Source organism: Eubacterium sp. ER2, assembly GCF_000765215.1.
Taxonomy (GTDB): domain Bacteria; phylum Bacillota; class Clostridia; order Lachnospirales; family Lachnospiraceae; genus Claveliimonas; species Claveliimonas intestinigallinarum.
Window position 1 is genome coordinate 1 of record NZ_JPJE01000070.1, and the last position, 40,768, is coordinate 40,768.

Below are 40,768 nucleotides of genomic sequence, written 5' to 3' on the forward strand. Positions count from 1 at the left end.
TCAGCAAATCTTATTTTACTCTGAGGTATCTTTTTTTCTCAACCACCTTTCGTGGAATTCCCTATATTTGTATTATACAGGAAGCTCCTGTCCCGATCATCTCCAGAAACGCCTCCAGCCTTGTCTTGATCTGGCCGTCGTGACTGTTCCGCTTGTCTATGCCGTCCCCGTCAAGGATCAGCATGGGGATCCCCTTCTCCTGCATCTTCTCCTTCAGAAGGATGCTCCCGCCCGATGCCTGCTTGCAGCCCCAGTGACAGAAGTGGATGACTGCGTCAGGATGGAGTTCGTCCGCCAGCTGGCCGATCATCTCCGCCTTGTGGGCGTAGGAGCCGTTGTACAGGTTCCTGATGATCTTACCCGCGAGGGCCTCAAAGGGGTGTTCCGCATCCAGCTCATCCATGTAGTCCAGGATGATGTCGCTGGCAATGATCTGATACTCCTGACTGCTGTTGAAATACTCCTTCAGGCTCTCCTGGTAAAAGGGCAGGAGGTGGATCCACAGAATCTTTTTCCCCTGGAACACCGGCCCTTTTTGTATCTCCTCGTTCATGAATCGCAGCAGCTCCAGGAACTCCTTCGTGCCGATGAGCAGATGCATGCCCATCATCATGTAGAGATGGCTGATCAGCTCTCCCGGATAATAATAAATCTTCTGATAGCCAAAGAAACGCTTCAGTTCTTTCCTCGTCTCGTTCTCCGTGCGCAGGATGTCTTTCAGTTCCTCCTCGTCAAACCTGCGGCCAGTCCGGGACTCCAGCTCCCGGGCAAATTCCCGCAGCTGGTCCGCCAGGTATTGTACAGACTCCTCATCAGCGGCGTAGGGTACGTCCAGAAAGGTAAAGGGCACCTTTGCCTTCTTCTCCAGATAGCGGAAGGTATTCAGGTTGCCGTCGCAGGAGAGGGAGGTGGTCACCGCGTACTCGGGCCTTTGCACCACGCCGCTCTCCACGCCCCCCACAAAGGTCTTGTGGTAGGAGCACAGCGTGGGGGCGATGCCCATGTTCTGGGCGTAGTCGATAAAATAGTCCTCCAGATGATATCCGCTCATATAGCAGGAGAGACACTCGATGGACAGGGTGTTCAGGCCGAAGCACTGCATCAGCTCGCAGGGGGCGAAGATATTGCCCCACACGTAGCTTCCCTCTCTGCACAGCGAGTCCGATACCAGGCTCATCATCATGGTCTCCAGCCGGTGGTAGCCCTCGGATATATTTTTGTTGGGGAGGAGCTTCATCCTCCACTTGTTGGCCTTAAAGCCGAGGAGGATCTTGTCCCAGCTCTTCTCCGGGCGCCGGATGGCCTCCCCCCTTACGTGATCAATGTATTTATCTACGATCTGCATGTCTATCTCACCTCGTCTGTTTCGCCGCTGTCCGCCGCAGGCCTGGCAGGCAGATACAGCACAGCAGCTAAGTATAAAGTATAGCATATCTGCGCGCAAAAAGAAAAGGGCAGGACTACTCCTGCCCGGATTTTCCGTCTTCTTTTCCGTACAGCCTCCTGCCGTACTTTTTCTTCAGCTTCTGCAGCCGCATCAGTTTCTCCGCAGCCTTGGGCTGCATGCTGTCCGAAAGGGCCAGCACAAGGGCGTCTATGACCGCCACCGCGGAGGACATGGTGTGGAACTCCTCCTTCTCCCCCCGGTATACATACAGGTTCACATCCGCTCTCTGCTCCTGGGGAGCGTAGAGACGGCTCGTAAAAGCCAGGGTGGAGCAGCCCGCCTCCCGGGCATAGTCCAGGATCATCCGCCCCTCCTCCGACACCTTGGAGAAGCTGAAGAGGATAGCCAGGTCCCCCTCCCCCGCATGGGCGATGCCCTCCAGCACCTCGGAACCGCCGGAGGGGATGAGGGATGCCTGGAAGCCAAGGCGCCGCAGCCGGAAAAAGAGGAGCCTGGCCGCCGCCAGGGAGGCGTTCTTGGCGTGGATATAGATATTCCGGGCGCTGCCAATGCGCTGCACCGCCTCCTGGAACTGCCCCATGTCCAGCTGCTCCCTCGTCCTCTCGAGGCACTCCCGCTGGAAGTCAAACCAGTTCTCCACGTCAAAGCCCTGGTCCTTCATCAGGGTGCCTGCCAGCTTTCCGGCTGCGCCCTTGCCGGCTTTTTTCTGGATCAGGTCATTTTTCATCTCCTTGAAATCCCGGTATCCCAGATGTCTGGCGCACCTGGACACCGTGGCCTCGGACATGCCCAGCCGGCCCGCCAGCTGCCCGATGCTCATAAAGAGGAACTCATCTGTGTAGTCCTCCACAAAATCCATGATCCTCCGGTCTGATTTCGTATATTTTCCTTCCGCTTCCTGCGCTGAAGATCCCATATTACATCCCTTCCCTGTCACCGCTGTACAGCTTTCTATCCGTCTCATCCCCGACAAGCCCCAGGAGCTCCTCCCGGATGCCGGGCGTGCCTGCTGCCACCTGCCGCTCATCCGCCTGTATCCAGCCGCCTGCCTCCCGGAGGATCAGGCCCGCCGCCCCGTAGTCCCAGAGCTTCAGCCTCTCCTCAAAGAACCCGTCCAGCCTGCCGCAGGCCACGTAGCACAGCTCCAGCGCGGCGGAGCCCACCCGCCGGATGTCCTGGCACTGGTCATACACAGCACGCATTTTCCGAAAGCTCTCCTCCGCCCTCTCCCTGTGCCCCGGGGAGGTTCCTACAGCGATCAGGCACTGGGAGAGCTCCGCCGCTTTGCTCACAGAGACAGGCTTCTTATTGAGAAAGGCACCCCGCCCCTCCTGTGCCTCAAAGCATTCCCTTCTGTAGGGGTCATAGACAATGCCGGAGGTGATCCTTCCCCGCTCCGAGCAGGCCAGGGAGACGACACTGTGCTGGAAATCGTGGATGAAATTAGTGGTGCCGTCCACCGGGTCCAGGATCCACACCCGGCCGTTCATGTCCACGCCGCTGTTATCCTTCTCCTCCCCCAGGAACTGGGCGCCCGGGTCTATCCTGGAGAGCTCCCGGAAAATGAACTGCTGCACCCGCACATCCACCTCCGTCACATAGTCGGTGTGCCCTTTTTCTTTTATATGGTCCGCCCCCCTGCGGCCGGTCAGCTCTCTTCCCGCTGCCAGCACGATCTCCAGGGCCTCTCTGTGGAATTCCATCTGTCTTCCCTCCGTTTTCTGCCTCATACAGCCTGCCGGTCTTACACCGCGCAGGGCTCATCCACCAGCACAGACACGTAGTTGCCGCCGATGGCGTGTATCTCCTTCAGGGCCTTCTTCAGCAGCCCTGCCGTCCTCACCTGGAAGGCCGCGTAGTCCGAGACGCTGATCTCGTACCTGCCCGCCTTCATCTCCTCACAGAGATCATACACCGTCCGGACTTCTTTTTCAAATCCTGTTCGGATACAGCCGTACTGCACCGCCTGGTGAGTGTCGCTTCCGCCCACCATGGGGATGCCCAGCTCCTCCGCCAGGGCTCCTGTCTTCCTCCTGGTGCCCTCCTCGTCCTGGGCAATGTCCTTCCCGTTGAGGTCCAGGAAATCAAAACGCCGGAGCTGTTCCACAGGAAGTTCCGGTATGTGCCCTCCCTCCCGGAAGGGGTGCCCTGCCCCCACGATCACCGGGTACTCGTCAAAGAGATCCCGCAGCTTTGCAAAGGGAAGGAAGCGCCCCTTCTCCTTGTAGGGCTCCAGCCGCCGGTTCAGCTCCAGGATATCCTCCGGCTTTCCGATGGACAGGACGTGGCCGCCCTCCGCAATGTCCGTCTCCATGCCCGCGAAGATGCGCAGCCCGTCACCGGTCACCAGGGTGTCCCCCTGCCGCTCACAGGAGGACAGCAGATAGCCGTAGAGCTCGTCAAACTGCAGCGTGTTAAAATGCTCGGTGAGACAGAGGGCATGAAGTCCCGCCCTGCGGGCCTCCCCAAAGAGCCAGTCTGTGTAAACAGTGGAAAACGGCAGCTTTTTTGCCAGTTTCCCGTGGGTGTGAAAATCTATATACATCTTTCTTCCTTCTTTCTTCCGCTTTCATTCATGCAGGTCCATACAGGCCTATACGAGGGTGCCCGCAAAGATGACGACAGCCATCCAGAGAAATGACACTGCCAGGAACAGCAGGTCATCGTAGGTGACCTTCAGGGTAGCCAGCTTCATTTTCTTCACCTCTTTATTCACCGCCGCATACCGGTAGCCCTTGATCTCCAGCGCCTCCACCGTAGTCCGGGAGCGCTTTGCCGTGTTCAGCATGAGGGGGTAAAAGGAGTGGATGATCACCTGCACCTGGTAGACCAGATACCGCACCTTTCCCGCAAGGGTGTCATGCTCCGGCGCGTTTCCCCGCAGGCGGTAGGACAGGAGCACATTCTGGAATTCCTCCATCAGCATGGGCAGCATCCGGTATGCGTAGGAGATGGAAAAGGACAATTTCTCCGGGCACCCGAACCACATCAGGCCGTTGGAGAGCCGGTCCGGATCCAGCCCTGAGAACACGGTGATGGACGCCAGGGACACGCTGGCCACCTTCAGCGTCAGCACCAGAAGGGGCACCACGGTCTGTGCGTTTCCCCCAAAGAGGAGGGACACTACAAAGAGATAGCCGGTCTGGGAAAATACTCCCAGACAGAACAGGACCAGCACCAGGGGCGCCACCTTTGCCATGACTGTGGTAACTGCCACAAGGACAAAGCAGCCCAGCAGAAAGGGCAGGTCGTCCACAAACCAGGGCGCCAGGGCAAAGAACACATACCACACAAGGAGGATCCTGGGGTCTCTCTTCGCGATAAATGTGTCGTCATTGCCGTAGGCATTTTTCAGCACCTGGTTCCTGAGAAAATCCATGGACAGCTTGTCCAGTATGTTTTCCGACAGTTTCTTCTTTATACTTTGCATTTTACTTCACCCTTTCAAATCCCTGCACAAACTCATCAATGGTGTAGCAGAAGGCCCTCTCGTCCAGTGCCTTTCCCATCTGAAAGATTTCCGGCGGGCGGATGCCCACCTGTTCCACCACTTCCCGGTTCCCGAAGACCTCGTCCCTGGTGCCGTCCGCAAGGACCCTGCCGCCGCAAAGGACGATGATGCGCTCGGCCCACTCGCAGACAAGCTGCATATCGTGGGTGGCGATCATAACTGTGTCCGTGATCTCCTTCATGTCTCTGAGTGTCCTCATGATCTCTTTTCTCGTCGCAATGTCCAGATTGGCCGTGGGCTCGTCCAGGAGCAGGATCTCCGGCTGCAGCGCCACGCCGATGGCAAGGCTGGCCCGGCGCATCTGGCCCCCTGAGAGGAGACGCCCGTCCCTGTCCTTCAGCTCTGTCAGGCGGAACCGCCGAAGGAGTTCTTCGGTCCGCTCCTGCCAGCCCTCCTCATTTCTCACCTTCATGGCGTAGGCTATGTCCGCCTCTATGGAGTCCTTGATAAACATGTCCTCCGGGTTCTGGTAGACTAAGGAGACATACCGGGAGAGCTTCTCCGGCCTGGTGTCTCCCACGCTCTGTCCCTTCAGCATGACCTTTCCATCCGAGGGCTTTAAGAGCCCCACCATCAGCTTCATCAGAGTGGATTTGCCCGCGCCGTTGGAGCCAATGAGGGCGATCTTCTCGCCCTTGTACAGCTTCAGGTCAAGGCCGCTGAAGATCTGCTTCGGCTGCCCCTTCACGGAGCGGTAGGAGACAGACACGTTTTCGCAGGAAACCGTCTCCTTCCTCTCTCCAGCGGGGGAAGGCTCCCCACAGTTCTCTTTTCTGCCGGTATAAATGAAATCGGCAAACGTCTTCCGGCCCTCTTCCACAGTGGAAGGCAGCTTTCCTCCCTCTGCCAGCCGGCCCTCTGTTCTCAGCCTGTAGGCAGCCCGGGTCACCTGGGGCGGAAAAATATCGCTCTCCTCCAGCTCCTCCACCCTCTGGAGGGCCTCCCCGACGGGCAGTTTCCACTTAATTTTCCCATCCTTCATGAGCACTGCGTGCCTGCAGTAGTTCCCGATATATTCTGTGTGATGCTCGATCACGATGATCGTCTTGCCGTGCTGCTCATTCAGCTCTTTTAATATCTCGTAAATGGTATCCGCGTGATGGGGGTCCAGCTGGGCGATGGGCTCGTCCAGGATCAGCACCTCAGGGCTCAGGGACAGGGCTCCGGCCAGAGCCAGGAGATGGGTCTGACCGCCGGAGAGCTGCCAGATATAGTCCTGTTCCCTGCCGGAGAGTCCACACTTTTCCAGGGCCTCCATTCCTCTCTCCCTGTAGTCCTTTATCGCGTAGTTCATGCAGGCATAGGAGGCGTCATCCAGCACGGTGGGGCGGACGATCTGATTTTCAAAATCCTGGTACACATAGCCCACCTTCCGGGCCAGGGTCCCGATATCCGACTCTCTCGTTTCGATGCCGGCCGCACGCACGCTCCCCTCAAAATCGCCTGTGATAAAATGGGGGATCAGGCCGTTCATGGCCTTGCAGAGTGTGGACTTTCCGCAGCCGTTATTTCCGATGATTGCCACAAAATCTCCCTGCTCTATCTCCAGGTCCACGCCTTTTAAAACAGGGGCCTTGGCCCCCGGATAAGAAAATTTCAGGTCTTTGATCTCAATGACATTCATGCCCCTACACTCCCTGCGTCGCATTGGAGGACTCTGCCCTCTTCTTCATAACAGCCAGCACGATGACAGCCACCACAGCAGCCACGATCATCCCGGCTGCCAGCGCTGTGCCGCTTCCGGCCCAGTCCGCCTCCCAGTCGATGAGGGACATGCCGCTCTCTGCCAGCATCTCCGCACAGACGGCCACGGCAAATGCCACCAGCGAACCGAGGACTACCTTCGCGTTTACTGCGCCCAGGGCCGTCTCCTTTGTCCTGGGCCTCATGCCGATCAGAGGCTCGATCTTCCCGTAAAGCCTGGGCACAAGGAACAGCGTCGGGAGCATGCAGAACAGGATGCCCGAGAAGACCACGTCATTGAGGCAGGCAAAGCCCTCTGTGGCGAACACGCTCTGGGGAAGTCCCGGAACCGCCTCAAAATCCTGTACCGCAAACTGTACCTTCAGGATGTCCACGATCATGCCCAGCACCTGCTGGATGATAACGCCGCTGATAGCTGCGATTCCCACCATTTTCCGGTTTCTGGGGTCTCTCACCATTCTCCCCGCAATGTACACACCGATGGTCACTGTGATGAATTTCTCCAGCTCTCCCAGTCCTCCGAACTGTCCCAGCATGATCTCGCTGAAGACAAGCTCGCCGGTAGCTGCGCCAAGGGCTGCTGACATAGGATCAAACAGCATGGCCAGCACCAGGGGGATGAACAGGAAATACTCCACTGAAAATTCCACGATGCCCACCTGGATAGATGGGATGAGTTCTGTAAATAAAGTTGCCAGTCCGTAAAGGGACATTGTGAGCACAAACACCATAAGCTTCTGTGACTGCGTCGCATTCTCTCGCTTTGCCATTTTTTCTTACCTCCTGATAACGTTCTTTTTGATGATCACTGTTTCTCATCTTCTACGCTGTGTATCATATCAAGAGTAGGTTAAATATAAGATCACGGCACCGTAAAATGTAAGTTAATTTTCATTTTTAATCAAATAATGAAAATTATTTCTACACGAAGAAAAAGGGAGCCCTCTCTCAGGCTCCCTCGTCATCTGTCCGTTACTATCTGCTCACTGCTCCCGTTCACTGACTCCTGTTTGATGTCATCTACCCTGTTCAGCGGTATACTTCCTCCCGCCTGGCGGACAGAAGGGGCAGCTCTGCGCGCACCTTGTCCGCATAGGAGAGGTCAATGTCATGGACCATCACACCCTCCCGCTCATCCATCTCCTCTATCACATCGCCCCAGGGGGAGACGAGGAGTGTATGCCCCCAGGCCACGTAGCCCGCCTCCCGGTCCCGGGCACAGGAGGTTCCGGCCACAAAGCACTGGTTGTCCACCGCCCGGCTCCGGAACATCAGCTCCCAGTGCGCCGGACCTGTGGTCATATTGAAGGCCGCCGGCACAAGGATCAGCCTTGCTCCATCGAGGACCATTTTCCTTGCAAGCTCCGGAAACCGGAAGTCAAAGCAGATGCACAGCCCCACCTTCCCGAACTCTGTGTCAAATACCGTGCACTTATCCCCCGGCGTCAGCGTCTCCGACTCTTTAAAATGCTGTCCTCCCTCCACCTGGATGTCAAACATGTGGACCTTCCGGTGCTTTCCGATCTGTCTGCCCGCCCGGTCAAACACATAGGCTGTGTTGTAGACTCTGCCTTCTCCGTCCCGCTCCGGCACAGACCCGGCCGCCAAATAGACGCCGTGCTTTTTCGCCAGACGGCTCAGCTCCCTCCAGACAGGGCCGCCCTCCGGCTCCGCGTAGACGGGGAACAGCTTTGTCTCATAGGGACAGCAAAACATTTCCCCCAGCATGACCAGGTCCGGCTTCCGCCAGGCCAGCTCCTCCATCTGTCTGTCCAACTGTTCCAGGTTCTTCATTTTGTCACTGTACACGTGTGACTGTATCTGTGCGATTTTCATACCATTCACCCCTTTCCAGGACTGCTGCTCGCCGCCAGACTGCTCCCGGCAGCTTTTCTGAGCTTACCGTCATACCCTCAGCCACTCCTCGACCACAGCAGGCTCTTCTTCCACTGCCTGAGCAATCTGTTCCGCTGTCATGCCCATTTTCACAAGATTGAGAGCTATAGCCCGCTTTTCTTCCTGCCTTTCCTTCTGTATTCCCTCCTCTCTACCTTCTTGTCTTCCCTCTTCCCAGGCCTCTTCTCTCTCCTGCCTTATATGTCTTGCCTGATCATACTCATATATACTCATCCTCTTTGCCTCCGCTCGATATTTCCTCAAAAAATCCTCAAGGATCCCCTCCCGGATACATTCCGTGATCGTTCGCCCTACCGCCTCTTCTATGGGCATCTCCGCGGCATACCTTCTTATGCGGGCCGTATACTGGGCATAATCTGCCAGGGTCTTGCACGCCCTCATAAGCTCCGGATTATGGCCTGCGTTGATGTTCAGCATCATCTTTTTTCTTCCGTACAGATTTTCGTTTTTCGTCAGATCCGCATACAGATCTGCCAGATACAGAAGCATCCGCAGCGGAAGCTTGGGGCTGTAGGTGGACTGGTGCTCGTACAGGGAGAGCCGGGAGTCGATCACAAAGGACAGGTCATTCTTGATGGCCATATAGATCGCGTTCTCCAGCGTGTTGACGTTCAGCGCCCCGGGATCCTTATACTGTTTCCCGCTTACCGCATTATAGAGTCCCAGCAGCTCCTTCTTGTCGCTGAACAGCATGGTAGTTTCTTTTAGATCTTCTTATCAGACTTACAGACACGGCAGACGCCGCAAAAGAAAAAAACTGCCAGAAATATAATACTTTGCATATATAGTAGCACATATTTCTGGCAGTTTCCATAAGCTTTTTCTTTTTATAAAATTTCTCTTTCCCTACGACAGCTCCAGCTTCCCTGTATACAGCTGATAGTAAGTACCCTTCTGGGCCAGCAGGTCCTCGTGGGTACCCCGCTCGATGATGCGGCCGTGCTCCAGCACCATGATAGCGTCGCTGTTGCGGATGGTGGAGAGCCTGTGGGCAATGACAAACACGGTGCGCCCCTTCATCAAGTTATCCATACCCTTCTGCACGATACTCTCAGTTCTTGTGTCGATGCTGGAGGTCGCCTCATCCAGGATCAGCACCGGCGGGTCAGCCACGGCTGCCCGGGCAATGGCAAGGAGCTGCCGCTGTCCCTGGGAAAGCTCCTCCCCGTCGCTGGTGAGCATGGTGTCATAGCCGTGAGGCAGCATGCGGATAAATCCGTCCGCATGGGCCAGCTTCGCCGCGTTATATACTTCCTCATCTGTGGCGTCCAGCTTTCCATAACGGATGTTGTCCATGATGGTGCCTGTGAACAGGTGGGTATCCTGGAGCACAATGCCGAGGGAGTGGCGCAGGTCCGCCTTTTTGATCTTGTTGATGTTGATGCCGTCGTAACGGATCTTGCCGTCCTGCACGTCGTAGAACCGGTTGATCAGGTTGGTGATGGTGGTCTTTCCGGCTCCTGTGGATCCCACAAAGGCCAGCTTCTGTCCCGGCTTCGCGTAGAGGGTCAGGTCATGGAGCACCATATGGTCCGGCTCGTAGCCAAAGGACATATCAAAGAACCGCACGTCTCCCTTCAGCTCCGTGTAGGTGACAGTGCCGTCCGCCTGGTGGGGATGCTTCCACGCCCACATGCCGGTGCGCTCCCTGCACTCCTCAATAGTGCCGTCCGCCTTCTTTCTGGCATTGACCAGGGTCACGTAGCCTTCGTCCACCTCCGGTGCCTCATCCATCATGTTGAAGATACGCTCCGCTCCTGCCAGAGCCATGATGATGGAGTTGAACTGCTGGGCCACCTGCATGAAGGGCTGGGTAAAGCTCTTTGTGAACTGCAGGTAAGAAGCCATGACGCCCAGGGTGATGTTGCCGATGCCCATGACGGAGAGGAAGCCGCCCAGAACTGCCGTCAGCACGAACTGGAGATTGCCGATGTTTCCGATGATGGGGCCCATGATACTGGCAAAGGTGTGGGCGTTTGACGCGCTCTCGAAGAGCTTCTCGTTCAGTGCGTCAAACTCCTCCTCGGATTTCCTTTCGTGGTTGAACACCTTGACCACTCTCTGGCCGTTCATCCGCTCCTCCACAAAGCCGGTGATGTTTGCCAGGTCCAGCTGCTGCCGGACAAAATATTTGCCGCTGTTGCCGCCGATGAAGCGGGACACGGCGATCATCAGAAGGATGACCACAATGGCCAGCAGCGTCAGAATGGGGCTCAGCACCAGCATGGCGATAAAGGTGACAATGAGCATCAGCGCTGACATGAGCACCTGAGGGATAGACTGGTTGATCATCTGCCTCAGAGTGTCCGTGTCGTTCGTGTAAAGGCTCATGATCGAGCCGTTTGTATTCTGGTCAAAATAGCGGATCGGCAGAGTCTGCATATGCTCAAACATCTCATCCCTGACTCTCTTGAGCACGCCCTGTCCAATGACCACCATCGTCCTCGTGTAGAGGAAGGTAGCCACCACGCCCAGTGCAAAAATGCAGGCCAGCACAGTGAGGGCCATATAGAGCTCAGAGAAATCCGGATCCTTGTGGCCGATCAGCGGGATGATAAAGTCATCCAGCAGATAGCGCAGAGACAAGGAGACTGAGATGCTGGCAATGGAGCTGATCAAAATGCAGAACAGCACCAGCACAAACTGAACCTTGTAGGTGCTCGTCACATAGCCCAGGAGTCTCTTTGCTGTCTTCAGTGTATTCTTTGTAACTGTGGGCTTACCGCCTCTTCCGTTTCCGGCGCCGCTGCCCGCGTTGGTGTTTGCGCTGTTACTCATTTTCCGTTCCTCCTTTCACCTGTGATTCGTATACCTCGCGGTAAATTTCGTTTGTCTTCAGAAGCTCCTCGGATGTTCCGATGCCGTTGATCTGACCGTTGTCCATAACGATGATCACATCCGCATCCTCCACGGAGGAAATCCTCTGGGCGATAATGATCTTCGTCGTGTCCGGGATCTCCTCCCGGAAGGCCTTGCGGATCAGGGCGTCTGTCCTTGTGTCCACAGCGCTTGTGGAATCGTCCAGGATCAGGATCTTGGGCTTCTTGAGGAGGGCTCTGGCGATACACAGTCTCTGCTTCTGTCCGCCGGACACGTTGTTTCCGCCCTCCACGATCATGGTGTTGTAGCCTGCCGGGAACTCGCTGATAAATCCGTCCGCCTGGGCCAGACGGCACACTCTTCTCACCTCTTCATTGGAGGCCTTCTCATCGCCCCAGCGGATATTTTCGTAAATACTTCCTGTAAAGAGGACATTTTTCTGGAGCACCATGGACACCTGGTCACGGAGCTTCTCCAGATTATACTTGCGCACATCCTGGCCGCCCACCTTCACACAGCCCCGGGTTACGTCGTAGAGACGGGGGATGAGCTGCACCAGCGTGGACTTGGCGCTTCCGGTTCCGCCGATGATGCCCACGATCTGTCCGCTCTTAATATGAAGGTTCACATCCTTCAGGGACAGGTTGCCGTCCTCGCCTGCGTAGCTGAAATCTACGTGTTCAAAGTCGATATCTCCGTTTGCCACCTCTGTCAGGGCATCCTCCCCGTCCACCATCTCCGGCACTTCCTCCAGCACCTCCTTGATACGGTCAGAGGACGCCTCGGCGATCATGATCATGACAAAGACAAAGGATACCATCATGAGGGACATGAGGATCTGCATGGCGTATACCATGATACTTGTCAGCTCGCCAGTCATCATAGTCCCGAGGACAATATCCTTTCCGCCGATGAGGACGATGAGGAGAACCACCGTGTACATGACAAAGTTCATGACCGGTGAGTTCCAGGCCACCAGCATCTCCGCCTTGGTAAACAGCTCAAATACCTTCTGTGATATCTTGTGGAATTTGCCATTCTCGTGGTCCTCACGGACGTAGGCCTTCACCACCCTGGCCGCGTTCACGTTCTCCTGCACAGTATTGTTCAGCACATCGTACTCGTCGAACACCTGGATGAAATGCGGATGTGCCTTTTTGGCGATCAGCATCAGAACGCCGCCCAGGATAGGGATTGTGACCAGCATGAGGAACGCGATCTTCAGGCTGATGGTGGCGGTCATGATCCAGGACAGCACCACCATGATAGGCGCTCTTGCCAGCATACGGATAGTGAACATGAATGCCATCTGCACGTTGGTGATATCTGTCGTCAGCCTGGTCACAAGGCTGGACGTTGAAAAATGATCAATATTTCCAAATGAAAATTCCTGGATCTTATAAAAGATGTCATGCCGCAGGTTCTTGGCATATCCGGCAGCCGCGACGGCAGCCACCTGCCCCGCCTTGGCGCCAAAGGCCAGCGACAGCATAGCCATGATGACAAGGACGATGCCCATCTTTATAATGTAATCCATGTCTCCTTCCATAATTCCGATGTCAATGATGTTTGCCATCAGAAGCGGGATCAGCACTTCCAGCAGCACCTCCAGCGTCACCAGAACAGGTGCCAGGAACGCCTGCTTCTTGTACTCCCGCACAGATTTCAGTAGTTTCCTATTCATCTGACTCTCCCTTTCTTTCCATACTTAGTTCCGTTTCCTTCTGCTTTTCTCCGCAGGTCAGATTGGAGGATATCTGCTTCAGCACGCGCACAAACACCTTCATGTCTTCCTCCGAAATGCCTTTTCTGATCTGCGCCTCTCTCCTGCGGATATTTGCCAGCAGCTTTCCCCGCAGCTTCAGGGCCTTCTCCGTGGGCACGATCCTCTTCAGTCTGGCATCCTTCTTCACCGGCTCCCGGTAGAGATAGCCCTTTTTTTCCAGAAGCTGAAGGGTTCCCGTAGCCGTGGACCTGCGGACCTTGAACTCCTTTTCCAGATCTCTCTGGAAAAGATCCCTGTGCATGGTTTCAAGCAAAATAAAATGCAGAATGTGTTTCTGCATGTTGGTGAGATCGTCCTGTCCTGGCTGCTGATCCTCGCAGGACATCTGTCTCTTCAGTTGATGGGAAACACGGTTGATCCACTTTCCTGCATCTTCCCCCATGACTCCATCCTTTCCTAATTAAATATTATGTTGTTCGGTTACTAACAATTCGGGAACTAACAATATATTATATACGAATACACTATGATGTCAACAGTATTTTTGTAAAAAACATAGAAACAAAATGTAAGATTTTTCGTGAGAATTGCGGGCAAAAAAATGCCGCGTCCATAGACACGGCATCCGAAGGGTAGTCTGCCCTTCCGTTAAATTATATTTTCTTTTTTCCTTCTGATTTTCCATCTCCTGACAAGCCACACAGCACCTATGTAAAGAACTGCCCCCGCCAGAACTCCGCAGCTGTCCAGCAGCACATCCGACAGCTGGCCGCTGCGTCCCGGGACAAAGAGCTGATGGAACTCGTCCGTGGCCGCGTAGAGAATTCCGCTGCCTGCTGCCAGGAGAAAATGTTTTCTTCCCCACAGTCCCCAGGAGGCGTACATGCCTCCAAAGAGGATTCCCAGCACTGCGTACTCCGTGGCGTGGGCGCTCTTTCGCACAAAATGGTCTATCCGCTCCGCAAAGGCGTCCTGCTGCTGCGGCGTCCACTCCCGGAAGTCCTCTACAAACAGCTCGCCCGCCAGATATCCCACGGACCGACTCATGTGTGCAGACTCATCGGCTGTCTTTGCAGAGAACCAAAAGGTAAGGCACATCCACAGGAGCACTGCCAGCGTCCATATATTTTTCTTCATATGTTCTCCGATCCTACTGTCCTGCCAGCACCTGCTGCATTTTTTCCGCGATAGCGCTGACTGAGGCCATATCCGGCTGCATGACATAGAGGAGCTGACTGCCCGATGAGAAACAGCTCTGTGTGTCCCCGGTACCTGTGACCGCAGCGGACTCAATGCTCCAGCCGGAGGGGTCTGCGATCTGCATACGAATAAACTCCGCCATCTCCTCCCGGGTCATGTTGGTCTGCACGGACTGGCTCACACCCGCCAGGATCTGATCCGCATTCCGCAAGATAGCCGGCGACATGGCCTTCTGGAGAATGGCTGTCAGCACTGCCTCCTGGTTCCTGCCCCTCTGGTTGTCCCCGTCCTCAAAGCTGTAGCGCTCTCTGGAGAAGGCAAGGGCCTGCTCTCCGTTCAGGTGGTTACTCCCCTGGACAAACTGGTACCCCCTCGCCTCAAAGGCGTACTCTGACTGCACGTCTATGCCTCCCAGGGCGTCCACGATGGTGATGAGGGAGGTAAAATTCACCCTGGCATAGTAGGTGATGTCTATCCCGTAGAGGCTCTCCAGGGTAGCCATGGAGACGTCCACCCCATAAATGCCCGCGTGGGTCAGCTTGTCCCGGGCCTCCCCCGAGACGCCCGGCAGCTGGAGGTAGTAGTCCCTGGGAGTTGTGGTGAGAAGGATCTTCTTTGTCTCCGGGTTGACAGTCATGATGATGTTCACATCGCTCCGACTGTTTGTGGAGATGTCGCCGGACACATCAATGCCGCTGATGTAAATGTTAAAGGGCTCCCTCACATCCGCCTCCTCATTTTCAATGGGGGTGTTGATGCCGTACTGGTAGAGCACCCTCACCTGGTCTGAGTAGTCCTCGATGCTCTCCCCGATTACCGCGTCAAAGGCCTGGTTGTAGATCAGCGCGTTGACATTTCCGTCCAGAAGGGCCTGGGCCATCTCCAAAACTGAGCCATACTCCGTCACATTAGGCTCTCTTCCGATATTGTCCTTCACATCCTCCACCATTGTGGACGTATTTTCCTGATCCAGCGCGCTCTGGGTCCCAAAGCGGTAATTTCTCGCGTCCGCCAGGAGCTGGGCCGGGTCATCCTTTTTGACCACGACCACCATATTGTCCGTCTTGTAGTCCGCTCCCCCCACGTCCGCCAGCAGGCGGTCTGCCTTGTACAGGTAGACCGCGCCGAACACCAGGACGGCGCTGATCAGCAGGGACAAGACGATTCCTGCCAGATGGATCCTGCCTTTTACAAACTGAAGGCCCATTGTCACGGCCTCCAACACCAGGAGGACTAGTCCCAGGGCCACTATATAGGCAACCGGGATCAGCCCGCCCCTCCAGAGAAGGGCAAGGAAAAGGACCGAGATTATCAACTGAATTCCGGCAATGGCAATGCCCACAGAATGCACTCTCTTTTTCTCTTTTTTGTTAACTAGCCTGTCCCTCCTGTAGGGCTCGTGGTATCCGCGGTTGTATCTCATTACTCAAATCTCCTTTGTGTTATTTCTTCTGATAGTATGCATCATTTTCCGGACGTCATACTTTTCCGGACATGATATCACCGTATGTCACATCTTTCGGAAAATCATATGCTACATTACAACCCCAGCACATCCGCGATGGCGCCCATCTCCTCCAGGGCAATGTCGATCAGATCGTCCAGAGAAAGACCGGTAAATTCGATCATCTCCATGTAGTCCCTGTTGGCTCCCTTGGCAAAGCGTGCCTCGTTAAAGCGCTTCAGTACGGACTTGTGCTTTACACTGGCAATCTTTTTGTCAGGATAGATCTGGGCTACAGCCTTGATAAATCCGCTCATGGGGTCTGCCGCCAGGACAGCGTACTGGAGGTTGGTCTTTGCCTTCATGCCGCATTTCGGATTGTGTGCCTTGATGGCGTCAAAGAGCACCGGGTCGTCGATGCCCTCCTTTTTCAGTATCTCGACAGATGTGGGACCGTGGACGCTCATGTCGTGCTCCCAGTCGCACTGCTCCTCGTCCAGGTCGTGGAGAAGTCCCACGATCCCCCAGTACTCCACCTGCTCCGGCGCCAGACGCTTGGCCAGGCCCTTCATGATGGCCTCCACCGCGTAGGAGTGGGTGATGTAGTTTTCTCCCTTCATGTATTTCATCAGAATGTCATGTGCCTGCTCTCTGCTCATTGTCGCTTCCTCCCTTATGGATTTTTTCTTGATTTTCTGATATGGATTTTTTCCCTGTGTTCTATCTTAACATATCCGCTGGGAAATGGCAAAGAGCGGAAGATGCCTGCGCATCTTCCGCCCCGTTGCTTTTATGATGATCTGCTTTTTACTTTGCATGAAGCTCCTACTGAAGGATGATGTCAGAGTCGTCGGCCGCAGCCTCTGTCTCTGCTTCTCCCTCCGCTGTCTCCTGCTCCTCCGGCGCGGAGTTGTCTGTCTTCTCTGTCAGCTGAGCATCCGGCAGCTCATCGGCGGATACCATGTCATCCGCCAGGATCTCATCGTCCTCTTCCTCCACGGCCAGATCTGTGCTGAGCTTGACATCCCGGTACTTTCTCATACCTGTACCGGCCGGAATGTGCTTACCGATGATGACGTTCTCCTTCAGACCTACCAGCGGGTCAACCTTGCCCTTGATGGCAGCCTCTGTCAGCACCTTGGTTGTCTCCTGGAAGGAGGCAGCTGACAGGAAGGAGTTTGTTGCAAGGGAGGCCTTGGTGATACCCAGCATGATCTGCTCGCCTGTGGCCGGCTCCTTGCCCTCTGCCATGAGCTCTTTGTTCTTGTCCTCGAACTCCAGCGCATCCACCATGGTGCCCGGCAGATAGCCTGTGTCTCCGCTCTCTTCCACGCGGATCTTCTTCAGCATCTGGCGCACGATAACCTCAATGTGCTTGTCGTTGATATCAACACCCTGGAGACGGTATACGCGCTGTACCTCCTGGATCATGTAATCCTGCACAGCCCGAAGTCCCTTGATCTTCAGGATATCGTGGGGGTTCACGCTACCTTCAGTGAGCTCGTCGCCGGCCTCCAGCACCTGTCCGTCCTGGATCTTGATGCGTGATCCGTAGGGGATGAGGTAGGCCTTGGACTCGCCTGTCTCGTCGTTGGTAACGATGACCTCGCGCTTTTTCTTTGTATCGTTGATCGTCGCTTTTCCTGCAAACTCTGTGATGATGGCAAGACCCTTCGGCTTTCTGGCCTCGAAAAGCTCCTCCACACGAGGAAGACCCTGTGTGATGTCGTCTCCGGCCACACCGCCGGTGTGGAAGGTACGCATGGTCAGCTGTGTACCCGGCTCACCGATGGACTGAGCCGCGATGATGCCGACTGCCTCACCTACCTGAACAGGCTCGCCTGTTGCCATGTTGGCGCCGTAACACTTTGCGCACACGCCGTTGTGGCAGCGGCAGGTCAGGATGGTGCGGATCTTGATCTTCTTGGGCGTCTCGCCGTTCTCGTCCACGCCCTTCTTCATGATCAGCTCTGCCCTCTTCGGGGTCACCATATGGTTGGCCTTCACGAGCACATTGCCGTCTTTATCTTTGATGCTCTCGCACAGGTAGCGCCCTGTGATACGCTCCTGCAGGCTCTCGATTTCCTCGTTGCCCTCCATAAATGCATGGACGTACATGCCGGGGATCTCCTCACCCTCCTGGCGGCAGTCCACCTCACGGATGATGAGCTCCTGGGAGACGTCTACCAGACGTCTTGTCAGGTAACCGGAGTCGGCTGTTCGAAGAGCTGTATCGGACAGACCCTTACGCGCTCCGTGGGCTGACATGAAGTACTCCAGTACGTCCAGACCCTCACGGAAGTTGGACTTGATAGGCAGCTCGATGGTACGTCCTGTCGTATCTGCCATCAGTCCACGCATGCCGGCAAGCTGTTTGATCTGCTTGTCAGAACCACGGGCTCCTGAGTCAGCCATCATGAAGATGTTGTTGTATTTATCCAGACCGGAAAGCAGCGCCTCTGTCAGGGCGTCGTCAGTTGCCTTCCATGTTTCTACGACTTCTTTGTATCGCTCCTCCTCTGTGATCAGACCACGCTTGAAGTTCTTTGTGATCCGGTCCACAGTCTCCTGCGCCTGCTCGATCATCTCCGGCTTCTGCGGCGGCACGGTCATGTCGGAAATAGACACGGTCATGGCCGCTCTTGTGGAGTATTTGTAGCCGATGGCCTTTACATTGTCCAGCACCTCTGCGGTGGCTGTGGCGCCGTGGGTGTTGATGACCTTCTCCAGGATCTGCTTGAGCTGCTTCTTGCCCACATGGAAGTCGATCTCCGGAAGGAGCTCATTTCCCTCCACCTCGCGGTCTACAAAGCCAAGGTCCTGGGGGATGATCTCGTTGAAGAGCATCCTTCCAAGAGTGGAGGCGATGGTACCTGTCTTCACGGTTCCGTCAGGCATAGTCCTGGACACACGCACCCTGATCTTGGAGTGGAGTGTCAGCGCCTGGTTCTCGTAGGCCAGGATAGCCTCGTTTACGCTCTTGAAGAACTTGCCCTCTCCCAGCGCTCCCGGTCTCTCCTGTGTCAGATAGTAGATACCGAGGACCATATCCTGTGAGGGAACGGCCACCGGTCCGCCGTCTGAAGGCTTCAGAAGGTTGTTCGGTGAGAGCAGAAGGAAACGGCACTCTGCCTGGGCCTCAACGGACAGGGGCAGATGGACAGCCATCTGGTCTCCGTCGAAGTCCGCGTTGTAGGCGGTACATACAAGGGGATGAAGCTTGATGGCTTTACCCTCTACCAGGATAGGTTCAAATGCCTGGATACCAAGCCTGTGCAGCGTAGGAGCACGGTTCAGCATGACCGGGTGCTCCTTGATGACATCCTCCAGCACATCCCATACCTCGGGCTGGAGCCTTTCCACCATCTTCTTTGCGTTCTTGATGTTGTGGGCTGTGCCGTTCTGTACCAGCTCTTTCATAACGAAGGGCTTGAACAGCTCGATGGCCATCTCCTTGGGGAGGCCGCACTGGTAGATCTTCAGCTCAGGTCCCACGACGATAACGGAACGTCCGGAGTAGTCTACACGCTTTCCAAGAAGGTTCTGACGGAAACGTCCGGATTTTCCTTTCATCATATCAGAGAGTGACTTCAGGGCGCGGTTTCCGGGTCCTGTGACCGGACGGCCCCTTCTTCCGTTGTCGATAAGGGCGTCCACCGCCTCCTGGAGCATTCTCTTCTCGTTTCTAACGATAATGTCCGGCGCGCCCAGCTCGAGCAGGCGTTTCAGACGGTTGTTTCTGTTGATGATCCTTCTGTAAAGGTCATTTAAGTCGCTGGTGGCGAAACGTCCGCCGTCCAGCTGTACCATAGGACGGAGATCCGGCGGGATCACCGGGATGGCTGTCAGGATCATCCACTCCGGCTTGTTTCCGGACTCCCGGAAGGCTTCCACTACCTCCAGGCGCTTCACGATCCTTGCCCTCTTCTGGCCGCTGGCCCCTTCCAGGCCGGCTGTCAGCTCCTCGTACTCTTTGTCCAGGTCGATGGTCTCCAGAAGCTCCTTGATGGCCTCAGCACCCATTCCCACACGGAAGGCGCTGCCCCATTTCTCTCTCGCTTCCTGGTACTCCTGCTCAGACAGCACCTGTTTGTACATCAGGTCTGTCTCGCCCTTGTCCAGCACGATGTAGGAGGCAAAGTAGAGCACCTTCTCCAGAGTCCTGGGGGACAGATCCAGGATCAGTCCCATGCGGCTCGGGATCCCCTTAAAGTACCAGATATGTGACACCGGAGCGGCCAGGGCGATATGGCCCATACGCTCGCGGCGCACGCTGGATTTCGTCACTTCGACGCCGCAGCGGTCGCAGACAACGCCTTTGTAACGGATCTTTTTATATTTACCACAATGACACTCCCAGTCCTTGCTGGGTCCGAAGATGCGCTCACAGAACAGGCCGTCCTTTTCCGGCTTCAGCGTCCTGTAGTTGATGGTCTCCGGCTTTGTGACCTCGCCTCTGGACCACTCAAGGATCTTCTCCGGTGACGCCAACCCGATCTTGATGGCGTCAAAGGTCATTGTCTGATAGGTTTGTTCCTTTTTTGTTTCCGGCATACTGGCACCCCTTCCTAAAATTCATCGTCTGATATTTCGTTAAACTCGATACCCAGATCGTCGTCCTCGGCATCGCTGTCAGGCTCTTCCACGTCCACAAGCTCCTCGCCCTGGAATTCCTGCGCAGTGTAGCCGTGGTCTCCCAGGTTCTCGTCGTCACTGTGGTATTTTCTGTCCTCGTTCATCAGTGAGCGGAAATCTGTCTCTCCCATATCCACGGTCTCCAGGATCTCCACCTCTTCGCCGCCCTGCAGCACGCGGACATCCAGCGCCAGTGACTGCAGCTCCTTGAGCAGTACCTTGAAGGCCTCGGGAATACCTGGCTCCGGAATGTTCTCCCCTTTGATGATGGCCTCGTATGTCTTCACACGCCCCACCACATCGTCGGATTTCACTGTCAGGATCTCCTGCAGTGTGTAGGATGCACCGTAGGCCTCCAGAGCCCAAACCTCCATCTCTCCGAAACGCTGTCCGCCGAACTGGGCTTTTCCTCCCAGAGGCTGCTGTGTTACCAGTGAGTAGGGGCCGGTAGAGCGGGCATGGATCTTGTCGTCTACCAGGTGGTGCAGCTTCAGATAGTGCATGTGCCCGATGGTAACCGGGCTGTCGAAGAACTCGCCGGTACGGCCGTCCCGCAGACGCACCTTACCGTCTCTGGAGATGGGAACCCCCTTCCACAGCTCTCTGTGGTCTCTGTTGTCAGAGAGATACTGGAGTACCTCCGGGAGCAGCTCCTCTTTGTGTTTTGCCTCAAACTCTTCCCAGCTCAAGTTCACGTAGTCGTTGGCCAGATCCAGAGTGTCCATGATATCGTTCTCGTCAGCTCCGTCAAATACCGGTGTGGCAATGTTGAAGCCCAGGGCCTTGGCAGCCAGCGACAGATGGATCTCCAGCACCTGTCCGATGTTCATACGGGAAGGCACGCCCAGCGGGTTCAGCACGATGTCCAGAGGACGTCCGTTTGGCAGGAAGGGCATATCCTCCACGGGAAGCACACGGGAAACGACACCCTTGTTTCCGTGACGTCCGGCCATCTTGTCACCCACGGAGATCTTTCTCTTCTGGGCAATGTAGATGCGGACCGCCTGGTTCACGCCGGGTGACAGCTCGTCGCCGTTCTCCCTTGTAAACACTTTGGCATCCACCACGATACCGTACTCGCCGTGGGGTACCTTCAGGGAGGTGTCTCTCACCTCTCTGGCCTTCTCGCCAAAGATGGCGCGCAGAAGTCTCTCCTCCGCTGTCAGCTCTGTCTCTCCCTTGGGAGTTACTTTTCCGACAAGGATATCGCCTGCGCGGACCTCAGCGCCGATGCGGATGATTCCTCTCTCATCCAGGTTCTTCAGGGCGTCATCACCCACGCCGGGGATGTCCCTTGTGATCTCCTCAGGTCCCAGCTTGGTGTCGCGGGCCTCCGCCTCGTACTCTTCTATATGAATGGATGTGTAAACGTCGTCCTGTACCAGCCTCTCGCTTAAGAGAACCGCGTCCTCGTAGTTGTAGCCCTCCCATGTCATGAAGCCGATGAGGGGGTTCTTTCCAAGGGCCATCTCGCCGTTGGATGTGGAAGGTCCGTCCGCGATGACTTCACCCTTCTCCACCCGGTCGCCCTTGAAGACGATAGGTCTCTGGTTGTAGCAGTTGCTCTGGTTGCTTCGCTGGAACTTGGTCAGCTTGTATTTCTTAAGCATGCCGTCATCCTGACGGATGGTGATCTCATTAGAGGTGGAGCGCTCTACAACGCCGCCCTCCTCTGCCAGCACGCACACGCCGGAGTCAACAGCTGCCTTCTCCTCCATACCTGTACCAACCACAGGGGCCTCGGTCATGAGAAGCGGCACTGCCTGGCGCTGCATGTTGGATCCCATCAGCGCACGGTTGGCGTCGTCGTTCTGCAGGAAGGGGATCAGGGCTGTCGCCACGGAGAACACCATCTTCGGGGACACGTCCATGTAGTCGAACATGGAGCGCTCATACTCCTGTGTCTCCTCCCGGTAACGACCGGACACATTTTTGTGTACGAAATGACCTTCCTCATCCAGAGGCGTGTTCGCCTGCGCCACATGATAGTTGTCCTCTTCATCTGCTGTCATGTAGACAACTTCGTCTGTGACTCTCGGATTTTTCGGGTCAGATTTATCTATTTTTCTGTACGGAGCCTCAACAAATCCGTACTGGTTGATCCTCGCGTAGCATGCGAGGGAGTTGATCAGACCGATGTTGGGTCCCTCAGGCGTCTCGATGGGGCACATTCTTCCGTAGTGGGAATAATGTACGTCGCGGACCTCAAATCCGGCACGGTCTCTGGACAGACCGCCAGGTCCGAGGGCGGACAGACGTCTCTTGTGAGTCAGCTCGCCCAGAGGGTTGTTCTGATCCATGAACTGGGACAGCTGGGAGGATCCGAAGAACTCCTTCACAGCAGCGGTCACAGGCTTGATATTGATCAGGGACTGGGGTGAAATGCCCTCCAGATCCTGTGTGGTCATCCTCTCTCGAACCACTCTCTCCAGACGGGACAGACCGATCCTGTACTGGTTCTGGAGCAGCTCGCCCACGGCGCGGATACGACGGTTGCCCAGGTGGTCGATGTCATCGTCATTTCCAAGGCCGTACTCCAGATGGATATTATAGTTAATGGAAGCAAGAATATCTTCCTTTGTAATATGCTTCGGGATCAGGTCGTGGATATCCCGCTTGATGGCGCTCTTGAGCTCGTCGATATCCCCTGCCGTCTCCTCCAGAAGCCCGGACAGCACAGGATAGTATACCAGCTCTGTCACGCCCACTTCCTTGGGATCAATGTCCACGATGGACTGCAGGTCCACCATCATGTTGGAGAGGACTTTTACCTTTCTCTCCTCCTCCGGCCTGTCGATCCACACGTAGGGAATGGCCGCGTTCTGGATGTCGTCCGCCATCTCTCTTGTCAGCTTGGTGCCCGCCTCGGCAATCACCTCTCCGGTGATGGGGCTCACCGCGTCCTCGGCCAGCACGTGACCTGCGATGCGGTTTCTCAGCATCAGCTTCTTGTTGAATTTATAGCGTCCGACTTTGGCAAGGTCGTAGCGTCTCGGATCAAAGAACATGCTTGTGATCAGGCTCTCCGCGCTGTCCACCGCGAGCGGCTCGCCGGGACGGATCTTCTTGTACAGCTCGAGAAGACCTTCCTGGTAGTTTGTAGCAGCATCCTTCTCAAAGCTGGCCAGGATCTTGGGCTCCTCGCCGAACAGGTCAATGATCTCGGGATTGGTCCCAATGCCGAGGGCGCGGATCAGCACAGTGATCGGCACCTTCCTTGTTCTGTCTACACGCACATAGAAAACGTCATTTGAATCTGTCTCATATTCCAGCCATGCTCCCCGGTTTGGAATGACAGTGGAGGAAAACAGTCTTTTACCCAGCTTGTCATGCGCGATGCCGTAGTAGATACCGGGCGAACGCACGAGCTGGCTTACGATAACTCGCTCTGCACCATTGATCACAAAAGTTCCCGTCGCTGTCATCAGCGGCAGGTCTCCCATGAAGATCTCATGCTCATTGATCTCGTCTGTCTCCTTGTTGTGAAGCCTTACGCGCACCTTCAGCGGGGCCGCATAGGTGGCATCGCGCTCCTTACACTCCTCGATCGAGTACTTTACGTCTTTCTCGCACAAGGTGAAATCCACAAACTCCAGGCTGAGCTTGCCGCTGTAGTCTGTGATCGGAGAAATGTCATCAAATACTTCTTTTAATCCCTCGTCAAGGAACCACTGATAGGAGTCTTTCTGGACTTCGATCAGGTTGGGCATCTGAAGCACTTCTTTTTGCCTGGAATAGCTCATGCGGGAATTTTTTCCACTTTTAATAGGACGAATTCTGTTTTTCTCCATATGACGTTTCACTCCTCGTTTATTTTTTGTGAGGTTTAACCGAGCAAACCCCCTGTTTTTATTACACTCTCGCACATTGTGCCATCGATAATGACACAGTTTTTCATAATGATGCACCCTATATAATACAACAAGCCCTGGAGGGGTGTCAAGGACTTTTTTAATTTCAGACGTAATACTTTTGAAAAGTATTACGTCTGAAATTAAGTCAACCGGTGTATCGTTGTGCATGTATCCCCGGGGAATTGTGTCCCAACAGACACAATTCCCGATCCCGCCGCATTTCCGCTTCCAACAAAAGCGCGAAAAAAGGCCGCTTGCGGGTCTTCTGTTGTAAAACCCTCAAGCGGTCCTCTCTGTTTTTTATAAACAATTTGTCATGTTCAAATTTATATGCTTTGCTCTGAACACTTGAATTATTTAAGGTTAACCTCTGCGCCCTCAGCCTCGAGTTTAGCCTTGATCTCCTCAGCCTCAGCCTTGGAAGCGCCCTCTTTAACAACCTTCGGTGCGCCGTCAACAAGCTCTTTAGCCTCTTTCAGGCCAAGACCTGTGATCTCACGAACAACCTTGATAACCTTAACCTTGGAAGCGCCTGCTGCTACAAGCTCTACATCAAACTCGTCCTTCTCCTCTGCTGCTGCAGCTCCGTCTCCGGCTGCTGCCGCAACTACAACGCCTGCTGCTGCAGATACGCCGAACTCTTCTTCGCATGCTTTAACTAACTCGTTTAATTCTAATACTGATAACTCTTTGATCGCATCGATCATTTCAGCTGTTGTTAACTTAGCCATTTCATTGTCCTCCATTAATTTCTTTTTGATTTTTTAATCTTCCAAACCCTGTTTGGTGTCTCTGCTGGCTGCTGTCAGGCAGCTGCCAGTCGTCTGCTTTTCCTGTCAGACTCAAACCGCTGATTACTCAGCCGGTGTCTCTGCTGCCTCTGCTGCGGGAGCTTCCTCAGCCGGAGCCTCTGCGCTCTCCTCTGCAGGAGCGGCCTCTCCACCCTGCTCTGCGATCTGCTTGATAACGCGAGCAAAGTTTGTGATCGGTGACTGCATGCTTCCAAGCAGTCTGGAGAGAAGCTCTTCTCTTGACGGGATCTTAGCCAGTTCAGTCAGTCCAGCAACGTCGTAAACTGTTCCTTCGACAACACCGCCCTTTAACTCAAGAGCCTTTGCATCCTTAGCGAATTTGCACAGGATCCTTGCCGGAGCTGTAGCGTCATCCTTAGAGATGGCGATAGCGCTGGGGCCTTCCAGATGCTCTTCCAGAGCAGCGAACTCTGTTCCCTCAAAAGCTCTCTTCATCATTGTGTTCTTGCAGACTTTGTAGATGATACCAGCTTCTCTTAACTGCTTACGGAGCTCTGTGTCCTGAGCAACAGTTAATCCGCGGTAGTCAACCAGCACGACTGACTCAGCGCCTGTGATGTCATCAACAATCGCCTGAACGATAGGCTGTTTTAACTCAACTTTTGCCACGAATGGTGCACCTCCTTGTTAGATTTTGGTTCTTGCACCGCCGACAGATTGATGGCTGAATAAAAATCCCCTCTGCGCCCAAAGACACAGAGGGGTAGAAATTCATACACAACGTACTAAATCTATTCTTCCTCGGCAGGCGTTTTCATACTTACGCTTTTCAGCACCTGCTGTCTTCGGCAGTTACTACTGTAATTTAGCACACTTGTTTATACTTGTCAATGTATTTTTCAACTTTTTCCGGTTTTTTATAGCTCTACACCGGGTATTACTCGGTTTTTCTGCGCCTGCTTCTGACTGCCGCGCAGACCGCCACAGCTCCTGCCACCACACTCTCTGGCAGTGCAACAGAAAAACACCCCGGGCACTGTTCTCAAAACAATGTCTCCGGGGTGTGTATATGCGTCAATCTCTGCTCTCTGATTAAGCCAGCTTAACCGGATTAAGCTTCACGCCAGGTCCCATTGTAGATGTAAGTGTCACGCTCTTTAAGAACTGACCCTTTACAGCTGCCGGTCTGGCCTTGTTGATCGCATCAATAAGCGTCTGGAAGTTGTCTGCAAGCTGCTCCTCGGTAAAGGAAGCCTTACCGATCGGCACGTGGATAATGTTTGTCTTGTCAAGTCTGTATTCGATCTTACCAGCTTTGATGTCCTGGATTGCCTTTGTAACATCCATGGTTACTGTTCCAGCCTTCGGGTTCGGCATCAGGCCCTTGGGTCCAAGTACACGTCCGAGACGTCCAACAACGCCCATCATGTCTGGTGTAGCAACTACTACGTCGAACTCAAACCAGTTCTCGTTCTGGATCTTCGGGATCAGCTCATCGCCGCCTACGTAGTCAGCGCCTGCTGCCTTTGCCTCCTCAGCCTTTGCGTCTTTCGCAAACACGAGGATGCGCACCTTCTTACCAGTTCCGTGGGGCAGTACAACGGCGCCGCGGATCTGCTGATCAGCGTGACGTCCGTCACAGCCTGTTCTGATGTGAGCCTCAATAGTCTCATCGAATTTTGCCACTGCTGTCTTCTTTACTAAAGAAATTGCCTCTTCTTTGTCGTAGAGTGTTCCTCTCTCGATAGCTTTTGCAGCTTCTGTATATTTCTTTCCTCTTTTCATTTTAAAAAATACCTCCTTGTGGTAATGTCGGGATAACCCTCCCACTTACTGTTCCTGTTGACTCAAATCGCTCTTACTCTTCTACTGTAACACCCATGCTCCTGCATGTACCTGCGATCATGCTCATAGCTGCCTCAAGGCTTGCTGCGTTCAGGTCAGGCATCTTTGTCTCAGCGATCTCCTGAAGCTGAGCCTTTGTGATCTTTGCAACTTTCTGTTTGTTCGGCACACCGGAACCGGATTTCAGATTGCAGGCCTTCTTGATCAGGACTGCTGCCGGAGGTGTCTTTGTAACGAAGCTGAAGCTTCTGTCGTTGTAAACGGTGATTACTACAGGGATAATCAGATCTCCCTGGTCAGCTGTCTTTGCGTTGAACTGCTTTGTGAACTCAACAATGTTAACTCCGTGCTGTCCAAGTGCAGGTCCGACCGGAGGAGCCGGAGTTGCCTTGCCGGCAGGAATCTGTAATTTGATATAACCTTCTACTTTTTTTGCCATTTTCATTACCTCCTTGTGGTATTGTCGGGACGGACGTCCCTCCCACTACTGACTACAATTTTTTCACTTCAGCGAAACTTATTTCTACTGGCGTTTCGCGGCCAAACAGCTCAACATTGATGGTCAGGCTCTGCTTAGCGGCATTGATGGACTGCACAACACCCACTGTATCCGCCCATGCACCGGCGATGACCTTGACGCTGTCGCCCACCTCGTAATCCACCACGTAATTCTCGCGCCGGATGCCAAGGGGCGCCATCTCCTCGTCTGTCAGGGGTACCGGCTTGGAGCCAGGTCCCACAAACCCTGTCACACCTCTTGTGTTGCGGACCACATACCATGTGTCGTCATTCATGATCATGTGAATGAGCACATAGCCGGGGAACATCTTTTTCTGTGTTACCTTCTGCACCCCGTTCTTCGTCTCCACAACATCCTCCAGTGGAACCCGCACCTCCAGGATCTGCGCCTCCAGATGTCTGTTCTCCACTGTCTTGTCAATGTTGGCCTTCACTTTGTTCTCATACCCGGAATAGGTATGAACAACGTACCATTTTGCCTCTGACATATAATCACCTTTCTTGCTTACAGTCTTACAGTCCTACTAAAAAATCTACTCCGTTCTGCGCAAGGAAATCGATGATCGCGATGATGATCCCCAGCACGACGGATACGGAAACAACCGCTGCTGTCTGTTTAGCAAGTGTCACCTTGTCTGGCCAGATGATCTTTTTGAATTCTGAGCTAAGACCCTTGAACCAGCTTTTCTTCTGAGTTTTTTCCTTACTCACGACATTCACTCCTTTTGCCAGCGACTATTTTGTTTCTTTGTGCAATGTGTGTGATTTACAGAATCTGCAGTATTTCTTTGTTTCCATGCGCTCCGGATGAGTTTTCTTATCCTTCGTCATGTTGTAGTTACGATGCTTGCACTCTGTACACTCTAATGTAATTCTTGTACGCACAACTTCCACCTCGCTTCATTTTCTTAATGTTGACGTGTTGCCCCGGCGGTCTTGAACCGGGCGCCTTAAATTTAGGCATAAAAAAAAGACCTGCTTCCATCGCCACAATAATATACCATAGTATAGCGTTGGAAGTCAAGCCTGTTTTTTGGGGCATGCTTTGTCTGTGTTTTTTGGGGCATGCTTTGTCTGTGCTTTTCCTTAATCCAGTTCCTTACATATTTAAATATAATTTAAATATAAGCCTTCTGCCTTTTCCCGTCCTGCTGTAGAGATACTCCGCGGCCCGGCCAAGGAAGTACCACAGAAGCTCTTCTTTGTTTCGCAGCATGAGCCTTTAAGTAAATATTTGTATATGAAAAAGAAAAATACCAGCTCTTGGCTGATATTTCTCTCACTTCTCTATAAGAGGCGCAGACCGGATTTGAACCGGTGAATCGAGGTGTTGCAGACCTGTGCCTTACCACTTGGCTACTGCGCCACAGTGTCCCGTTTTTGCGGAACACTCATATTATAGCAAACTGAAACCCATTCGTCAATGAAAAGATTTAGAAATTTTCAGGAGAAATTTTTCAGAGCTCTGTCTGCTTCCCATAATACTGTTCTCTCGCGAACCGGTTGAGGGCCTCGCCGTCAAAGGGAACCACGATCACTTTGCTGGCGTGGCCGTCGTTTCCCTTGTCCTCCTCCTTGGGCAGATCCAGGACAGCGAAGGTCATGGCCTTCACGATCCCGTACTCCATGTATACACCGGGCCGCTCGATCTTATCCCACCTGTTGACCACATCAGAATTTTCATATCTCAGGAAATCCACAGTGGGCGAGTAGGCAATCCCGTCCGCCAGCTTCCAGCTGTCCAGTCCATTCTCGGAAATGATGTAAAAGGCCTTTCTGGTGCTCCACTGGTTCACCACACAGTGATACAGGCCGCCGCTGTACCAGAGCACCGGATCCTCCATGTTCACCATGGGCAGGCCCTCCACCTGAGGCCAGAGATTTTCCTGCTCCAGCTGGAAGGTGTCCAGGATACTGCCCCGGCACAGGGCGATGAGTCCATCTCTGTTCAGCAGCTCGTAGGCCCCGTCCGGCCGCAGGATGATGCAGATGTTGGCCCGGAAGAAATATCCCCGATCCAGCTTCACCGGCCCCCGGTACACCCATCTTCCCTCGTCCAGGCTGTCCGTGGTAAAAATATCTCCGGGCCGGGTGTCGCTGACAATCGCTGCGTATTTCCCTGCCGGATCGTCCTCCCGCAGCCGGAAGACGTACACATTGTGGCCCAGTCCGCCCTGGCTGTCCGGCCAGAGCACCCGCTCCCTCTGGTTATAGGGGCCGTACAGGCAGTCGCTGACCGCCTCCACGGCCAGGGAGCCACTCCAGCCCCCTTCTCCGTTTACCTTCTCAAACCCATCCGCCTCGTTCCAGCGGCTGGCAAACAGATGATACTTTCCGCACCCATCCTCGTCGCGCAGGATCGTCCCGTCCCAGTATGTATAATTCACCTTGCCGGTCAGGGCCGGATCCTCCAGCACCTTGTCCTCCAGTCCATTGTCCTGGTCTCTGGGGATAACGCCCCTGGCTCCCCAGCAGCTCTCCTCAAGCTTTCCCACCACAGGCATGGGGAGAAAGCAGTCCATAAACCGTCTGATCTCCATTTTCTGTCTCCTTAAAATCCCATCTCATCGTTCACAAGGATCACCTTGATCCTGCCTTTTTCTTTGGAGTACCTTGTCACAAGCACCTGGCAGCACACCGTGTCCGGGGATTTGCAGTTTGCGCATACGCCTGTCCTGGAGCAGGGCGTGTCCAGCCCGAACCTCTGGGCATTGATAGGCGCCGCCTCATGGCGAGCTCTGGACACAGCGTCCTCCACGCTCTTTACCAGCTTGTTCATACCCACGATCATGATTACATTGGCAGGTCCCCAGGAAATGCAGGCCACTCTGTTGGCTGTCCCGTCCACATTGACAAGGACGCCGTCCTCTGTGATGGCATTCGTGCTGCACAGGAAATAGTCGCTGTCAAAGATCTGAAGCTGCGTCTTTCTCTTTTCCTCCGGCGTCTTGCAGGTATCCCGGTTATAGACCGTATAATTTCCGGAGCAGACCGCGTCCAGAAGCCCCATCTCCTTGATGGACATGGAACCGCCCCAGCCCACGGAGCTGCCCTCCGGGATCAGCTCCAGCGCCTTTTTCAGCGCTTCCTCTTTAGACTGCGCATAGTAGCCCTCCATATTCCTTGACTCCAGGCCCTTGATCACCCTCTGAGCCGCCAGTTCATTTCTCTTTCTTCTGTTTGCATCCATATGTAATACCCCCTTTTATTATCTCCATTATAGCGCGGAACTGTCTCCCTGTTAAATGCGGGCCAGGATCTCGTCCAGCATCCTTACTGCCACCTCATCCTTGCTCATGAGCTCCAGCTCTTTTTCCATATCTGCCGTGATGATGGTCACCACGTTGGTGTCTGTCCCAAAGCCGGCCCCCTGCACCTTCAGGTTATTTGCCACGATCATGTCCAGGTTTTTCCTCGCCAGCTTGGCCCGGGAGTTCTCCAGCATGTTCTGGGTCTCCATGGAAAATCCGCAGAGGAACTGTCCCGGTCTCTTGTGCTGCCCGAGATACCCCAGGATATCGTCGGTCCTCTCCATGGCGATGGCCAGGTCGCCGTCGGACTTCTTGATCTTCTCGTCGCTTGTAACTGCCGGGCGGTAGTCGGCCACCGCCGCGGCCTTGATAACCACATCCATATCTCCGCTCCCTGCCACCACGGCCTCGTACATGTCCCTGGCCGACACCACCGGGACCACATCCACAAAGAGAGGGGGCTCCAGGGCCGTCTGCCCGGTCACGAGGGTCACCTTGGCTCCCCGCAGGGCGCAGATCTTCGCAATGCTGTAGCCCATCCGCCCGGTGGAGTGGTTGGTGATGTACCGCACCGGATCGATCCGCTCCTGGGTGGGTCCCGCCGTCACAAGAACCTTCTTTCCCTCCATATCCTTCGGGAAGGCACAGGCCATGAGCACGTACTGGAAGAGGACGTCCGGCTCCGGCATTTTCCCCTTGCCCACGTCCCCGCAGGCCAGCCGGCCTGCTGCCGGCTCCACCACAGTCATGCCATATTTTCTCAGCTTTTCCAGATTGTCCTGGGTCACCGGATTGTCGTACATCCGGGTATTCATGGCGGGCACCACGATCTTGGGACAGTCGCAGGCCAGCACCGTGGTGGTCAGCATATCGTCCGCGATCCCGCAGGCCAGCTTGGCGATCACGTTGGCCGTGGCCGGCGCGATGATCACCGCATCCGCCCGGGAGGCCAGGGAGACATGCTCCGTGCTGTACTCGTGGTTCCGGTCAAATGTATCTGTATGACATCTCTGGTTCGTCAGTCCCTCGAAGGTCAGAGGAGAGATGAACTCTCTTGCGTGATCCGTCATGATCACCTGCACATCCGCCCCGGCCTTTATGAGAAGGCTCGTCAGATAGGCGCTCTTGTATGCGGCGATCCCTCCCGTCACCCCCAGGATCACTGTCTTTCCTTTCAGCATATTGTCAAATCCTTCCTTTCATGCTATACTTTCCGCGTAATTGTATTATATCCCGACAGCGGGAATGATAACAAGGAGGAATTGAATAATGAAAGAAAAAAAACGTGACACCAGATGGATGGTCTGTGTTGCACTTATGGCAGCAATCGTCATCGTCCTCGCGAACACACCGCTTGGCATGATCCAGCTCCCGGTAATTAAGGCGACAACAGTACACATTCCCGTCATCATCGGAGCTGTGCTCCTGGGCCCTCTGGCCGGCGGCATTTTAGGCGGCGTCTTCGGTATCTGCTCTCTTGTAAGCAACACCATGGCACCCACCCTTCTGTCCTTTGCCTTCTCGCCCTTTATGAGCACCACCGGACTTCCCGGCGTTCTGAAAGCCCTCTGGATCTCCGTGGGATGCCGCATCCTCATCGGCGTGGTATCCGGCTGGCTGTGGAAGCTCTTCGAGAAGGTTCATTTGAACCAGACTATCGCCCTTCCCATCACCGGATTTGTGGGCGCCATGGTCAACACAGTGACTGTCATGGGCAGCATTTACCTGCTCTTCGCCCAGCAGTACGCCCAGGCACAGAACGTAGGCATCACAGCCGTGTGGGGCCTGATCATGGGAACCATCACTGCCTCCGGCATCCCGGAAGCCATCGCCTCGGCGGTTCTCGTGCTGGCACTGGGAAAGGTTTTGCTCAGATTTATGAAAAGAATATAAGTTTTTTGCTGTCCGGCGTAGGCCGGGCAGCATTTTTTCAGTTCCGCAGCACATCCGCAAGGTCTCGCTCTCCCCTCTACCTCCCCGCCGCGCCGCTGAACTCACAGTCCTTCAGCCGTTCCTCCGGCAGGTGGCAGGTCCTTCTCTCCCTCTCCACAAGCCGCTCCACAAAGGGAGTGGCGGGCCGACTGAGGAGCTCCGCCGGAGGGGCGTACTGCTGGATTTCCCCCTGATCCAGGACCAGTACCTTTGTCCCCAGCTTCAGCGCCTCGCCGATGTCGTGGGTCACAAAGAGCACTGTGATCCCGGTCTCCCTGTAGATCCGTAGGAGCTCCTCCTGGAGCTGGCCTCTGGTAATCTCATCCACAGCGCCGAAGGGCTCATCCATGAGCAGGATCTCCGGGGATGCGGCCAGCGCCCGGGCGATCCCCACCCTCTGCTGCTGCCCGCCGGAGAGCTCTGCCGGATACCTCTCCTTCAGTTCCTCATCAAGCCCCACAATCTTCATCCACTTTGACACTGCCGCCTTTGTCCTGGCTCTGTCCCGGCCATTCAACAGGCTGGGCACATAGGAAATATTCTGCTCCACCGTCATGTGGGGAAACAGGACGCTCCCCTGGATGGCGTAGCCAATCCCCCGGCGCAGCCGGGTCTGGTCCTTGTCCCGGATGTTCTCCCCGTGAATGAGGATATCCCCTGCATCGGGCCGGATCAGACCGTTCACCATCTTCAGCGCCGTAGTCTTGCCGCAGCCGGAGGAGCCGATGATGGTGACAAACTCTCCCTTTCTCACCTGGAGGCTGAAATGCTCCATGACCACCTTTTCCCCGTATACCTTTTTGATGTCCTTAAATTCGATCTCTATATTCATTTCTGTATTCGTTACTGTATTCATCTCTGTACTCATCCTTGCATCCTCCTTACAGAAGCCCGCGGCTCTCGAGGAATTCCTCCGCCACGTCCCTTGGCTCCCTGCCCTCTGTCTCCACTGCGTAGTTCATGGCAGCCATGTCGCTGTCCGTAATAATCCCGGTCACCTTTTCAAATACCTGCTCCAGCTCCGGGTGCTCCTCCAGTACCTGGCTGCGGACCACATTGCCGCACATGTAGGAGGGATAGAACTGCTTATCGTCCTCCAGCACAGTCACGTCCGAAGCGGAGAGCTGGCCGTCCGTGGTGAAGATCACCATGACATCGATCTGCCCCTGGTCTATGGCCTGGTATTTCAGCCCGATATCCATGTCCATGGTCTCCCTGAAATGGAACCCGTAGGTGTCACAGAGGGCGTCGTAACCGTCCTCCCGCTCAAAGAAATCGTACTCCGCCCCGAACACAAGCTGATCAGACACCGCGGCAAGATCCGAGTATGTCTTCAGGTCATACTGCTCCGCGATCTCCCGGCGGACCACCAGGCCGTAGGTGTTGTTGAACCCGTACATGCCGGTCCACTCCATAGAGAGCTCCTCATTGTAATACTTCTGCAGACTGTCAAAGAGATCCTCTGTGTACAGTCCATCCTCTTTCATGACCATGTTCCAGGCGGTGCCGGTGTACTCCGGGTACATGTCAAACTCTCCGCTCTCCATGGCCGGCTCTATATTGGAAGTGCCGCCGCCCACACCCTGGGTCAGCTCTACATTCAGGTCCGTGTCCTTCTCTATGAGAATATCCAGCATCTCTCCCAGCACATACTGCTCGGTCATGGGCTTTGTCGCAATGCGGATCGTATCCTGGGTCTGCCTTCCAGACAGCGTGGCGATAAGCAGGCAGGCACAGAGAACCAGAGCGGCCGCGCCCAGCGCCCGGTTGGTCTTCCTGGCCCTGGCGCTGCGCTTCCGCAGCCTCTTCTCTACAAATCCCAGAAGGGAATCCACCAGAAGCGCCAACAGGGCGATGAGCAGACTCCCCGCCATGGTCATGGCGCTGTTGTTAGTGGTAATGCCCCGGTAAATGGCAACGCCCAGGCCGCCGGCTCCAATAAAGGAGGCGATACCTGCAAGGGCAATGGTCATGGTCACCATGCTGCGGATGCCGGACATGATCACCGGCATGGCAAGGGGCAGCCGAACCTTCAGGAGAATCTGCATCCGGGTGCTGCCCATGCCTTTAGCCGCCTCCAGGATTGCCGGATCCACGTTCGCTATACCCGTGTGGGTGTTCCGCACCATGGGAAGGAGGGCATACACCGTGAGGGCGATGACAGCCGTGGCATCCCCCACTCCGGAAAAGGGAATAAGAAATCCCAGCATGGAGATGGAGGGAATCGTGTAGAGAAAATTGATGACCGCCAGGGCGGGCTTTGCCGACCTGTCAAACTCGCTGATCAGAATTCCCATAAGGCCGCCCAGCAGGACAGCGATCAGAATGGCTGTCAGGGAAATCCCCAGATGCTCTCCCAGGAGCCCCAGGAAGAAATCCCTTCTTTCTATTAACAGTGTGATCATCTCTCTTAGCATGCTCTCTCTCCTCTCCTTACAATGGCGCTCACAGGGCAGTTTTCCTGGCAGAGCCCGCAGTGCAGGCAGTTTTCCTGGCGGATCACATAGGGAGCACCGCTGTCCCCAGAAGCTTCCCGCCGCTCTTTACAGCGGTCCTCATGGCAGTCTGTACGCCGGTCTATACATTTCTGGGGGCAGCTTCGGCTGCATTTACCGCATCCGATGCAGGCCTCCGTGATGAGAAATCCTTTCTCCCTCGGGGCCTCCTCCCCCAGGACAAAGGACCATCTCTGAATGGGAGATTTTCCCAGATCAAAGAACTCCATCTGTCCCCCGTCCAGACAGAAGGGCTCCAGTATATATCTGCTGTCCCCCGGGTAGACGTCATTCATCACCGGGTTCTCCTCAAAAATGCGGTCGATCCACTTTTTCTGTTCCGGCACCTTCCACGCCTTTCCCTCCAGACGCACCATCTGGAAGTCCCGGTTCATGCCGGTCACCGCCACATAGCCTCCTTCTGTCAGCTCCCGGTAGAAGTCCTTTCCCCGGGCCGTACAGAAATACAGCCGTCCCTCTTCCACCAGCATGACGTCGATGATGCGGGCCCTTGGCCTGCCGTTTTCATCTGTGGTGGCAAATGTCACATCCTTTACCTCTCTCAAAATCTGCAGAAAATCCTGTGCGTTCATGATATTCTCCTCCAAAATGTATTCTAAAATGTATTCTGAAATGCGCTCTAAAATGCCGGCCGGTGTATCCGTCCCGGATCCACGGTCTTCTGTACGCCTCTCTTATAGGAAATCTCAGGATAGCCAAACCCTATGAACATCCCTGTATAGTGATCCTCGGGTATCTCCAGCATGGCCATGATCCGGGGCATCCTCTTAAGGGCTGCCAGAGGAAAGGTCAGCATCACGGCCCCCAGCCCCCTGGAGGCGCAGAGCAGCTCAAAATAGGTTCCTGCCACCAGCACGTCCTGCACTGGCTCCCCCTTTCCCAAAGGGGCGTGGGGAATGAGAAGGTGCGGCGCTCCACAAAAAAGCATATCCGGCCGAACGGTCTGTCGCCACCGCTTCATGTCCTCGTAGGACGCCCGGTCAAAGCCCTCCGGGTAAATGCCCTGCCCGGCCAGAGTCTCCATCTCACGGAAAGCCATGCTCCGCAGCCGCTTCATCCGCTCCTTGTCGTCGATCAGCGTGAACTCCACCTGCTGCTTGTTGCCCCCGTTGGGGGCATTTGCCAGCCGGCCGATCATGTCCCGGATGACGCCGGGATCCACATTCCGATCGTGGTAGCGCCTGCCGGAGTGCCTGTTGGCGATCAACGCGTCCAGCACCGGCGCCGCATCGGCAGCCTTCACCGGGGAGAGACTGTCCTCTGGCCGGTGCTCGAAAATGGAGAGGGCCCCCGCCGGGCAGACTGCCAGGCAGTGCTCACATTTCCAGCAGCCCTTCCAGCCGAATTCCTCAAACTCCGCCATTTGCACCTTTCCCTCCCCGTCCAGGGAGAGAATGCCTCCCGGGCAGACCCGGGTGCACAGCCCGCAGCCCATACATGTATTTCTATCCACCTGAAATCCTGTTTTATTCATGCTATGTTCATCTCCGCTTCTTTTCCGGCATTTCTGTCCTCCCTTTTCTGTGTTTATTTTATGAGCGGAGGTGCCCAGGCACAAGTACGCACTTTTTTGTGCCGTAGTTACCTGGCGGTAACCTCCGCCGCCAGGCCGTCTTTTTTTGAGCAACAGAAAAAGACCCCATGCCGCCTGTATAAGCGACATAGAGTCTTTAAAATCCTGTGAAATCATGCATGCGAAATTACCGGATAGACTTCCCCAGCTCGTAGGCCTCCTGAAGCTCCGGCTTCCCGTCGATATCTCCCACATCGCCGTTTCCGCCGGCCAGGACATGGCCCAGGTTCTCCCATCTCAGGTGCTCCATCAGATGGTCGTAGTAGAGAAGGACATCCTCAAATCCATTGCCCTCCGCGGCCATCAGAAGGGCGGAGGATCTGTCATGCCCTCTGAGGAGATTGCCGTCCCCCTCCTCCAGGGCAAACAGACGGTCAATGGCAGTCCGGATCTGGCCGCTCATGTTCCAGTAGTAAAGGGGCGTGGCAAAGATCACCACGTCGCACTCCCGCACCGCCGGGTAGATCTGCTCCATGTCGTCCTTCTGGACACAGGGACATTCCCTGCTGCTGTGGCCTCCAAAGCAGCCCTTGCATCCGTGGATATTCATGCTGTCCAGGAAGAATTCTGTCACTGTGTTGCCCGCGCTCTTCGCCCCCTCTGTAAAGGACTTTACAAGAGCTGATGTATTCCCCTTTTTCCGGGGACTTCCGTTTAAGATCACAATCTTCTTAGCCATATCTGTTCTCCTTTCCCTGATCGCCCCATTTAAAACTTATCTGCCAGAGCTGCCGCCTGGGCACAGCCGTCGGTCTTTGTAATATCTCCCACATTCAGCACGCCGGGGACAAGCACCTCGCCCACCATCTTCCATTTATTTAAGGCTGCGGTACGCTCCATGGGGATCCGCACGCCGTCCAGAACGGTCAGATCCTCCTCCTCGCAGCAGGCGATGAGAGCGCACTCCTTTCCCGCGATATCCTTGCCGCCCACCACCAGGGAATAGATGCGGTCTATCACCGCCTTGATCTGTGACGGGATGGAGTACCAGTAAACCGGCATGGTAAATACCAGTCCGTCCGCCTCCAGGATAGCCGGGGCAATGGTGTTGAAGTCGTCGTCAAAAGTACAGGCCTTCCCTGTGCTGTAGCATGTCTCGCAGGCATGGCAGCCGCCCAGCTTCATGGCAGCCGCGTCAAACCTTGTCACTGCGTATCCCTTTGCCTCGGCGGCTTTGATAAAGGCGTCTGTCATGGCAAAGCTGTTTCCGTTTTTCCTGGGACTTCCTGTGATCACAACGATTTTTTTACTCATAATCTATCTCTCCTCTTTTACTTATTTTGGCGGGATTGACATTCCCCGCTGCTGATATTACAATCATAGCAAGAATATGCCATAAAACAAGTACGCACATAAAAGTGCGATACTTACATCAAAGTATCATACTTACCTTAAGGAGAGTGTAAAATGGGCAAGAGATGCATTTCTAACGAAAACCTGAGCACTACCGGGTTCAGCTACACGCTGTCCCTCATCAACGGGAAATACAAGATGACTATCCTCTACACACTGATGGAGTTCGGGGTAGTGAGATTTAATGAGATGAAAAAATATATCGGGGGAATTTCCTACAAGACTCTGAGCTCCACCTTAAAGGAACTGGAGGCGGACCAGCTGGTCCACAGGGAGGAGTATCCCCAGATCCCGCCCAAGGTGGAGTACAGCCTGACGGAGAGAGGGAAATCCCTGATCCCCATCCTGGACGGGATGTGCGAGTGGGGAGACAAAAACCGGCTTTAAAGGGCCGGTTTTTGTCTGGCAGTGCATGCTTCTGTCCGATTTCCGCTTCCGCACTGCCTTCCCCTTTGACTCTATTCTATAACTGTAGGAAACACTATCAACTCTCCGCAAAAATAAAGCCCGTAAACATCACATTTACGGGCTTTTTAAGCTCCCCCTGTTGGACTCGAACCAACGACAACTCGGTTAACAGCCGAGTGCTCTACCGACTGAGCTAAGGAGGAATATTATAAGATTGTGTCGTCCTTATTATCTCGACAACAAATATATTCTACATCAAACTCACAGGCATTTCAAGTAGTTTTAACTATTTCTTTCTTGTTTTCTAATGCATGTTCTAATGCACATCATATCTCAGGTTCAGGATATCTCAGACGAAAGACTGGATTTTTTCCCAGTCAACAGAGTCCCTTATGTTGCAGAGCACAGTCCCTCTCTTTTCCGGATAACTGATTTCCAGATAACCGTCATATACCCGGAAGCTCACAGCCTCTGTAGTAACGCCTGACAGCTCATATCCGGCCGGTTCGGGGAGGATTTCATACGTATGTATCAGTCTTTCCACCTGCAGGCCGGAAAGATATTCGGTCAGCCCTTCTAAGTCCCTGACCTCCCGATCCTCCGTTTCATCTGTCATAAGCCATGCCTCAGAGAGGCTGTCCTCGCGGAGCCCTAAAACCTCCGCCGCAGGCGCTCTGTCTGTTGCAATGCTCATCTTCCCCATGGCAAGAACGCTCAGCGACATAACCGAAAACAGCAGGCCGACTCCGAGCTTCTTTTTCCCTGTCGTTACAATGGCGCGCATGCGATAGCGCAGGGTCCGGGCCGAAGAAGAAAGGCATGTCGTAAAGCCGCGGCCTTCCCCGGCTGTCGCAAGAAGCAGCTCCGCGTATTTTTTCCGCCTGTCCCCATCGTACTTCTCCAGGACTATCTCGTCACAGGAAAGCTCCAGGTCATCCTGCGCTCTCCTGACAGCCGTCCACACAAGAGGGTGCAGCCAGCCCAGTGCTTTGCAGAATTCCAGGAAAAATCTAGTATGCGTGTCTTCCCGCTGCACATGGTGCAGCTCATGGCAGAAGATCATCTCAGCCTCCTCCGCCGTGTAGGGACGCTCCGGCAGATAGGTAGCTCCCTTCTTCTTTCTCAGACCTATTGTAAGGGGCGTACCTATCAGGCTACTGTATCTCAGGTCAATGGATATATGTACATCGAGTTCACTTTTCATCTTCTCCCAGCTCTCAAGGATTGCCGGCTCCTCCACCGGACTTGAATTCCTTCTCAGGCTCATGGAAAACCACATGTGAGAAGCCATTTTCCACGCAAAAAGCACTAGGAAGCCCACTCCCCAGACAGCTATAAGCGCTCTCAGGGCCGTCCCCGGCACATACAGCACCGCCGTGGGAGGGCCCGGCCGCAGCAGATAAATCATATGGGGCTGATAAAACAGAAATACAGGCACCAGCCAAAGAACTGCGCATGTCCTGGCCGTGTAGCGGCGCCTGAGAGCAGGCAGGAGAAACAGAAGCCCTGAAAAATAGAGACTCACAAAAACAAAGACATCCACAAACAGACAAAGGCAATACTCCAGACCATCAGAAATACCATAAGCGCATATGTAAATCAACGGAAACAAGGCTAACATGATTGGAAGCACGATGGGGTCCATCCATACAACAGCCTTTTCTCTGTCTTCCATCCAGCCGACCGTTTTCCCATGCTCTGCACTCCAGGACTTCCGAAATCCGGCAGCCAGGATAGCCCCCAGGAAAACCGCCCAAAAAAACCGATATATGTACAAAATAGCCATATCAGACATGTTACAGCTCTCCTTTCTCAAGAAGACGTCTCAGTTCCTCCAACTCCTCCTTCGTAACCCCGCTGTCACACAGCGCTGTGGCAAAAGAAGCCACTGAGCCGTGAAACAGTTTGTCAAGAAAAGACCTGCTCTCTGCCGCCAAATATTCCTTTTCCTGTACCAGCGGCTCATACAGGTTTGTACGCCCTTCCTTTTTTAAAGATAAAAAACCTTTTTCGCACAGGCGCGTCAGGAGAGTGAGAATAGTCGTTGGCGCCAGCGGATGAACGTCCTGCAGTGCTTCCTCAATGTACATCCTGGATACAGGCGCAGGACTCGCCCATATGATCTGCATAATCTCCAGTTCGCTCTCCGGAAGGCGTTTGATTTCTCTCATTCTCATTGTGTGCTCCTTTTTGACTTCTCAACTTCCATTTTTGTTCTACATCTGTAGAAATATTATATTCTACAAACGTAGAAAAGTCAATAAAAAAAACAGAATGAGCCTTTAACGACTTCATTCTGCTCCATTTTCATGTACCTTCAAAACCACATACAAGAAATCTTATCTATCTTCCATCTTTCTTCCCGAACCGTGCGCTGCACTCACTTGAGGAAGTTCGAGC

The 40,768-nt window shown here is 54.5% G+C and carries 37 protein-coding genes, 2 tRNA genes and 1 other annotated feature; of the genes, 2 read left to right on the forward strand and 37 right to left on the reverse strand.

Annotation, left to right across the window (positions count from 1 at the left end; genetic code table 11):
- Positions 1-61: 61 nt before the first annotated feature.
- The 28 genes from NI21_RS0115540 to coaBC form a co-directional block, all read right to left on the reverse strand.
- Entirely contained in the window at positions 62-1,345 is a 1,284-nt protein-coding gene (locus tag NI21_RS0115540) for a 2-hydroxyacyl-CoA dehydratase family protein (RefSeq protein WP_033127122.1), read from the reverse strand.
- 115 nt (positions 1,346-1,460) lie between these two features.
- Entirely contained in the window at positions 1,461-2,324 is an 864-nt protein-coding gene (locus tag NI21_RS0115545) for a MurR/RpiR family transcriptional regulator (protein WP_052084207.1), read from the reverse strand.
- 1 nt (position 2,325) lies between these two features.
- Positions 2,326-3,111 (reverse strand): inositol monophosphatase family protein, encoded by a 786-nt coding sequence (locus tag NI21_RS0115550; protein WP_081958123.1) that lies wholly within the window; start codon positions 3,109-3,111, stop codon positions 2,326-2,328.
- A gap of 41 nt (positions 3,112-3,152) precedes the next feature.
- Complete coding sequence (locus NI21_RS0115555) at positions 3,153-3,953, reverse strand: PHP-associated domain-containing protein (RefSeq protein WP_033127123.1); 801 nt, start codon at positions 3,951-3,953, stop codon at positions 3,153-3,155.
- A gap of 48 nt (positions 3,954-4,001) precedes the next feature.
- On the reverse strand, positions 4,002-4,838 hold the full coding sequence (locus NI21_RS0115560) for an energy-coupling factor transporter transmembrane protein EcfT (RefSeq protein WP_033127124.1): 837 nt from the start codon (positions 4,836-4,838) through the stop codon (positions 4,002-4,004).
- A 1-nt stretch (position 4,839) separates the two neighbouring features.
- Entirely contained in the window at positions 4,840-6,543 is a 1,704-nt protein-coding gene (locus NI21_RS0115565; RefSeq protein WP_033127125.1) for an ABC transporter ATP-binding protein, read from the reverse strand.
- A gap of 4 nt (positions 6,544-6,547) precedes the next feature.
- The gene (locus tag NI21_RS0115570; RefSeq protein ID WP_033127126.1) at positions 6,548-7,393 is read right to left on the reverse strand and encodes a hypothetical protein; all 846 of its coding nucleotides are present in this window, start codon (positions 7,391-7,393) and stop codon (positions 6,548-6,550) included.
- A 259-nt stretch (positions 7,394-7,652) separates the two neighbouring features.
- A complete protein-coding gene (locus NI21_RS0115575) occupies positions 7,653-8,459 on the reverse strand; it encodes a carbon-nitrogen hydrolase family protein (protein WP_207750765.1) in 807 nt (268 codons plus the stop codon).
- Positions 8,460-8,528: 69 nt separating this feature from the next.
- Complete coding sequence (locus NI21_RS0115580) at positions 8,529-9,233, reverse strand: hypothetical protein (RefSeq protein WP_033127128.1); 705 nt, start codon at positions 9,231-9,233, stop codon at positions 8,529-8,531.
- Positions 9,234-9,386: 153 nt separating this feature from the next.
- On the reverse strand, positions 9,387-11,318 hold the full coding sequence (locus NI21_RS0115585) for an ABC transporter ATP-binding protein (protein ID WP_052084210.1): 1,932 nt from the start codon (positions 11,316-11,318) through the stop codon (positions 9,387-9,389).
- Complete coding sequence (locus tag NI21_RS0115590; protein ID WP_033127129.1) at positions 11,311-13,044, reverse strand: ABC transporter ATP-binding protein; 1,734 nt, start codon at positions 13,042-13,044, stop codon at positions 11,311-11,313. The genes NI21_RS0115585 and NI21_RS0115590 overlap by 8 nt, the downstream gene beginning before the upstream one ends.
- Positions 13,037-13,528 carry a MarR family winged helix-turn-helix transcriptional regulator gene (locus NI21_RS0115595; protein WP_033127130.1) on the reverse strand — a complete coding sequence of 164 codons (492 nt, stop codon included), beginning with the start codon at positions 13,526-13,528 and terminating at the stop codon, positions 13,037-13,039. Before NI21_RS0115595 ends, NI21_RS0115590 begins: the two co-directional genes overlap by 8 nt.
- Before the next feature lie 206 nt (positions 13,529-13,734).
- Complete coding sequence (locus NI21_RS0115600) at positions 13,735-14,223, reverse strand: VanZ family protein (RefSeq protein WP_033127131.1); 489 nt, start codon at positions 14,221-14,223, stop codon at positions 13,735-13,737.
- Positions 14,224-14,236: 13 nt separating this feature from the next.
- Positions 14,237-15,709, reverse strand: coding sequence for an LCP family protein (locus tag NI21_RS0115605; RefSeq protein ID WP_052084212.1), 1,473 nt, complete (start codon positions 15,707-15,709; stop codon positions 14,237-14,239).
- Positions 15,710-15,825: 116 nt separating this feature from the next.
- Positions 15,826-16,389 (reverse strand): HD domain-containing protein, encoded by a 564-nt coding sequence (locus NI21_RS0115610; protein ID WP_033127132.1) that lies wholly within the window; start codon positions 16,387-16,389, stop codon positions 15,826-15,828.
- Between the two features lie 166 nt (positions 16,390-16,555).
- Positions 16,556-20,284, reverse strand: a complete 3,729-nt coding sequence (gene rpoC / locus NI21_RS0115615) for a DNA-directed RNA polymerase subunit beta' (protein WP_033127133.1) — start codon at positions 20,282-20,284, stop codon at positions 16,556-16,558.
- A 14-nt stretch (positions 20,285-20,298) separates the two neighbouring features.
- Positions 20,299-24,156, reverse strand: coding sequence for a DNA-directed RNA polymerase subunit beta (locus NI21_RS0115620; RefSeq protein WP_033127134.1), 3,858 nt, complete (start codon positions 24,154-24,156; stop codon positions 20,299-20,301).
- Positions 24,157-24,572: 416 nt separating this feature from the next.
- Entirely contained in the window at positions 24,573-24,950 is a 378-nt protein-coding gene (rplL, locus tag NI21_RS0115625) for a 50S ribosomal protein L7/L12 (RefSeq protein WP_033127135.1), read from the reverse strand.
- Between the two features lie 123 nt (positions 24,951-25,073).
- Complete coding sequence (gene rplJ / locus NI21_RS0115630) at positions 25,074-25,640, reverse strand: 50S ribosomal protein L10 (protein ID WP_033127136.1); 567 nt, start codon at positions 25,638-25,640, stop codon at positions 25,074-25,076.
- Positions 25,641-25,692: 52 nt separating this feature from the next.
- Positions 25,693-25,838: a sequence feature (ribosomal protein L10 leader region), on the reverse strand.
- Between the two features lie 225 nt (positions 25,839-26,063).
- A complete protein-coding gene (gene rplA, locus NI21_RS0115635) occupies positions 26,064-26,756 on the reverse strand; it encodes a 50S ribosomal protein L1 (RefSeq protein ID WP_033127137.1) in 693 nt (230 codons plus the stop codon).
- 73 nt (positions 26,757-26,829) lie between these two features.
- Positions 26,830-27,255 (reverse strand): 50S ribosomal protein L11, encoded by a 426-nt coding sequence (gene rplK / locus NI21_RS0115640; protein WP_033127138.1) that lies wholly within the window; start codon positions 27,253-27,255, stop codon positions 26,830-26,832.
- A 52-nt stretch (positions 27,256-27,307) separates the two neighbouring features.
- Complete coding sequence (gene nusG / locus NI21_RS0115645; protein WP_033127139.1) at positions 27,308-27,823, reverse strand: transcription termination/antitermination protein NusG; 516 nt, start codon at positions 27,821-27,823, stop codon at positions 27,308-27,310.
- 25 nt (positions 27,824-27,848) lie between these two features.
- Complete coding sequence (gene secE / locus NI21_RS0115650; protein ID WP_033127140.1) at positions 27,849-28,046, reverse strand: preprotein translocase subunit SecE; 198 nt, start codon at positions 28,044-28,046, stop codon at positions 27,849-27,851.
- Between the two features lie 24 nt (positions 28,047-28,070).
- Positions 28,071-28,220, reverse strand: a complete 150-nt coding sequence (gene rpmG / locus NI21_RS16645; protein WP_074017771.1) for a 50S ribosomal protein L33 — start codon at positions 28,218-28,220, stop codon at positions 28,071-28,073.
- Positions 28,221-28,629: 409 nt separating this feature from the next.
- Positions 28,630-28,701: transfer RNA gene (locus NI21_RS0115655), tRNA-Cys, on the reverse strand.
- A gap of 91 nt (positions 28,702-28,792) precedes the next feature.
- Positions 28,793-29,875 carry a hypothetical protein gene (locus NI21_RS0115660; RefSeq protein ID WP_052084214.1) on the reverse strand — a complete coding sequence of 361 codons (1,083 nt, stop codon included), beginning with the start codon at positions 29,873-29,875 and terminating at the stop codon, positions 28,793-28,795.
- 11 nt (positions 29,876-29,886) lie between these two features.
- The gene (locus tag NI21_RS0115665) at positions 29,887-30,525 is read right to left on the reverse strand and encodes a lactate utilization protein (protein ID WP_033127141.1); all 639 of its coding nucleotides are present in this window, start codon (positions 30,523-30,525) and stop codon (positions 29,887-29,889) included.
- 51 nt (positions 30,526-30,576) lie between these two features.
- Complete coding sequence (gene coaBC / locus NI21_RS0115670) at positions 30,577-31,767, reverse strand: bifunctional phosphopantothenoylcysteine decarboxylase/phosphopantothenate--cysteine ligase CoaBC (RefSeq protein ID WP_033127142.1); 1,191 nt, start codon at positions 31,765-31,767, stop codon at positions 30,577-30,579.
- A gap of 88 nt (positions 31,768-31,855) precedes the next feature.
- Between coaBC and NI21_RS0115675 the strand changes: the two genes are divergently transcribed.
- Entirely contained in the window at positions 31,856-32,479 is a 624-nt protein-coding gene (locus NI21_RS0115675; protein ID WP_033127143.1) for an ECF transporter S component, read from the forward strand.
- Positions 32,480-32,555: 76 nt separating this feature from the next.
- On the opposite strand, the gene NI21_RS0115680 is transcribed toward NI21_RS0115675, so the two are convergent.
- The 6 genes from NI21_RS0115680 to NI21_RS0115705 all read right to left on the reverse strand — a co-directional run bounded on the left by NI21_RS0115680 (position 32,556) and on the right by NI21_RS0115705 (position 37,861).
- A complete protein-coding gene (locus NI21_RS0115680) occupies positions 32,556-33,386 on the reverse strand; it encodes an ABC transporter ATP-binding protein (protein ID WP_369792852.1) in 831 nt (276 codons plus the stop codon).
- 13 nt (positions 33,387-33,399) lie between these two features.
- Positions 33,400-34,935 (reverse strand): glycine betaine ABC transporter substrate-binding protein, encoded by a 1,536-nt coding sequence (locus tag NI21_RS0115685; protein WP_033127144.1) that lies wholly within the window; start codon positions 34,933-34,935, stop codon positions 33,400-33,402.
- The gene (locus NI21_RS0115690) at positions 34,929-35,606 is read right to left on the reverse strand and encodes a 4Fe-4S binding protein (protein ID WP_033127145.1); all 678 of its coding nucleotides are present in this window, start codon (positions 35,604-35,606) and stop codon (positions 34,929-34,931) included. The genes NI21_RS0115685 and NI21_RS0115690 overlap by 7 nt, the downstream gene beginning before the upstream one ends.
- Before the next feature lie 47 nt (positions 35,607-35,653).
- A complete protein-coding gene (locus NI21_RS0115695; RefSeq protein ID WP_033127146.1) occupies positions 35,654-36,508 on the reverse strand; it encodes a nitroreductase family protein in 855 nt (284 codons plus the stop codon).
- Between the two features lie 226 nt (positions 36,509-36,734).
- Positions 36,735-37,286 (reverse strand): flavodoxin family protein, encoded by a 552-nt coding sequence (locus NI21_RS0115700; protein ID WP_033127147.1) that lies wholly within the window; start codon positions 37,284-37,286, stop codon positions 36,735-36,737.
- A gap of 29 nt (positions 37,287-37,315) precedes the next feature.
- A complete protein-coding gene (locus NI21_RS0115705; RefSeq protein WP_033127148.1) occupies positions 37,316-37,861 on the reverse strand; it encodes a flavodoxin family protein in 546 nt (181 codons plus the stop codon).
- Positions 37,862-38,014: 153 nt separating this feature from the next.
- Between NI21_RS0115705 and NI21_RS0115710 the strand changes: the two genes are divergently transcribed.
- On the forward strand, positions 38,015-38,347 hold the full coding sequence (locus NI21_RS0115710; protein WP_033127149.1) for a helix-turn-helix domain-containing protein: 333 nt from the start codon (positions 38,015-38,017) through the stop codon (positions 38,345-38,347).
- Between the two features lie 151 nt (positions 38,348-38,498).
- On the opposite strand, the gene NI21_RS0115715 is transcribed toward NI21_RS0115710, so the two are convergent.
- The 3 genes from NI21_RS0115715 to NI21_RS0115725 form a co-directional block, all read right to left on the reverse strand.
- Positions 38,499-38,571: transfer RNA gene (locus NI21_RS0115715), tRNA-Asn, on the reverse strand.
- Positions 38,572-38,717: 146 nt separating this feature from the next.
- A complete protein-coding gene (locus NI21_RS0115720; RefSeq protein WP_191428896.1) occupies positions 38,718-39,776 on the reverse strand; it encodes a M56 family metallopeptidase in 1,059 nt (352 codons plus the stop codon).
- 388 nt (positions 39,777-40,164) lie between these two features.
- Positions 40,165-40,539, reverse strand: a complete 375-nt coding sequence (locus NI21_RS0115725; protein WP_033127151.1) for a BlaI/MecI/CopY family transcriptional regulator — start codon at positions 40,537-40,539, stop codon at positions 40,165-40,167.
- Positions 40,540-40,768 lie beyond the last annotated feature (229 nt).

Coding starts and splice junctions, on each gene's coding strand:
- NI21_RS0115565 (WP_033127125.1), bottom strand. CDS start 6,543: ATGAATGTCATTGAGATCAAAGACCTGAAATTTTCTTATCCGGGGGCC.
- coaBC (WP_033127142.1), bottom strand. CDS start 31,767: ATGCTGAAAGGAAAGACAGTGATCCTGGGGGTGACGGGAGGGATCGCC.
- nusG (WP_033127139.1), bottom strand. CDS start 27,823: ATGTCAGAGGCAAAATGGTACGTTGTTCATACCTATTCCGGGTATGAG.
- NI21_RS0115665 (WP_033127141.1), bottom strand. CDS start 30,525: ATGGATGCAAACAGAAGAAAGAGAAATGAACTGGCGGCTCAGAGGGTG.
- rplA (WP_033127137.1), bottom strand. CDS start 26,756: ATGAAAAGAGGAAAGAAATATACAGAAGCTGCAAAAGCTATCGAGAGA.
- NI21_RS0115695 (WP_033127146.1), bottom strand. CDS start 36,508: ATGAATAAAACAGGATTTCAGGTGGATAGAAATACATGTATGGGCTGC.
- NI21_RS0115560 (WP_033127124.1), bottom strand. CDS start 4,838: ATGCAAAGTATAAAGAAGAAACTGTCGGAAAACATACTGGACAAGCTG.
- NI21_RS0115570 (WP_033127126.1), bottom strand. CDS start 7,393: ATGGCAAAGCGAGAGAATGCGACGCAGTCACAGAAGCTTATGGTGTTT.
- NI21_RS0115550 (WP_081958123.1), bottom strand. CDS start 3,111: ATGGAATTCCACAGAGAGGCCCTGGAGATCGTGCTGGCAGCGGGAAGA.
- NI21_RS0115725 (WP_033127151.1), bottom strand. CDS start 40,539: ATGAGAGAAATCAAACGCCTTCCGGAGAGCGAACTGGAGATTATGCAG.
- NI21_RS0115590 (WP_033127129.1), bottom strand. CDS start 13,044: ATGAATAGGAAACTACTGAAATCTGTGCGGGAGTACAAGAAGCAGGCG.
- NI21_RS0115680 (WP_369792852.1), bottom strand. CDS start 33,386: ATGAGTACAGAGATGAATACAGTAACGAATACAGAAATGAATATAGAG.
- NI21_RS0115610 (WP_033127132.1), bottom strand. CDS start 16,389: ATGAGCAGAGAGCAGGCACATGACATTCTGATGAAATACATGAAGGGA.
- NI21_RS0115660 (WP_052084214.1), bottom strand. CDS start 29,875: ATGGAGATCAGACGGTTTATGGACTGCTTTCTCCCCATGCCTGTGGTG.
- rpoC (WP_033127133.1), bottom strand. CDS start 20,284: ATGCCGGAAACAAAAAAGGAACAAACCTATCAGACAATGACCTTTGAC.
- NI21_RS0115705 (WP_033127148.1), bottom strand. CDS start 37,861: ATGAGTAAAAAAATCGTTGTGATCACAGGAAGTCCCAGGAAAAACGGA.
- NI21_RS0115720 (WP_191428896.1), bottom strand. CDS start 39,776: ATGATTTATCTGCTGCGGCCGGGCCCTCCCACGGCGGTGCTGTATGTG.
- NI21_RS0115700 (WP_033127147.1), bottom strand. CDS start 37,286: ATGGCTAAGAAGATTGTGATCTTAAACGGAAGTCCCCGGAAAAAGGGG.
- NI21_RS0115555 (WP_033127123.1), bottom strand. CDS start 3,953: ATGTATATAGATTTTCACACCCACGGGAAACTGGCAAAAAAGCTGCCG.
- NI21_RS0115585 (WP_052084210.1), bottom strand. CDS start 11,318: ATGAGTAACAGCGCAAACACCAACGCGGGCAGCGGCGCCGGAAACGGA.
- rplK (WP_033127138.1), bottom strand. CDS start 27,255: ATGGCAAAAAAAGTAGAAGGTTATATCAAATTACAGATTCCTGCCGGC.
- NI21_RS0115690 (WP_033127145.1), bottom strand. CDS start 35,606: ATGAACGCACAGGATTTTCTGCAGATTTTGAGAGAGGTAAAGGATGTG.
- NI21_RS0115575 (WP_207750765.1), bottom strand. CDS start 8,459: ATGAAAATCGCACAGATACAGTCACACGTGTACAGTGACAAAATGAAG.
- NI21_RS0115540 (WP_033127122.1), bottom strand. CDS start 1,345: ATGCAGATCGTAGATAAATACATTGATCACGTAAGGGGGGAGGCCATC.
- NI21_RS0115620 (WP_033127134.1), bottom strand. CDS start 24,156: ATGGAGAAAAACAGAATTCGTCCTATTAAAAGTGGAAAAAATTCCCGC.
- NI21_RS0115595 (WP_033127130.1), bottom strand. CDS start 13,528: ATGGGGGAAGATGCAGGAAAGTGGATCAACCGTGTTTCCCATCAACTG.
- NI21_RS0115710 (WP_033127149.1), top strand. CDS start 38,015: ATGGGCAAGAGATGCATTTCTAACGAAAACCTGAGCACTACCGGGTTC.
- NI21_RS0115545 (WP_052084207.1), bottom strand. CDS start 2,324: ATGGGATCTTCAGCGCAGGAAGCGGAAGGAAAATATACGAAATCAGAC.
- NI21_RS0115580 (WP_033127128.1), bottom strand. CDS start 9,233: ATGCTGTTCAGCGACAAGAAGGAGCTGCTGGGACTCTATAATGCGGTA.
- rplL (WP_033127135.1), bottom strand. CDS start 24,950: ATGGCTAAGTTAACAACAGCTGAAATGATCGATGCGATCAAAGAGTTA.
- NI21_RS0115675 (WP_033127143.1), top strand. CDS start 31,856: ATGAAAGAAAAAAAACGTGACACCAGATGGATGGTCTGTGTTGCACTT.
- NI21_RS0115600 (WP_033127131.1), bottom strand. CDS start 14,223: ATGAAGAAAAATATATGGACGCTGGCAGTGCTCCTGTGGATGTGCCTT.
- NI21_RS0115605 (WP_052084212.1), bottom strand. CDS start 15,709: ATGAGATACAACCGCGGATACCACGAGCCCTACAGGAGGGACAGGCTA.
- NI21_RS0115685 (WP_033127144.1), bottom strand. CDS start 34,935: ATGCTAAGAGAGATGATCACACTGTTAATAGAAAGAAGGGATTTCTTC.